Raw genomic sequence first — 56,620 nt, 5'->3', positions numbered from 1 at the left:
GCTGCGGACGCGGCACTGGATCATCACCGACGCCACCGGCCGCCGCCAGGAGGTGCGCGGCGAGGGCGTGGTCGGCGAGCAGCCGGTGCTCGCGCCCGGCGAACGCTTCGAATATACGAGCGGCGTGCCGCTGCCGACCGCCTCCGGCTTCATGACCGGCAGCTACCAGATGGTCACCGAAGCCGGCGAGCGCTTCGACATCGATGTGCCGACATTTTCGTTGGATAGCCCGAGCCCGGGCGGGAAAAGGGTGTTGAACTGACGCCAGCGTAGCCCGGATGGAGCGCAGCGCAATCCGGGGCAGGTGCATGCGCGGTTGGAGCGGCCCCGGATTTCGCGGAGCCTGTCATCGGGCGCGCGTTCGCGCGACCCGTTGGCTTCTCCGGGCTACGATGACGAACGCGTCTACTCCACGCCGGCTTCCTGCGGCGTGAACTCATACACCGACGAGCAGAACTCGCAGGTCACGACGACCTTGCCGTCCTTCACCATCTCGGCGCGGTCGTTCGGCGCGAAGCTCTTCAGCATCGACGACACCGCATCGCGCGAGCAGGAGCACTGCGCGCGCAGCGTTTGCGGGTTGAAGACGCGCACGCCGCGCTCGTGGAACAGGCGATAGAGCAGCCGCTCGCCGGACAGATCGGGATCGATCAGCTCGACATCCTCGACCGTCGAGATCAGCGACTGACCCTCGACCCACGCATCGTCATCCGGCACGGAATGCGCGGAGGTGCCTTCCGGCGCATCGCCGGGATGCAGATCGGCCTGCTTGGCGCGCTCGGGCGCCCTGGGCAGGAATTGCAGCAGGATGCCGCCGGCGCGCCAGCGCAGCTTGCCGCCCTCGCCGCCGCGCATCTCCTCGCCGACCGCAAGGCGCACCCGCGTCGGAATCTGCTCCGAGCGCAGGAAATATTCATGGGCTGCCTCTTCCAGGCCGCCGCCGTCGAGCGCGACCAGTCCCTGGTAGCGGCTGGTGTTCGAGCCCTGATCGATTGTCATCGCGAGGTGGCCCTTGCCGAGCAGCTCGCCCGAGCTCTGGCCATTCTTCAGGCGCGATGCGTCGTAGCGCGCATAGGCGCGCAGCCGGTCGGGCGCCTGGAAATCGACGATCAGGAGCGACACCGGACCGTCGGTCCGGGTCTGCAGAATGAAGCGGCCCTCGAACTTGACCGACGAGCCGAGCAGCGTGGTCAGCACGATCGCCTCGCCGAGCAGCTTGCCGACCGCGGGCGGATAATCGTGTTTGTGCAAGATCTCGTCGAGCGCGGGGCCGAGCCGGGTCAGCCGGCCGCGCAGGTCCAGCGCGCCGACCTCGAAGGCCAGCACGGCATCGTCGACAGGAACCGCTGAGGGCGCGCGAACCGGCGCCTCGGGCGTGATTTTGATGTCGGGGGATTGTGAAACCATGGCGCTCTATCTGGGGTCTCGGACCGCAAAACGAAAGGGGTTCACTCAACGCGAGATCGTCGTCCCGGCACAGGCCGGGACCTATGACCACGGGATTTTGTCGCGGCACAAGGCGTCTCCCCTTGTGCCTCTTTCATCGGCCGCAGCGTATGGGTCCCGGCCTTCGCCGGGACGACAGCATTGAATGGGCGCTACGCGACCGCGTCGAAACACCAGGCCAGGATGCCCTTCTGCGCATGCAGGCGGTTTTCCGCCTCGTCGAACACCACGGATTGCGGCCCGTCGATCACCTCGTCGGTGACCTCCTCGCCGCGATGCGCGGGCAGGCAGTGCATGAACAGTGCGTCCGGCTTGGCGAGCGACATCAGCTTGGCATTGACCTGATAGGGCCGCAGCACGTTGTGGCGGTGCTCGCCCTCCTTGTCGCCCATCGACACCCAGGTGTCGGTGACGACGCAGTCGGCGCCGCGCACGGCGGCTTCCGGATCGCTGCCGAGCATGATCGGCGCGCCGGTCGCCTTGATCCAGTCGCGCATCGGCTTCTTCGGCGACAGTTCCGGCGGGGTCGCGACATTGAGCTGGAACTTGAACCGCTCGGCGGCATGCGCCCAGGAGGCCAGCACGTTGTTGTCGTCGCCGGTCCAGGCCACGGTCTTGCCTTCGATCGAGCCGCGATTTTCCTCATAGGTCATGAGGTCGGCCATCACCTGGCAGGGATGCGAACGCCGGGTCAGGCCGTTGATGACGGGGACGGTGGCGTGGGCAGCGAGCTCGAGCAGCGCGTCATGGTTGAGGATGCGGATCATGATCGCATCGACATAGCGCGACAGCACGCGTGCGGTGTCGGCGATGGTCTCACCGCGGCCGAGCTGCATCTCGGCACCGGTCAGCATGATGGATTCACCGCCGAGCTGGCGCATGCCGACGTCGAACGACACCCTTGTGCGGGTCGACGGGCGCTCGAAGATCATCGCCAGCGTCTTGCCTTCGAGCGGCTTCCTGCCCTTCTCGTGCGCCTTCAGCTTCGCCTTCATGGCGGCGCCGGCGGACAGCATGTTGCGCAGCTCGCCGAGCGGCAGCTCGTTGATATCGAGGAAGTGACGGACCGGCTTGCTCATTATCCCGCCGCCTTCTTCGGCTGCGCCGCCGACAGTACAGAGCACGCGCGCTCGAGCGCGGTGATCGACGTATCGATCTCGGTCTCGGTCACGATCAGCGGCGCCAGGAACCGCACCACATTGTCGCCGGCACCGACGGTGAGCAGCTTCTCGTTGCGCAGTGCTGCGATCAGGTCACCCGACGGCACCACCGCCTTGACGCCGATCAACAGCCCCTCGCCGCGCACCTCCGACAGCACGCCGGGATAGCGGTCGACGACGGAAGCGAGCTTCTGCTTGAGCAAGAGCGACATCTTCTGCACATGTTCGAAGAAGCCGGGTTTCAGCATGACGTCGAGCACGGCATTGGCGGCGGCGACCGCGAGCGGATTGCCGCCGAAGGTCGAGCCGTGCGAGCCGGGCGCCATGCCTTCGGCCGCTTTCGCGGTCGCCAGCACCGCGCCGATCGGGAAACCGCCGCCGAGCGCCTTGGCCAGCGACATCACATCCGGCGTGACGCCCGTGCGCTTGTAGGCGAACAGCTCGCCGGTGCGGCCCATGCCGGTCTGCACCTCGTCGAAGGCGAGCAGCAGGCCGTGCTCGTCGCAGAGCGCGCGCAGCGCCTTGAAGAACGCCTGCGGCGCCGAGCGCACGCCGCCCTCGCCCTGCACCGGCTCGATCAGGATGCCGGCGGTGTGCGGGCCGATCGCCTTCTTCACCGCCTCGATGTCGCCATGCGGCACCTGGTCGAAGCCGTCCATCGGCGGGCCGAAGCCTTCGAGATATTTCGTCGAGCCGGTCGCCGCCAGCGTGCCCAGCGTGCGGCCGTGGAAGGCGCCCTCGAAGGTGATGATGCGGTAGCGCTCGCCATGGCCCTTGGAGAAGTGATAGTGGCGGACCAGCTTGATCACGCCCTCCATCGCTTCGGCGCCGGAATTGCAGAAGAACACGAAGTCGGCAAAGCTCTGCTCGCACAGCCGCGCGGCAAGCGCCTCGCCGTCCGGGCTCTTGAACAGGTTCGACATGTGCCAGAGCTTGGTCGCCTGTTCCTGCAGCGCCTTGACCAGATGCGGATGCGCGTGCCCGAGCGCGTTGACCGCGACGCCCGAGGTGAAATCGAGATAACGGTCGCCGTTGGTTGCGATCAGCCAGGCGCCCTCACCGCGCTCGAAGCCGAGATCGACCCTGGCGAAGACGGGGAGCAGATGCGACGTGGCAGCGTTGGTCATGGCGTTCACTGACGGTTTTTAAGCCGACAATTGCCGCGCGCCTTGACGCCAGCGCAGCAACGGCCAGCTTCGGAAAACAAAACGGCCGCCTTTGCGGGCGGCACGTGGCGGGCATTCTATGCTGCGGTCGGTAAGTGTCAATCGCCACGAAGTGGCCTTCCTGCAATGCGAAACGAGCGCAATCCGGAGCATTCCGGTGCGGTGGAAAAGCCTCATCGCGATGCTTAACTGTGTGGGAACATGTGGACGCACGGCCGCGGACTCTTGCGCCAGAGTCACGCCATATTGTAGCGTTTGGCCTGTCGGGTACGACATCTCGTGCGGCGGTACTGGACCCTCTAAGTAGCCTTCGTGTCTCGCGTAAACGTTCGGGCGCAACACCGTGCCCGGCGAGGGCTAAGGGATTCTGGCCGCAGGGATATTTGTCCAGATTGGCTCGCAGCGCCGCTCCAATGATTGGCCGGCGCTACGCGAAGGGAAGAATGCGATGACTGTATTGACCTGGTCCGACGATCGCGTCGAGCAGCTGAAGAAGCTCTGGGAGTCTGGCCTGTCGGCCAGCCAGATCGCGGCGGAACTTGGCAATGTGACGCGAAACGCCGTGATCGGCAAAGTGCATCGGCTCGGCCTCTCCGGCCGCGCCAAGGCACCCTCCACGGCCGCGCCGCGGCAGCGCAAGGCCCGCCCCGCCCAGCACATGATGCGGGTAGCGCGGCCGGTGTCGCGCGGCAACACCGCGCTGGCGCACGCCTTCGAGGTCGAGATGGAGCCCGATCCGATCTCCTACGACAATGTGGTGCCGATGAGCCAGCGGCTGTCGCTGCTCGAGCTCAACGAGGCCACCTGTCACTGGCCGGTCGGCGATCCCTCGAGCCCGGAATTCTTCTTCTGCGGCGGCAAGGCGCTCGCCGGCCTGCCCTATTGCGCGCATCACTCGCGCGTCGCCTACCAGCCCGCCGCCGATCGCCGCCGGCCGTCGGCGAAACCGCAGATCAAGTGAGCACTCGGGAAAAGACGGAAGAACTCAAAAACAAATCCCCGCGAAAGCGGGGATTTTTTTTGTCCGTAGCCCATTACATCACCGGCGTCGTCCCGGCGAAAGCCGGGACCCATAACCACTAATGCGTGTTGTTAGAAAGCCGTCTGGCCACGTGCCGATTACGCCGGCCGCGGCGTATGGGTCCCGGCTTTCGCCGGGACGACGCCGGTGATGCGGCTTGCGATGGCCACGCGCCCGTTACGGCTGCGGCTCGGCCTTGGCAAAGCGGTCGTCGAGCGCGTAGCCGGCGCCGCGCACGGTGCGGATCGGATCCTGCTCGCGGCCCGGATTGAGCAGCTTGCGCAGGCGGCCGATATGCACGTCGACGGTGCGCTCATCGATGTAGATGTCGCGGCCCCAGACGCTGTCGAGCAGCTGCTCGCGGCTGAACACGCGGCCGGGATGCTCGAGGAAGAATTCGAGCAGGCGATACTCGGTCGGCCCGAGATCGATCGGGCGGCCGGAGCGCGCCACGCGGCGCTTCTCGCGGTCGAGCTCGATGTCGCCATAGGTCAGCACGGTCGCAAGCCGCTCCGGGCTCGCGCGGCGCAACAGGCCCTTCACCCGCGCCAGCAGTTCCGGCACCGAGAACGGCTTGACGATGTAATCGTCGGCGCCGGTGGCAAGTCCGCGCACGCGCTCGCTTTCTTCGCCGCGCGCGGTCAGCATGATGATCGGAAGCTGCTTGGTCTCGGGCCGCGCCCGCAGGCGACGGCACAGCTCGATGCCGGACAGGCCCGGCAGCATCCAGTCGAGGACCACGAGGTCGGGAACGCGCTCCTTCAGCCTCGTGTCGGCATCGTCGCCGCGCCCCACCGTCTCGACATCGTAGCCTTCCGCATCGAGGTTGTAGCGCAACAGCGTCGTCAGCGCTTCCTCGTCTTCGACTACCAGAATGCGTGCGCTCATCGGTTTAAGTTCTTTCTCTGTGGTGATCCGTTGCCCAGACGCAAACCGAAACGCTTACTTCCTTGAGCATAGTCCCCGCGGAAACGATTTGTCGCGAGGATCATCCAGTTTCGCTCTTGCCGGTCCCGCACTTGCCGATCATGCCTCAGTTGCCCGGCACCGTGGTGGCAAAAGTGGTCATGTCCCCCTTCGGGCGCTTGTCGGTGATCTGCTGGCCCTCGATCATGTAGAACACGGTCTCGGCGATATTGGTGGCGTGATCGCCGATCCGCTCGATGTTCTTGGCGCAGAACATCAGATGGATGCAGAACGAGATGTTGCGCGGATCTTCCATCATGTAGGTGAGCAGTTCGCGGAACAGCGAGGTGCAGATCGCATCGACCTCCTCGTCGCCCTTCCAGACGTTCATCGCCGCCGGCAGGTCGTGCGCGGCGTAGGCGTCGAGCACCGACTTGACCTGCGACAGCACGAGGTCGGTCATGTGCTCGAGGCCGCGGATCAGCTTCAGCGGCTGGAAATCGCTCTCCAGCGCCGCGACGCGCTTGCCCATGTTCTTGGCGAGGTCGCCGATCCGCTCGAGGTCGGTCGCGACACGCATCGCGCTGACGATCTCGCGCAGGTCGATCGCCATCGGCTGGCGGCGCGCGATCGTCAGCACCGCGCGCTCTTCGATGTTGCGCTGCAGATTGTCGATCTCGATGTCGGCGGCGACCACGCGCTTGCCGAGCGCGACGTCGCGACGGATCAGTGCGTCGACCGACTCGGTAATCATCCGCTCGACCAGGCCGCCCATCTCGGCGACCAGGCGCGTCAACTCCTGCAGATCGCTGTCGAATGCCTTGGCGGTATGTTCAGAAGCCATCGCTTGTCTCCCTCAACCATGATCCCGGGGATCATGGTTTCGTGTCCTGAATTTTAGCATGATCCGATCGGAAAACCGGTTCCCACTTTTCCGGATCATGCTCTAGCCGAACCGGCCGGTGATGTAGTCCTGGGTGCGCCGATCGCTCGGTGAGGTGAAGATCTTGTTGGTGTCGTCGAACTCGATCAGCTCACCGAGATACATGAAGGCGGTCTTGTCGGAGACGCGCGCCGCCTGCTGCATGTTGTGGGTGACGATCGCGATCGTGTAGTCCTCGGAGAGCTCCTGGATCAGCTCCTCGACCTTGGCGGTCGAGATCGGGTCGAGCGCCGAGCACGGCTCGTCGAACAGGATCACCTCGGGGCGCACCGCCACGGTGCGCGCGATGCACAGGCGCTGCTGCTGGCCGCCGGAGAGCGACAGGCCGGAGGCGTTCAGCTTGTCCTTGACCTCGTTCCACAGCGCGCCGCCGCGCAGCGCCTTCTCGACCCGGTCGTCCATCTCGGACTTCGAGATCTTCTCGTAGAGGCGGATGCCGAAGGCGATGTTCTCGTAGATCGTCATCGGGAACGGCGTCGGCTTCTGGAACACCATACCGACCCGCGCGCGCAGCAAGTTGAGGTCGAGCTTGGGGTCGAGAATGTTGGTCTGGTCCAGCATCAGCTGGCCGACCGCGCGCTGGCCCGGATAGAGGTCGTACATCCGGTTGAAGATGCGCAGCAGGGTCGACTTGCCGCAGCCGGACGGGCCGATGAACGCCGTGACGCGGTTGGTGCCGAGCGTCAGGTTGATGTTCTTCAGCGCGTGGTGCTCGCCGTAATAGAAGTTGAGGTTGCGCACCGTGACTTTCGGCGGCGCTTCCGGCAGCGGAACCTGGGGAACGTGGCCCGCGGCAGTCGTGGAGACGGAAAGCTCGGTCATTTTGCGGCCCTTTCGGCACCAAGGATACGCGCGCCGATATTCAACGCGAGCACGGTGAATGTGATGAGCAGCGCACCGCTCCACGCCAGCTCTTTCCAGTAGGCGTAGGGGCTCTGCACGAAGTTGTTGATGGTCACCGGCAGGTTGGCCATCGTCTTGGTCAGATCCAGGCTGAAGAACTGGTTCGACAGCGCGGTGAACAGCAGCGGCGCGGTCTCGCCGGCGACGCGGGCGGTCGCCAGCAGCACGCCGGTGATCAGACCCGATCGCGCCGCACGATAGGCGATCCGCTTGATCACCAGCGAACGCGGCAGGCCGAGCGCGGAGGCGGCCTCGCGCAGCGGATTGGGCACCAGGAGCAGCATGTCCTCGGTGGTGCGCAGCACGACCGGGATCACGATCACCGCGAGCGCGAGGCTGCCTGCGATCGCCGAGAAGCCGCGCATCGGCACCACCACCGCGCCATAGATGAACAGGCCGATGATGATCGAGGGCGCGCTGAGCAGGATGTCGTTGATGAAGCGGATCACCGAGGTCAGCTTGTCGTGCTTGCCGTATTCGGCGAGGTAGGTGCCGGCGAACAGGCCGAGCGGCGCGCCGATGCCGACGCCGATCACCGTCATGATGAGCGAGCCGACGATGGCGTTGAGCAGGCCGCCTTCGGTCGAGCCGGGCGGCGGCGTGTTCTGGGTGAACAGCTGCACGCTGAGGCCTGTAAGGCCGTTATAAAGCAGCGTGATCAGAATCAGCGCCAGCCAGGTGACGCCGAACAGCGCCGCGCCGACACAGAGCGCGCGGATGACGATGTCGTTGCGGCGGCGGGATTTGTAGATCGGGTTCATGGCGTTACTTCCCCGCCTTCTTTTCAAGCCGCATCAGCATCAGCCGCGCGCCGGCGAGCACGAAGAAGGTCAGCACGAACAACAGCAGGCCGAGCAGGATCAGGCCGGACTGGTGCAGGCCGTCGCTCTCGGCGAATTCGCTAGCGATCGCCGCCGAGATCGTGGTGCCCGGCGCGAAGATCGACGACGAGATCCGGAACGAATTGCCGATGATGAAGGTCACCGCCATGGTCTCGCCGAGGGCGCGGCCGAGCGCCAGCATGATGCCGCCGATCACCCCGACGCGGGTGTAGGGGATCACGACGCTGCGAACGACTTCCCAGGTGGTGCAGCCCATGCCGTAGGCGGCCTCCTTCAGCACCGGCGGCACGGTCTTGAACACGTCGACCGAGATCGCGGTGATGAAGGGCAGCACCATGATCGCAAGGATCAGCGCGGCGTTGAACAGGCTGAGATAGGACGGCGGGCCTGCGAACACCGCGCCCAGCACCGGGACGCCCTCGAAGATCCGGATCATGAAAGGCTGGAACGTGTTCGCCAGGAACGGGCCAAGCACGAAGAAGCCCCACATGCCGTAGATGATCGAGGGGATGCCGGCGAGCAGCTCGATCGCGATGCCGATCGGGCGGCGCAGCACTTGCGGGCAGAGCTCGGTGAGGAACACGGCGATGCCGATGCCGACCGGAATGGCGATCAGCATCGCGATGACCGAGGTGATCAGCGTGCCGTAGATCGGGCCGAGCGCGCCGAGCACCGGCGGATCGGCCGAGGGCGCCCAGCGCTGCGTCCAGAGGAAGGCGAAGCCGTATTCCTTCATCGCCGGCCAGGCGCCGACGATCAGCGACAGGATGATGCCGCCGAGGATCAACAGAACCGAAATCGCCGAGATGCGGGTGATCCAATAGAAGGTGAGGTCACCGAGCTTGAAGGCGCTGAGGGCCTTGGCGCGATCGTAAGGTCCCGCGGCTTCCATCACATCGCTCTGAACAGCCATGTCTGCCACGCCAATCCCCTCTTTAGTATGCAAAAGCCACGCAAACCGCTACGCCCCGAAGCGATCTTCACTGACGCATTTGGCCGGGCGTCGTCGTTCCAGCCACGCCCCTTGAGGCGCGAACCCCGGCCTCGATCCCGCGCTTGTTGCCGCGGTGATGGAGACCGGGTCTTGGTCGCTCGACCTGTGCCGCGATCGAATCGGCACAGGTCCTGTCGCAGCGTCGGACTTAGCTCTTGATGTCCGAGGACCAGGTCTTCTCGATCAGCTTGACGACCGAGTCCGGCATCGGGATGTAGTCGAGCTCTTCGGCCGCCTTGCCACCCTTCTCGAAGGCGTACTTGAAGAACTTGAGCGCTTCCTGCGAGGCCGCCTTGTCGGTCGAGTCCTTGTGCATCAGGATGAAGGTCGCCGCGGTGATCGGCCAGGAGGCTTCGCCCGGCTGGTCGGTCAGGATCACGTAGTAGCCGGGAGCCTTGGCCCAGTCGGCGTTCGACGCCGCGGCCTGGAAGGCGGCGATGGTCGGCTGCACGGTCTTGCCGGCCTTGTTGACCAGCGCGGTGTAGGTCAGCTTGTTCTGCTTGGCGTAGGCATATTCGACATAGCCGATCGCGTTCTTGGTCTGGCTGATGTTGCCGGCAACGCCTTCGTTGCCCTTGGCGCCGACGCCGACCGGCCACTCGACCGCGGTGCCGGAACCGACTTTGGACTTCCAGTCGGCATTCGACTTGGAGAGATAGTCGGTGAAGTTGAAGGTGGTGCCCGAACCATCCGAACGGCGCACGACGGTGATCGCATCGCCCGGCAGGGTCAGCTTCGGGTTGAGCTTGGCGATCGCCGCGTCATTCCACTTGGTGATCTTGCCGAGATAGATGTCGCCGAGCACTTCGCCGGAGAGAACCAGCTCGCCCGACTTGACGCCCTCGACGTTCACGACCGGAACGATCGCGCCCATCACCATCGGCCACTGGACGAGGCCGTCCTTCTCGAGCTGCTCGGCCTTGAGCGGAGCGTCGGTGGCGCCGAAGGTCACGGTCTTGGCCTGGATCTGCTTGATGCCGGCGCCGGAACCGATCGACTGATAGTTCAGGCCATTGCCGGTATCCTTCTTGTAGGCGTCAGCCCACTTCGAATAGATCGGGAACGGAAACGTCGCGCCCGCGCCGGTAATATCGGCAGCGAAGGCCGACGTCGAAGCGGCGACCATGCCGGCTGCGACGATTGCTTTGATGAAATTCATGGGGTGGTCTCCATCCTGTGAGCGAAGCGCCGAATGCGCCCGATCGCGCTCACGCCGGTCCATCTAGGAGCGGTCGGTGCTGCTTTTACGAAGGTTGGATGACAGTTGGATGACAGTGCTAAGCAGCTGAAAACGCTTAGCTTTGGGTTGGTAACGGGGTCTTCGGCCGAGGAAAACAGGCGGTAAAAGTGGCGCCGTTCTTCGGCACGCTCTCGATCAAAAGGCGCCCGCGATGACGGTTAAGAATATGTTTCACCAGCGATAATCCGAGGCCCGTTCCGCCCTGGTTACGGCTGTCGCCGACGTCGACCCGGTAGAAGCGCTCGGTCAACCGCGGCAGGTGCTCCGGGGCGATGCCGGGGCCGAAATCCCGTACCATGACACGGATTTCGGGAGCCCCCTCGCCCGATGCGCCCGAAGCGGCCTGATTCAGCGACACTATGACGCGGCCCCCGGATGCGCCGTATTTGAGGGCGTTCTCGATCAGGTTCTCGAACAGGCGGAGCAGTTCCTCGCGGTCGCCGGCGATCATGACCGGGGCCTGAGGCAGGCCGACCTCGATCTCGACCTGGCGCTCGCTGGCCAGTGCCTCGAGCCCGTCCGCGACCTGGCGGATGATCGGCACGACATCGATCGAGGCCTCGGGCCGCACATGGGCCGACAGCTCGACCCGCGACAGCGACAGCAAATCGTCGATCAGCCGCGCCATGCGGGTCGCCTGGGTGTGCATGATGCCGAGGAAACGCTCGCGCGCCCGCGCGTCCTCGCGCGCCGGCCCCTGCAGCGTGTCGATGAAGCCGGACAAGGCGGCGAGCGGCGTGCGCAGCTCGTGGCTGGCATTGGCGACGAAGTCGGCGCGCATCTCCTCGACCCGGCGCAGCGGCGTCAGGTCGTGGAAGGTCATCAGCATGCACTTCTCGGTGCCGCCGAACTGGGTCGGAACCGGCACCGGCGTGATCACCAGTTCCATCCAGCGATCGACCGGAACGTGGTCGGTGTAGGTGGCGCGGCGCGGCTCGGTGGTCGCGATCGCCTCGCGCAGCGCGGTGATGATCTCCGGCGAACGCAGGGCAAATTGCGCCAGTTCGTTCTTACGCAGCGCGGGCGCGAGCTGCGCCGCGGCGGTGTTGAGATGGATGACGCGGCCGGCGCGATCGAGCAGCACGGCCGGGTCCGGCATGCCGGCGACGACCGCGCTGACCGCGGCGGCCTCGACCGGATTGACGCCGCGGACGTCCTCGCGCGAGGTTCCGGCATCGTGCAGCCGCCATGGCACCAGCGCCGCGGCCGCGATGCAGACGAACACGGCGCTGGCGCGCACCAGCGACAATTCGCCGAGCGCGACCACCACGCTCAAGGCCAGCGCTGCGGCAAGCAGGATCAGCGCGGAGTGGCGCAACCGGTCGGGCCAGGGCGAGAAGATGGAGGAAGATGAATCGTCAATTGCCATCGCGGCGGCTTTCATCCCGTCGGTTCATGTCTCGCCCAGGTGCGGTCACATCGACCTTCCCTCGGGAGGCATCGGGCCGCTTCATCAGACCCCGGAGTCACCGCGCTTGCGAACCAGAACCGCCTCATGGTGCGGCTCGGCGCGGGGACCCGAATCAGCCTGCGGCAGCCGTTTGAGTCGGGCGCCGACGATAACCTCCCGAAACGTCAGCAAGATTACAGATATGACGAACGGCGCAATATAGTAGAGCAGCCGGAACAGCAGCATACCGCCGAGCAGGTCCTCGCGGTCCATCTGCCAGAGGCCGACCAGCATGGCGGCGTCGAACACCCCGAGGCCGCCGGGGGAGTGGCTGGCGAAGCCGAGCAGGGTCGCCGACACGAAGATGACCGCGACCACGACGAAGCCGAGATTTGGCTCGTCCGGCACCAGCACGTACATCGCCAGCGCGCAGAAGCCGAGGTCGAGGATGCCGATCGCGATCTGCAGCAGCGTCAGCGGGCCGCCCGGCAGGGTCACCGTCCAGGGGCCGCGGCCGACCACCCGCGGCTGGGTCCAGACCCAGACCACATAGGCGACCAGCGCGGTGATGATCGCGAATGCCAGCGCCCGGTTGAGCCAGGGCGGCAGCTGGTCGATGTTGGCGGCGGCCTCCGGGTGGTAGGCGATGCCGAGCCCGAGCACCGCGGCATTGCCGAGCCAGAAGGTGAGGCCGGCGAGAAAGCAGATCTTGGCGACGTCGATCGCGTTCAACCCCCACGCCGAATAGATCCGATAGCGCACCGCGCCGCCAGTGAAGACGCTGGCGCCGACATTGTGGCCGATCGAGTAGGAGGTGAAGGCCGCGAGCGCGTTGATGCGGTAAGGTACATGGGCGTGGCCGATCGCGCGCACCGCGAACAGATCGTAGAAGGTCAACGTGAAGTAGCCCGCCGCGACGAACAGTCCAGCCAAGGCAATCTGCCGCGGCTCGGTGCTCTTGATGGCCTCGAGCACCTCGTTGGTGTCGATGCCGCGCAGCATGTGATACAGGACGTAGCAGGCGATGCCGATGACGGCGATGCTGATGACAACACCCAGCCGATGCAGGATTTGCTTCTGGCGCAGAAACGCCATCGCCCTGCGTATTGCTTCCAGCATCTAGACCTCGAATTGCGATCCCGCGACGACGGCTCCCGGGCGAACTCCGCCGGCGCTTCGCTGTGCCCTGGCCCGTGTAGCGCGTTTTAAACCGGAGTGGAATTCGTCAAAAGACAATAAAACGCGCATCTTCAAGATATTAGGGATGATTCATGACAGCGGGTGCACAAATATGCGCGTTTCCCGCCGCCTTCGACAAGACTTGACATGCGCGTGCGGCAGTTAGCCCGCCGAACGGCTCGCAAGGCCATCCGGAAAACTACGGTGAAGCACCGGCACGGCCGAATAGAGAATGATCTTCCGCTACCCGGCCGACACGCGCTTCGCTGATCATCGATCCCGCGCGGCCATGACCGCGGCGACGATCTCGGCGGCATCGGGAAAATGTCCCTTGGCGCGCCTGGCGACGACCTCGTCGCCAAGCTTGACCTCGAAGATGCCGCCCGTGCCGGGGATCAGCGTCGCATCGACGCCAAGGCGCTCGCGCAACAGCGCCGCGGCCTCTTTGGCACGCTTCTCATAGCCGCACGGCCGGCAATAGGTGATCGAGACATTCGTCATGTCATGCCCTCCGTGCTCTCATGCGGCATGGCGCTGCGCGGAGGCGGCCTCGACGCCGGCGATCCAGCCGGCCACAGAACGGCCGATCGCCTCCGGATGATCCTCCTGCAGATAGTGCGCGCCGGCGCCGAGTTGAATGACTGCGCAATGCCTGAGCGTCTTGGCGAATTCGGCGGCAAAGGTCGGTGACACCAGCGCCCCGGGCGTGCCCACGAACAGCAGCTTCGGATAGGTCGATGCCGCGAGCGCCGCATGCGCCACCGTGAGCGCCTGCGCGACGTCGGCCGGCTCGCCGGCGATCGGCAGTTCGCGCGGCAGCATCAAGGTCGGCTTGCGGCTCTCGCGCGTCGCAAACGGCGCGCGGTAGGCGGCCATCTCCTCCTCGCCGAGCGTGCGCAGGATCGAGCCGGGCAGCACGCGTTCGACGAACGCATTGTTGTCGAGGACCATCGCCTCGCCCACGCCCGGGTTGCGGAATTTCCGGAACGTCTCCCGCGCGGCGTCGTGCTGGTGGAAGTCCGACCAATCGCGCATCGGGCGGATGAACTCCATGAAGGCGAGCCCGCGCACCAGTTGCGGACGGCGTGCCGCGAGGTGAAAGGCAAGCGCCGTGCCCCAGTCCTGGGCGACGAGATAGGCCGAGGCGATGCCGAGTTCGTCGATCAGCGCGTCGAGATAGTCCGCCTGGTCGAAGAAGCGATAGCCGATGTCGGGCTTGCCGGACTGGCCGTAGCCGATCAGGTCGGGCGCGATGCAGTGCCCGACAGGGGCGACCAGCGGCATGATATTGCGCCAGATGTAGGACGACGTCGGATTGCCGTGCAGGAACAGCACGTGCGGCGCGTCGCTGCGGCCGGTCTCGCAGTAGGCCATCGTAGACCCGAGCACGGCGCGATGATGCAGGCCGATATCGGCGGATGTGGTCATGGCAACTCCTTGAACACGGTTTGGAATGCGATCGTCTTGAAACGCGTCAGCGCAGCCTCGCTGCGTTCGACCTTCATGCGCAGCATCGCGCCCTGCCAGGATGCGAGCAGGAAATCGGCCAGCTGATCGGGATCGAAGTCGGAGGCAATCTCACCGGCGGCCTGAGCCTCCGCGATGCAGGCCGCAAACGGCGCGCGCCATTCCCGGAAGATGTCGTCGAGCTGCTCGCGCAGCATCTCGCTCGAGCCCGACGCCTCGAGGCTGAAATCGCCGATCAGGCAGCCGCGGGTGAAGCCGTCATGCGCGAGCTTGCCGGTGATCAGATCGAGATAGCTTCTCAGCCTTTCGCGCGGCGTCAGCGTCGTGTCGCCCAGCGCTTCGGCGACGAGGCCGCGGACATAGAGGAAGTAGCGGTCCAGCACCTCGGACGCGAACAGCTCCTTCGAGCGGAAATGGTTGGTGAAGGAGCCCTGCGGCGCGCCGGCGGCGGCGGTGACGTCGCGCACGCTGGTGCCGTGATAGCCGGTCCGGAACATTTCCTTCAGGCCGGCGTCGAGGATGGCATCGCGGAGAGAGAGTTTTGGCATGGGCCAGATTTAATACGCACGTACGTATTAATGTCAAACGCTAAAATGAACACGGCTCGCCCTGCGCTTGGCGACGCCGCTCAGGCCTGCCGGATCAAGAGGTTACGGTCAGCTCGCGGGCTTGCTGCGCGAAACTACCCAGTCGCGCAGCCAGGAGCCGATCGCGCAGCCGACGAGATAGAGCGCGAACATGACCAGGAAGAGATCGAGCCAGTAGCCGAACCGGCCGGGCACGATCCGCGCGAACGACGTCGCCACCAGCGCGGCGGCGAGCAGCGCCAGCCAGCGCATCCAGACCTTCGAGACGCCCTGCGCCCGATGCACCACCGCGATCCAGCCCATGCAGAAGCCGAGCAGCGCCGCGCCGAGCAGCCAACCCCAGAAGAATGTCGCGAGCACGGTCATCGCTACTTCACCACGAATTCGATGCGGCGGTTCTGCGCCTTGCCGTCTTCACTCTCGTTGCCGGCCAGCGGCTGCGCACTGCCATAGCCGATCGGCGTGAAGCGGCTGGCAGGCAGACCGGCGCGCACGAGGTAGTCCACCACGGCCTGCGCGCGCCGCTCCGACAGCGCTTGGTTGGCGGCCTCCTCGCCGTCGCTGTCGGTATGGCCGGCGATCTCGATCGTCGCATTGGGACAGCGCAGCGCGGTCTCGATCAGGCGGTCGAGCAGGCCGGCGGAATCCGGCACGATGTCGGCCTTCCCCGACTCGAAGCGGATCTTGCCCTTGGAGAGGATTTCGGAAAAGAGCTGCTGGCACACCGTGGGATCGACCGGGGCCGCCGCCGGCTTGACCGTGACCTCGGCCTTGTACTGCCAGCCCTGCGGAAAATCCTTGCCGAGCCCGTCGCGGATCTGGCCGGCGGCGGCATCGTAGAGCGCATCGCCCGACAGCTTCACCTCGCGGTCCGATACCACCAGCGTTCCGGTCGACAGCCGCGACAGTGCGCCGAGCGCCGGCACCACCGCGGCGGCGAAACCCGACGGCGCGCCGATGCTGGCCTTGAGATTGTCGACCACCTTCTCGCTGAAGAACTTGCGGCCGGCGGCCGCGACCAGCGCGGCATGCACGTTGTTGTCGGGGACGTAGCCGGTCAGCGTCAGCGTCACCGCGACCGGGTCCTTGTAGGCCTGGAACACGTAAGGCGGCGCCTTGATGTCGTTGGCGGCAATCGAATAGCCTTCCGGCAGGTTCTTCAGCGCCGCAGCGACCGCTTCGCGTCCGCCGAGCTCGCGCGCCATGCCGGCGAGGGCAACCTTGTTGTCGGTCAGCGTGATCTTGCCTTCCTTCAGCTTGCCGATCTGGTCGAGCAACAGCAGCGCCGCCGCGTCGAACCGCGACGGCGCGCCGCGGGCGAGCACCATCTGATCCACCACCTCGACACCGCCGAGGCTGGCCTTCGCGGCCTCCGTCAATTTGCCTTTACTCGACGGCAGCGGCGCATTTCCGCCAAGCGTGACCCGCACCACGTCGCGTTCGGCGGACCAGACAAAGGGCTTGGCTTCGGGAACAAGGCGGGTCTCGTCGTTGACCAGCCGCACGCCAGGCACGGCTTCGACCGACGCCACCGCGCTGAGACGGCCGTCCTCGGAGAAGGCGTTGGCCGCGAACGTCACATCGCGGCCGTCGACGCTGATGCGGCGCTTGTCGAGAACGGTGTCCTTCAGTGCGGCATTCGAGCGCGCGGCAAGGTCCGCTTCGACCGTTGCGGTGCTCGTCCAGGCCGCAATACCCCAAAACACGACCAGTGGAATCACCCCCGGCCACCACTTGCTACTCCACTTGAAAAGTCCGTGCATTCAGCGTCCTGCGGGGTCGGGAACCAGAGAGAAAACAAACCCTTGGCTGACTGTCAAACCCCAAATGACGCGCCATGGCGGGGGCGCCATGTCGGACCGGGATAACAGTTTCTTCAGTGGTCTTTCGCTAAGTTTGCCGCGGAATGCAAATCGGCCGGCCAGCGCCCTCATGAAACAACTCCGCAACACCGTGATCCGTGCCGGCATGGAGGCGTTGTATTTCTCGGGTGCGCATATCCTGCTGCGGCCGATCTTCGCCGGCGTCGGTGCCATCTTCATGCTGCATCACGTCCGCCCGCGGCGCGGCGATGCGTTCCAGCCGAACCATCATCTCGAGGTCACGCCGGACTTCCTGCGCGCGATGCTGACGCATCTGCGCGCGCTCGACGTCGACGTGATCAGCATCGACGAGGCGCATCGCCGTCTCGTCGAACGGAATTTCGCACGCCGCTTCGCCTGCTTTACCTTCGACGACGGCTATCGCGACAACCGCGACTTCGCACTGCCCGTGATGCGCGAGTTCGGCGCCCCGTTCACGGTCTATGTCGCGAGCGATTTCGCCGAGGGCTGCGGCAGATTGTGGTGGATCGCGCTGGAGCGGGTGATCGCGGCCGCGGGCACAATCGAGGTGCCTATCGACGGCGCCATGACGCGGATCGACACCGCGACACCGCAGGCCAAGCGTACTGCTTTCGGCCGCATGCACGACTGGCTGCGTTCACTGCCCGGCGAGCAGGAGATGCAGGCCGAGATCTCCGCGCTGTGCGCCCGTCACGGCGTCGACGAGACCGGCATCGCGCACGAGCTCTGCATGTCCTGGGACGAGTTGCGCGGCTTTGCCGGCGATCCGCTGGTCACGATCGGCGCGCACACCATCACCCATTGCAATCTCGCCAAGCAGAGCGAGACCATCGCATCGTTCGAACTCGCGACCAGCCGGGCGCGGATCGAGGATGCGCTGCAGCGGCCGGCGCTGCATCTCGCCTATCCCTATGGCGACCGGATCGCCGCCGGGCAGCGTGAATTCGCCCTCGCCCGGTCGATCGGCTTTCGGACCGCGGTGACGACGCGGCCGGGCATGCTGTTTCCGGAAAGCGCCGACCATCTGACCGCCTTGCAGCGGGTCTCGCTGAACGGCAATTACCAGGACGCGCGCCTGCTGCCGGTGCTGACATCAGGCGCCGCCACCGCCGTATGGAACGGCTTTCGCCGCATCGACGCGGCGTGATCCGCCTTCCGTAGCCCGGATGCAGCGAAGCGCAATCCGGGGCAATCGTGTCCGCGGATAGCATTTTCCCGGATTTCGCCCCGCTGCATCCGGGCTACGGGCAGCTCCCCTCTCCTTGACTCGATCCCCGGCCGCGCCCAGAACCACTGGCAACGCAATGGAGGAGCGCATGTTCAAGGATCTGTTCTCGCTGAAGGGCCGCGTCGCGCTGGTGACCGGAGGATCGCGCGGCATCGGCAAGATGATCGCAGCCGGCTTCCTCGCGCAGGGTGCCGCCAGGGTCTATATCACCGCGCGCAAGGCAGGTCCCTGCGAGGCGACCGCGCAGGAGCTGTCCGCCGCCTATGACGGCGAATGCATCGCGCTGCCGATCGACATCTCGACCGTCGAGGGCTGCGAGAAGCTCGCGGGCGAAATCATCAAGCGCGAGCCGAAGCTCGACATTCTCGTCAACAATGCCGGCGCGGCCTGGGGCGCGGATTTCGACGAATTTCCGGAGAGCGGCTGGGACAAGGTGATGGACCTCAACGTCAAGTCGATCTTCTTCCTGACCAAGGCGCTGGCCAAGCCGCTGCGCGCGGCGGCGACGCACGACAAGCCGGGCAAGGTGATCAACATCGCCTCGATCGACGGCATTTTCGTCAACCCGATGGAGACCTATTCCTATGCCGCGAGCAAGGCCGCGGTGATCCATCTGACGCGCCGCATGGCGACCCGCCTGATCAAGGACAACATCAACGTCACCGCGATCGCGCCCGGCGCGTTCAAGTCGGACATGAACCGCGCCGCGCGCGACCACGCCGACGAAGTCGCCAAGCGCGTGCCGTCACGTCGCGTCGGCAGCGACGAGGACATGGCGGGTACCGCGATCTACCTCGCCTCGCGCGCCGGCGACTATGTGGTGGGCAACACCATCGCGGTCGATGGCGGCGTGGTCTACGCGACCGCGGGGCTGGAAATCGCGGGGTAAGCGCGTCGAGAAGCGCGACGGAAGCGCCCCCCTCGCCCCGCTCTTGCGGGGAGAGGGCTGGGGTGAGGAGCTATCTCCACACAACTCGGCGGCAATTGAACTCGCGGAAGCTCCCCCTCGCCCGGAACACATCTAGCGATGCGTTCCGACCTCTCCCGCACGCGGGGCGAGGTAAAGCGGAGTCCGTTGCGCGGTTCGAAGTCGCGTCATCCCGCACTAGCGAACGCACCTCTCAAAAAGAAAAGGGGCAAGCCAGGACCTTCTCGGCTTACCCCTTTTCGGCCCCTCCGGGAGGAGAGGAACTGCTAGCTGACGATCAGCTCTCGATCCTCACATATTCGAAGTCGCCGGGCTTGTTGTCGATGCCGACCTTGGGCGGCGAGATCCAGGAGGCGAACTGGCCGGGTTCGGTCACCGGCTTCATCAGCGAGGCGATGAAGTCGCCGTCCGCGGTCGACGGCAGCCAGTCGTTCTTGCGCTTGGCCCAGGTGGCGTCGTCGATCAGGAGGCCATCGGGCGTCGCATGGACGTCCTTGAACTCGCCGATCTGGCGGTGGAAGGCGGTGTTCGGCACCGCCAGCTTGTAGTCGATGCCCGCGGTCGAGATCACCTTGTTCCAGCGCAGCATGCCCTTGACGCAATCCTGCGTGTAGTCGTCGCGCAGCCGCATGTTGAGCGCGGTCAGCGCCGGCTCGTCGACCATCTTGATCTGGCCGTCCACCATCTTCATGACCGGATAGGTCGAGCTCTTGAGCTGGTGATCGTCGTCGATCGTGGTCTCCTTGTAGCGGCCCTTGATGCCGGCGTTGAAGGCATTGGCCGCGTTGGTCGACACTTCCGAGCCGAACAGGTCGAGCGACAGCGAATAGTGCAGGTTCAGCTTCTTCTGGATGGTCGGCAGGTCGATCACGCCAAGCGCGCGGACCTTGGCAATGTCGTTCGGATCGGTGATGCCGGCTTCCTTCATCGCATCGCAGGTGCGCTGCACGACGCGGGTGATGCCGGTCTCGCCGACGAACATGTGGTGGGCTTCCTCGGTCAGCATGAAGCGGCAGGTGCGCGACAGCGGATCGAAGCCCGACTGCGCCAGCGAGTGCAGCTGCATCTTGCCGTCGCGGTCGGTGAAGTAGGTGAACATGAAGAACGACAGCCAGTCCGGCGTCGCCTCGTTGAAGGCCCCCAACATGCGCGGGCTGTCCGCGTCGCCCGAGCGGCGGCGCAACAAATCATCCGCCTCCTCGCGGCCGTCGCGGCCGAAATACTTCTGCAGCAGATAAACCATCGCCCAGAGATGGCGGCCTTCCTCGACATTGACCTGGAACAGGTTGCGCATGTCGTAGAGCGACGGCGCGGTCTTGCCGAGATGGCGCTGCTGCTCGACCGAGGCCGGCTCGGTGTCGCCCTGGATCACGATCAGGCGGCGCAGCATCGCGCGGTGCTCGCCGGGGACTTCCTGCCAGGCCGGCTTGCCGTAGTCTTCGCCGAACGGGATGACGCGGTTCTCTTCCTGCGGCGCAAGGAGAATGCCCCAGCGATATTCGGGCATCCGCACGTAATCGAACTTGGCCCAGCCGCGCGGATCGACCGAATAGGCGGTGCGCAGATAGACCAGCGATTCCTGGAAGCCCTCGGGGCCCATGTCGCTCCACCAGTCCATGTAGCCGGGGTGCCAGCCCTCCAGCGCCTTGAGCACCTGGCGGTCCTCGGCGAGATTCACGTTGTTCGGAATCTTGGTCGAGTAATCGACGTTCATGATATTCATGTTCATGGCAGCCTCCTTTTCATCCTGGCTCGCATCTTGCTCCGCCGTCATCCTGAGGAGCGCGCTCGCGCTCGCACCTCCAGCGACAATGGCGAAGCCATTGCGCGGGGATGACGGCGGTGTTTGCTCTAAACCCTCGTCATGTCGAATTGCGCCTTCTGGCCGGTGCCGTAGCGGCGCAGTGCGCCGTCCTCACCGACCGCGTTCGGCCGCTGGAAGATCCAGTTCTGCCACGCGGTGAGGCGGGAGAAGATCTTCGATTCCATGGTCTCGGGACCGACGAAGCGCAGATTGGCTTCCATGCCGGTGAGGCCGTCGGGCGAGAACGAGGTGCGCTCCTCGAAGAACACGCGGACCTCGTCGTCCCAGTCGATGTCGTCGAGCGCGAAGGTGACGAGACCGAGCTCCTCGGCCTCCTCCGCGTCGAGCGCCCTGCCGATCGCGCCTTGCGCGCGCTCGATATCCGACGGGTCGGCCTGGAAGCGCGATTGCAGCCGGGTCAGGCCGTGGCTCATCGGATAGGGTCCGAAATTCATCGCCGTCAGCTCGATCGCCGGCGGCGGACGGTTGTCGCCCTGCTTCTGGCCGATCAGCATGTAGGAGCGGTCGGCGGCGAACACGAGCTCGGCCAGCGTGCCGACGAAGCAGGAGCCGGGCTCGACCAGCGTCACCAGCGTGCGCGAGGTGACGTCGATGCGCTTGAGCACGCGCTTCCAGTAATGCCTGACCTCGTTGACCAGCCAGTGCGCCTTGTTGGCCTCCAGGAACGCGTCATAGGACACGACATTGGCGCGGTCGCCATGGCTCTTGAACACCAGCATCGCGATCTCGAGCTCGTTGATGCGCAGATGCAGGATCGCATCATCAAGTTCACGCGCGACCTGCAGCGGCCAGAACGCAGCGCCCTGCGCGATCATGCCGTCGATGCCGGCGGGCGCTGCGGTCTCCGGCGCCTTGATCGAGATGGTGGCGATGCGCGCTGCGCGATCGATGTCGACGCTGACGAAGCCGTAGCGGATCGCGCTGTCGTCGATGGTGCGTGTCAGCGGCGCCAGCGCAATGCCTTTGCCGGTGCCGTTGCGCTTCGACCTCGCGGCGAATTCCTTGACGCGCTCGGCCAGCTTGCCCTCAAGCTTGGAGTTCGGCGCAATCTCGTCGACCAGGCGCCAGGAGACGGCGCGCTTGCCCTTGATGCCTTCCTCGATGGTACAGAAGAAATCGGCATGGTCGCGGCGCACCTTGCGCTTGTCGACGACGCGCGTGAGCCCGCCGGTGCCCGGCAGCACCGCGAGCAGCGGCACTTCCGGCAGTGCGACGGCGGCAGCGCCGTCGTCGGCCATCATGATGTGGTCGGTGGCGAGCGCGAGCTCATAGCCGCCGCCGGCCGCGGTGCCGTTGACGACGGTGATGAAGCTCTGACCGGAATTCTCGCTGGAGTCTTCGAGGCCGTTGCGGGTCTCGTTGGTGAATTTGCAGAAGTTGACCTTGTGGGCGTGGGTCGAGCCCGCCAGCATGCGGATGTTGGCGCCGGCGCAGAACACGCGGTTCTTGCCCGAGCGCATCACCACGACCTTCACCTCGGGATGCTCGAAGCGCAGCCGCTGCACGGCGTCCGCAAGCTCGATGTCGACGCCGAGATCGTAGGAATTCAGCTTGAGCTGGTAGCCCTCGAACAGGCCGGCATTCTCGTCGACGTCCATGGTCAGCGTCGCGACGTCGCCCGCGACGTCGAGCTTCCAGTGCCGGTAGCGCGACGGGTCGGTCTGGAAGTCGATGTACTTCGCCCCGCCTGCAAGGACGCGATCGTCACCAGCCATGGTGCCACCCTTATCTGTTGTCTTGCCGTTGTTTGTTTGAAGATTCGTCGCCGAGGTCTTATGCACAATAATGCATGTTTTTGACCTAGTCTAGTTCAAAACGCAAAAACATGCATTTTGTTTCATGTTTGCCAAATTCACTCGCTCGGCCAATGACCTGGGCACCGGCACCAAAGGTCAGGCGGCCAGTGCCGGGTCGTCGCGCAGCGCCGCGCTGGCGAATTCGGTGACCGCCTCGAGCGTCACTGCGGGCGCCTCGCGATGCGGCGAGTGGCCGGCGCCAGCGATGGCCACGACGTCGACCGGGCAGTAGCACTCCTCCTGGGCGATCTCGACCTGGCGCATCGTGCCGTACTGGTCAGCCGCGCCCTGCACGATCAGCACCGGCACGCGGATATAGGCGAGATAGTCGGAGATATCCCAGTCGCGGAATGCCGGATCGAGCCAGGCACCGTTCCAGCCATAAAAGGCGTTGTCGACGTCCTTGTGCCAGCGCGCCAGCTTCTCCTTCAGATTGGTGGTCTCATACGCCGTCTTGATCTCGGCGATCGACGTCACCGAAATGTCCTCGACGATGAAGTGCGGCGCGAGCAGCGCAAGGCCGTGCAGGCGATGATCCTGATGCGCGCCGGCATAGATCGCCGCAATCGACGCGCCGTCGGAATGGCCGAGCAGCAAGCCGCGGCGGAAGCCGATCCGATCGAGCAGCTTCGGCAGCACGTCGAGCGCCTCGCGATGCATGTAGTCGACCGGACGCGGCAGCTTCGCCGGCGTTGATGCGCCATATCCTGCGCGCGAATAGGCGAACACGCCGGCGCCGGTCGCCGCCTGCAGCTTCTCGGGGAAGTCGCCCCACAGCCCGACCGAGCCGAGGCCTTCGTGCAGCATCACGATGGTCGGCGCCGCGTCCGGCGAGGGACCGATCATGCGGTATTCGAGCTCGGCGCCGTCGATGCCGAGGAAGCCTGAGGGTGTTAGGTTTTGCATGTTGGAACCTTCCTCATCGTCGTCCCGGCGAAGGCCGGGATCCATAACCACAGGCGTTAGTTGTTGCGCAAAGCCGTTGAACAGCGTCTCTCGAAACGAAGGCCGCGGCGTATGGGTCCCGGCCTTCGCCGGGACGACGCGAGGAGCTAGTGCTCGTGTTCCCGCAACTTGAATCGCTGGATCTTCCCGGTCGCCGTCTTCGGCAGATTGTCGACCACATCGATCCAGCGCGGATATTTCCACGGGCCGATCTTCTGCTTGACGTGTTCCTTCAGCGCCTCGTGCAGGCCGGCCGCCGAGCTTTCGGGCCGCAGCACCACATAGGCCTTCGGCTTGAGCAGACCTTCCGGATCGGCTTCCGGCACGACGGCGGCTTCCAGCACCGCCGGATGGGTGATCAGCGCGCTCTCGACCTCGAACGGCGAGACCCAGATGCCCGAGACCTTGAACATGTCGTCGGCGCGGCCGCAGAAGGTGTAACGGCCGTCGGCATCGCGTGTGTACTTGTCGCCGGTGCGGGTCCACGCGCCCTCGAAGGTGGCGCGGCTCTTGGCCCGCTGATTCCAGTAGCTCTCGCCGGCCGAGGGCGCATCGACCAGCAGCTCGCCGACCTCGCCGTCCGCGACGTCGGCACCAAGCTCGTTGACCAGCCGCACCTTGTAGCCGGGCACCGGACGGCCGGACGAGCCGTATTTGATGTCGCCGGGCGCGTTCGACAGAAAGATGTGCAACAGCTCGGTCGAGCCGACGCCGTCGAGAATGTCGACGCCGAACCGCGCGCGCCAGGCATTGCCGACTGATTCCGGCAGTGCCTCGCCGGCCGAGGTGCAGACGCGCAGGCGATTGCCCGCGGCTTGCGCCTTCATCGCGTCGTCGTTGAGCATCGCCGCAAACAGCGTCGGCACGCCGAAGAAGATGCTGGGATGATATTTGTTCATCAGCGCGAACATCACCGCCGGCGTCGGCCGCTCGGAGTTGAGCACCGTGGTGGCGCCGACCGACATCGGGAAGGTCAGCGCATTGCCCAGCCCGTAGGCGAAGAACAGCTTTGCCGCCGAGAGGCCGACATCATCCTCGCGGATCCCGAGCACCTGCTTGGCGTAGGTCTCCGCGGTCGCCGCGAGATTGGAATGCAGATGGCGTACGCCCTTCGGCATGCCGGTCGAGCCCGACGAATAGAGCCAGAATGCCGGCTCATCGGCATGGGTCGGCGCGGTGGCGAACACGTCGCTCTCGCGCGCGATCTCGTCGGACAACTTGTTGTGGCCGTGCGCATCCTTGCCGGAGACCACGACATGCTCGAGGTCGGGCATCCGCGCGATGATGTCCTTCACGACCGGCAGCAGCGCCTCCGACACGAACAGCACGCGGGCTCGGCAATCACCGAGGATGTAGGCGTATTGCTCGGCGGTCAGCAGCGTGTTGAGCGGCACCGGCACCACGCCGGCGCGGATCGCGCCCAGAAACACGATCGGGAAATCGACCGCGTCCAGCATGATCATGGCGACCCGCTCCTCACGGCGGACGCCGAGCCGGCGCAGCATGTTGCCGACGCGGCGGGTCTGCTGCTGCAACTGGCCATAGGTGATTCGCGACACCGTATCGTCGAACACGACCTTGTCGCCGCGGCCTTCATCGACGTTGCGGTCGAGCAGCCAGGAGACCGCGTTGTAAGTCATGCTCCGCTCCTCGCACCCGGACGTGCCACGCTTCCCTCTCCTGTGAATTTAAGAATTATAATTCATACAAAGCCACTACGTTGGCTTGCTGTCAATCCTTGTCGGCACTATGTTTCCTAGAACCTCGGTCTGATTCAGTCAGGACCGCGCGTCGCACAGGGATCATGACCGCAGCCAACGACCCGGAAACCGACTTCCTCGAGCAGCTCGGCCGGCGCGTGCGCACGATGCGCGCCCTGCGCGGCATGTCGCGCAAGGTGCTCGCCAAGGTTTCCGGCATTTCCGAACGCTACATCGCCCAGCTCGAAAGCGGCAAAGGCAATGTCTCGATCGTGCTGCTGCGCCGTGTCGCAGGCGCGATGGGTGCGCATCTCGAGGACCTGATCCCCTCCAGCGAGCCGGTGCCGGACTGGGCCGTGATCCGCGACCTCCTGCGCAAGGCGTCGCCGAACCAGATCGCGCAGGCCAAGGACATGCTGGCCGGCAGCAGCCCGCTGGCGCCGCGCCGTGCGTCGTTCTCCGGCATCGCGCTGATCGGGCTGCGCGGCGCCGGCAAGACCACGCTCGGGCGGATGCTGGCGAAGAAGATCGGCTGGAGCTTTGTCGAGCTCAACAAGGAGATCGAGGCGCAGAACGGCCTCTCGGTCGCCGAGATCATCGCGCTGTACGGCCAGGAAGGCTTTCGCCGCATGGAGCAGGCCGCGCTGACGCAGCTGCTGGCGCGGAAGGAATTGATGGTGCTGGCGACCGGCGGCGGCATCGTCTCCGAGGCGCTGACCTTCGACCTGATCCTGTCGTCGTTCTACACGATCTGGCTGAAGGCCGAGCCGGAAGAGCATATGGCCCGCGTCCGCCGCCAGGGCGATCTGCGCCCGATGGCCGACGACCGCTCGGCGATGGCGGAATTGCGCAACATCCTGGTCAGCCGCGAGCCGCTCTACGCCCGCGCCTCCGCGGTGGTCGACACCGCCGGGCTTTCGGTCGACGCCGCCGCCGCGCGGCTGATCGATTCCGTGCGGCCGGTGCTGCAGAACGAGGCGCGCAGCTTCGGGCTGCGCAGCGTGGCGTTGTAAGCGGACAACCACTACCGCGTCACAACCGCTTCATCCCCTCATCCTTGAGGAGCTTGCGCAGCAAGCGTCTCGAAGGACGAGGCCACTAGCCGGGCCTCACGGTTCGAGACGCGCTTCGCGCTCCTCACCATGAGGGATTTCCAACGCAATGGACCTACAGCAGCCGGCTCTTCACATCCTCAGCGCCCTCGCGCAGCAACGGCAGGAAGCGGTCGATCAATTCCTTGGCCGGCACACGATCGACATGCGCGCCCATGTTGATGGCGGCGACGATGGTGCCGTCGTAGCGGTGCACCGGCACCGAGATCGAGCGGAAATGCGGCTCGGCCTCGCGATCGACCAGTGAATAGCCCTGCGCGCGATCGGTGATGATGGTGGCGAGCAGCTTCTTCGGATCGGTGACGGTCTGCGGCGTCACCGGATCGCGGCGCATCGCCTTCAGCCGCGCCGCGAGCTCGGCATCGGCGAGCCGGCCGAGCATCGCGCGGCCGACCGAGGTGCAGAACGCCGGCAGCCGGTAGCCGATGTCGAGACCGGCGGAGAACACCCGCGTCGGGCTCGAGCGCGCCACGAACACGACGTCGTCGCCGTCGAGCAAGGCCAGCGAGGCGATCTCCTGCGCCGCGGTCGCGATGCGGTCGAGCACCGGCTGCAACACCGTCACCACCTGGTTGGATTGCAGGAACGAGCCCGCGAGCGTCAGCACATGCGGCGTCAAGGTGAACAGCTTGCCGTCGGTGGCAACGAAGCCGCCATGCGCGAGCGTGAACAGGATGCGGCGCGCGGTGGCGCGCGGCAGATCGGCGGCACGCGCCAGATCGCTCAGCGTTGCCGGGCCAGACACGGTGCCGAACACCTGCAGCAGGCGCAGGCCGCGATCGAGCGCCTCGACGAAATCGGTGGCGCGCTCGTCCTGGTCGGTCCGTTTCAGCTTGGGCATGAGGCTCGGCTTTTGAACGGTTCAAAAATTGCGCTTGCTGTCCGAAACAGACATGGCATAATTCGCACATTCGTTCAATAGGCGAACAAATCCAAGTCCGGGAGACGCCGCCATGATGAGCCAGGAAGCGAACGATCTGATCACCCGCACCGGTCGCAAGGACCCCTGCGGCAGACTGATGCGGAGCTACTGGCAGCCGGCGGCGCTGGTGGATGAATTGGACGGGCCGCGCCCGGTACGGCCGGTCCGGCTGCTCGGCGAGAACCTGGTGCTGTTCCGCGGCGAGGACGGAAGCTATGGACTGATCGATCGCCACTGCGCGCATCGCGGCGCCGACCTCGCCTTCGGCCGGCTGGAGAATGGCGGGCTGCGCTGCGCCTTCCACGGCTGGCTGTTCGACACGTCAGGCCAGTGCATCGAGACGCCGGCGGAGCCGGCCGGCTCGCAGCTCTGCAAGGGCATCAAACAGCGTTCCTATCCCGTGGTCGAGAAGAGCGGCATCCTGTGGGCTTATCTGGGCGAAGGCGCCCCGCCCGCCTTTCCGGAGCTCGACTGCTTCGTCGCGCCCGGCAGCCACACGTTCGCGTTCAAGGGCCACATGAACTGCAACTGGCTGCAGGCGCTCGAGGTCGGCATCGATCCGGCGCACGCCTCCTACCTGCATCGCTTCTTCGAGGACGAGGACACCTCGGCGGCGTACGGCAAGCAGTTCCGCGGCGCCTCGGCCGGCAGCGACATGCCGATGACCAAGATCCTGCGCGAATATGACCGGCCGATCATCAATGTCGAGCACACCGAATACGGCCTGCGCCTGATTGCGCTGCGCGAGCTCGACGCGGAGCGCACCCATGTGCGCGTCACCAACCAGCTGTTCCCGCACGGCTTCGTCATCCCGATGTCGACCGAGATGACGATCACGCAGTGGCACGTGCCGGTCGACGACGAGAATTGCTACTGGTATGCGATCTTCACCAGCTACGCGGCCCCGGTCGACAAGCAGAAGATGCGCGACCAGCGGCTCGAGCTCTATACGCTGCCCGACTACAAGTCGCGCAAGAACAAGAGCAACGATTACGGCTTCGATCCGCACGAGCAGGCGACCGAGACCTATACCGGCATGGGCACCGACATCAACGTGCACGACCAGTGGGCGGTGGAATCGATGGGCCCGATCCAGGACCGCACCAACGAGCATCTCGGCCAGAGCGACAAGGCGATCGTGCAGTACCGCCGCCTTCTGCGGCAGGAGATCGAGAAGGTGGAGGGCGGGCAGACACCGATGCTGTTCCTCGACGAGGCCTCCGCGCGCAGCATCCAGGGCCCGGCCACGATGGACGGCATCGGGCCGACCCAGGGCTGGGAGCTCTACTGGATGGAGGTCGACGTCAAGCGCCGCCGCGGCGCGCCATGGGCCGCTCCCGTGCCGCGCGAGATCGCCGGCAAGGTGCATCATCTGACGGCGGCGGAGTGATGATGGTTTCAGTGACGCGGCACGATATCCTTCACCTCGCCCCGCTTGCGGGGAGAGGTCGGATCGCGTCAGCGATCCGGGTGAGGGGGTACAGGTCTATCGATAGATCGAATCGGCGGAGAGAGCCCCTCACCCCGACCCCCTCAGGGCGAGCTTTGCTCGTCCCGGCCCCGCGAAGAGCGAGGCGAGGGGGAAACAAAGGAGTGATGCGGTGAGTTTCGTCGAGCGTCACGGCCTGTGGTCGGATGAGCAGAAGAAGGCCGCACAGCGCCTCCGCCGCATCGTCGAGGAGAAGAACCTCGAAGTCATCCGCCTGTCGTTCCCCGACCAGCACGGCATCCTGCGCGGCAAGACGCTGATCGCCGGCGAAGCGGTGCGCTCGCTGGAGGGCGGCTGCTCCATCACCACGACGATGCTCGCCAAGGACACCTCGCACAAGACGGTGTTTCCGGTGTTCACATCAGGCGGCGGTTTCGGCATGAAGGAGATGGAGGGCGCGGCCGACGTGCTGATGGTCGCCGATCCCACCACGTTCCGCGTGCTGCCCTGGGCGCAAAACACCGGCTGGCTGCTCTGTGACCTCTATTTCAGCGACGGCCGGCCGGTGCCGTTCGCGACCCGCAACCTCTATCGCAAGGTGCTCGATCAGCTCAGCGGCCGCGGCTACGATTTCGTCGCCGGCCTCGAGGTCGAATTCCATCTGTTCAAGCTCGACGACGCCCACATGGCGCCGGAGGATGCCGGCCAGCCCGGGCGGCCACCGTCGGTCAGCCTGCTGTCGCACGGCTATCAATACCTCACCGAGCAGCGCTACGATCTGATGGAGCCGGCGCTCGAGATCATCCGCCGCGACGTCCTCGCGCTCGGCCTGCCCTTGCGCTCGGTCGAGGTCGAGTTCGGCCCCAGCCAGTGCGAATTCACCTTCGCGCCCACCGTGGGACTCGAGCCGGCCGATACCATGGTGCTGTTCCGCTCGGCGGTGAAGCAGATCGCGCGCCGCCACGGCTATCACGCGACCTTCATGTGCCGGCCGAAACTGCCGAACGTGTTCGCGAGCGGCTGGCACCTGCACCAGTCGCTGGTGTCGCGCGGGAGTGGCGAGAACGTCTTCATGGCCAAGGAGACGGGCGAGCCGCTCAGCGCGCTCGGCCGCGCCTGGCTGGCGGGTCTGATTGAGCACGCACGGGCCTCGACCGTGTTCACGACGCCGACCATCAACGGCTACAAGCGCTACCGCTCCTATTCGCTGGCGCCGGACCGCGCGATCTGGGGCCGCGACAACCGCGGCGTCATGATCCGCGTGCTCGGCGCGGCCGGCGATCCCGCAACCCGGCTGGAGAACCGGATCGGCGAGCCGGCCGCCAATCCCTATCTCTACATGGCGAGCCAGATCCTCTCCGGCCTCGACGGCGTCGATCGCAAGCTCGATCCAGGTCCATCCGCCGACACGCCCTACGAGACCAAAGCCGCGCTGCTGCCGAAGTCGTTGCGCGAGGCCGTGTTCGCGCTCAACGACGATCCGTTCTTCCGCCAGGCGCTCGGGCCGGAGTTCGTGGACTATTACGTCTTCATCAAGAACGCGGAGATCGAACGCTTCCAGGCCGAGGTGTCGGACTGGGAGCACCGCGAATATTTCGAGATGTTTTGACCTCGCCGCGGCACCATCCTTGGACCCGTCACCCTGAGGAGCGCGAAGCGCGTCTCGAAGGGTCGACGGCCAACAGCCGGGCCGTGCATCCTTCGAGACGCGCGAAGACGCGCTCCTCAGGATGACGGGGATGGAGTGAGCGCACCTGCTGCCGCCTCAAATCCCCAGATATTTGTGCTGCAGATCCGGCTCGGCGATCAGCTGCTCGCTGGTGCCGCTCCACACCGTCTTGCCGCGCTCGATGATGTAGTGGCGGTCGGCGATGCGGGCGAGGTTGCCGACGTTCTTGTCGATCACCAGCACCGACTGCCCGCGTCCCTTCAGCATCGACAGGCAGCTCCAGATCTCGTCGCGGATCAGAGGCGCAAGGCCTTCGGTCGCCTCGTCGAGGATCAGCAGCTTCGGGTTGGTCATCAGCGCGCGGCCGATCGCGAGCATCTGCTGCTCGCCGCCCGACAGCGTGACGCCCATATTGCCCGTGCGTTCGGCGAGCCGCGGAAACAGCGCGTGGATCTTGTCGATGGTCCACGGATCGGAGGCACCGAGGCGATTGCCTGACGCGGCGACGAGATTTTCGCGCACCGTGAGGTTGGGGAAGATCTGGCGGCCTTCCGGCACCAGGCCGATCCCGAGCTTTGCGATCTTGTAGGACGGCAGGCCGCGCACCGCCTCGCCGGCGAAGCGGATGGCACCCGATCGCGCCGGCGTCAGGCCCATGATCGAGCGGATCGTCGTGGTCTTGCCCATGCCGTTGCGGCCCATCAGCGCGACCATCTCGCCCGACTTGATCTTGAGCGACAGGCCGAACAGCACCTGGCTCAAGCCATAGCAAGTCTCGATGCCATCCACTTCAAGCAGTGTCTCAGCCATGGCGCGTCACCGCATGCTGTTCGCCGAGATAGGCGCGCTTGACCTCGTCGTGCTTGCGGATCGCGTCCGGCACGTCGCAGGCGATGACGCGGCCATAGACCAGCACGGTGATGCGGTCGGCCAGCGCGAACACCGCCTCCATGTCGTGCTCGACCAGCACGATGGTGACTTCCTTGCGCAGCTCCTTCAGCAGCGCGACCATCCGCGCCGATTCGGTGACGCCGAGCCCGGCCATCGGCTCGTCCAGCAGCAACAGTTGCGGCCTGGTGGCAAGCGCGACCGCGAGCTCGAGTTCGCGCTGCTCGCCGTGGCTCAATTGCGAGACCACGATATCGGCGCGCGCGCCGAGGCCGACGCGCTCCAGCGCCGCACGCGCGGACTCGCGCAGATGCCGCTCCTTGCGCGCATTGCCCCAGAAGCGGAACGAGTGGCCGTCATGCGCCTGCGCCGCCAGCGCGACATTGTCGATCGCGGAAAAATCCTTCAGCAGCGAGGTGATCTGGAACGAGCGCGCCAGCCCGAGCCGGCTGCGCTTGTAGGACGGCAGGTTCGTGACGTCGCGGCCGGCAAAACGGATGGTGCCGGAGTTCGGCATCACCTGCCCGGTGAGCTGGCTGATCAGCGTGGTCTTGCCGGCGCCGTTGGGGCCGATGATCGCGTGCAGTTCACCGGGCACCACCTCCATCGAGAGGTTGTCGGTCGCGGTGATGCCGCCGAAGCGACGGACCAGATTGTCGACGCGGAGCAAGGGATCAGGCAAGGAATCAACCACGGCGCATCCTCCCGAGCAGGCCCATGATGCCGCCGCGCGCGAACAGCACGATCAGGAGCAGCACCGGACCGAGGATCAGCCCCGAATATTCGGTGAACTGCGACAGCAGCTCCTCGAGCAGGAGATAGACGATCGCGCCGATGACGGGACCGAACAGTGAGCCCATCCCGCCGAGGATCACCATCACCATGAGGTCTCCGGAGCGGGTCCAGTACATCACGGCGGGGCTGACGAAATCGGTGTTGTTGGCAAGCAGCGCGCCGGCCAGGCCACAGATGGTGCCTGATATCACGAAGCAGACCAGGCGGTAGCGGTTGGCATGGAAGCCGATCGCCTGCATGCGCTGCTCGTTGGAGCGGACGCCCTGCACCACGAGGCCGAAGCGCGAATTGACGATGCGCCAGATCAGATAGAGGCCGCCGAACAGGCAGGCCAGGCAGAGGTAATAGAACTGGTTGCGATCCGACAGGTTGATCAGGCCGGCGAAATCGCTGCGCTTGTACACGGTGAGGCCGTCGTCGCCGCCGTAGCGCGACAGCGCCGAGGCGATGTAGTAGGCCATCTGCGCAAAGGCCAGTGTGATCATGATGAAATAGACGCCGCGGGTGCGCAGCGAGAGCGCGCCGATCAGCAGCGCAAACAGCGCCGAGACGGCGAGCGCCACCGGCCACTGGATGAAGCCGGAGCCGATGCCCTCGGCGGCAAGGATGCCGACGGCATAACCGCCGATGCCGAGATAGGCGGCGTGGCCGAAGCTCATCATGCCGCCATAGCCCATGATCAGATTGAGGCTCGCGGCGGCGAGCGCAAAGATCACGATCCGGGTGAACAGCGTGAGGATGAAGATGTTGCCGGTGACCGCCGAATAGAGCGGCAGCAGGATCAGGGCGGCACACATCAGCGCCGCGACCGCATTGGAGGCGTTGAACTTCGGCATCATCGTTTGGCCGCCGGGAACAGCCCCTCGGGCCGCAGCACAAGGATGATGGCCATCAGGAGGTAGATCAGCATCGAGGACAGCGCCGGCGCCGCGGTGGACGCCGCCGCCCCGCTCAGCACCTTGCGCAGCAGGTCGGGCAGGAAGGCCCGGCCCATCGTGTCGATGATGCCGACGAAGATCGCGGCCATGAACGCGCCGCGGATCGAGCCGATGCCGCCGATCACGATGATGACGAAGGCCAGGATCAGGATGTTCTCGCCCATGCCGATCTGCACGGTGAGGATCGGCGCCTGCATCAGCCCGGCGAGGCCGGCGAGCGCCGCGCCAAGGCCGAACACCAGCGTGAACAGCAGCTTGATGTTGATGCCGAGCGCCCCGATCATCTCGCGGTTGGAGGCGCCGGCGCGGATCAGCATGCCGATGCGGGTGCGCATCACGACGAGATAGAGCATTGCTGCGACCGCCAGCGCGACCACGATGATCATGAGGCGGTAGGCCGGATAGTAGACGCCGGGAATGATCTGCACCGGCACGGTGAGCCAGGCCGGCAGCGGCAGCGCGAGACCGGCCGGGCCCCAGATCAGCCGGACGGCGTCGTTGAAGAACAGGATCAGGCCGAACGTCGCCAGCACCTGGTCGAGATGGTCGCGGCCATAGAGATGCCTGAGCGCGACATATTCCAGCACGATGCCGAGCAACAGCGTGGCACCCAGCGCCATCAGCGCGCCGAGCACGAAGCTGCCGGTCCAGGCCACGAAGGTCGCCGCGAAATAGGCGCCCATCATGTAGAGCGAGCCGTGCGCCAGATTGACGAAGTCCATGATGCCGAACACCAGCGTCAGTCCGGCCGCCAGCAGGAACAGCAGGAGGCCGAATTGCAGGCCGTTCAGCAGTTGTTCGACGACGAGATACATCGTGAGGCTACGTCACCTTTAAATGAAACAGCGGCAGCGCGAGCACGCCGCCGCATTTGCACGTTGCGGGTTCTCCCTCGCCCCGCTCTTGCGGGGCCGGGACGAGCAAAGCTCGCCCTGAGAGGGTTGGGGTGAGGGGCCATCTCCACGAATCGAGCTCGCGGAAAGAGCCCCTCACCCAATCGCTTCGCGATTGACCTCTCCCCGCAGGAGCGGGGCGAGGTGAATGGAAAGCAAGGCTTGGGCCAAGATCGCCCAAGAGTTATTTCATCGGACACTTGTCGTGGAAGCGATCCTGGTCGTCCTTGACGATGGTCGCGACCGTCTTCAGCGACAGCTGGCCCTCGGCGTCCTTGACCACGTCCTGCAGGTAGAAGTTCTGGATCGGAATGTGGTTGTTGCCGTACTTGAACGGTCCGCGCACCGATTTGAAGTTCACCTTCTCCATCTCGGCCTTCATCGCGTCCTTCTTCGTCAGGTCGCCCTTCACCGCGACCACGGCGCTGTTGATGAGGTTGGCAGCGTCGTAGGACTGCGCGCCGTAGAAGGTCGGGCGCAGGCCCGGATACTTCTTGCGGTAGTCGGCGACGAACTTCTTGTTCTCCTCGTTGGGCAGGTCGTTGACCCATTGCTGCGCGCCGGGAACGCCGAGCGCATTGTCCTTTTGCAGCGGCAGCGACAATTCGTCGATCGTGAAGGCGGTGTAGAGCGGGATCTGCTGCTTGATGCCGGCCTGCGCGTACTGGTTCAGGAACTGGACGCCGGCCGCGCCCGGATAGAACACGAAGATCGACTCGGCCTTGGAGTTCTTCGCCTTGGTGAGCTCGGCGGAGAAGTCGAGCTGGCTCGGCCACACCGTATATTCCTCGCCGACCACCTCGCCCTTGAACGTGCTCTTGACGCCGGCCAGCATGTCCTTGCCCGCGGCATAGTTCGGGCCGATCAGGAACACCGACTTGACGCCCTTCTGGTTCATGTACGTGCCGACCGCCTGCGGGGTCTGGTCGTTCTGCCAGGAGGTCGAGAACACGTAAGGCGAGCACAGTTCGCCGGCGAGCTGCGACGGACCGGCATTGGCCGAGATCAGGAAGGTCTTCGAATCGACCGCGGTCTTCAGCGACGCCAGCAGCACGTTCGACCAGATGTAACCGACGATGAAGTCGACCTTGTCGGACTGCACCAGCTTCTCGGTCTTCTGCTTGCCGACATCGGGCTTCTGCTGGTCGTCCTCGTAGATCACCTCGACCGGCTTGCCGTCGATCTTGCGGCCGAGATGGTCGAGTGCAAGTTCGAAGGAATTGCGCATGTCGTTGCCGATCACGGCGGTCGGACCGCTGAAGGTCGAGACGAAGCCGATCTTGACGCTGTCAGCCGCTATCGCGGGCTGCGCCAGCGCCACAGCCATGGCGCCTGCCAGCCAAAATGCCTTTTTCATATTCACTCCCCTCCTCAACCAAAGATCCCGCCAGGCTCGATCACGAGGGCCCGGGGGTCACGCTTTGCGCGCGTCGTTCTGTGACGTATTTTGTGCGCGATATCGCAAGTCTGCAGCAAGCATGAACCGATGGCGCTGACTTAGAACCTTCGGCGCATACCCCAGCACCTTGCATCATAATTCGTCTAAATCGACCATGGCAAGAAATATAATGCCGGCTGCGTGGGCAACGATTGTCGCAGGCGGCGGCCTTCGGCAACGACCCACGCCCGCACTGCAGCAGGCTTTAACGATCCGGTAAAGCACCCGGAAACCACGGGCCGGCAAGCGCTCGCGGGCTTCATGGTCCGGAAAGCATCCCTGGCCGACGCTGCCGCCAAAGGGGTGCGTCACATGCTGAATTACATCTTCGGCTTCAATGCCCGGATGGGCCGACTGGCTTTCTTCTTCTGCACCCTGGTGGTGGGCCTCGGCTTTGTGATGCTGGTCTACGGCGTCACCGGCAACGCACCGACGAGCGGCCGGATGGACGTGCTGCTGGCGCAGGCATCGAGCAGCCCCGTGCTGGTCATTGCCTTCTACGGCATGCTCGTCATCTGCTTCATGCTGCAGTCGATGCGGGTGCGCGACATGGGCTGGGATCCGGTCTGCGTGATGGCGGCATGGATCGCCCTCCTCGTGCTCGACAGGGCCATTGCCGGACGATTTCCCGAATATGCGCTGACCTATCAGCACACCGAAACGGTGGTCGGCGCCGCCGTCAATGGCGCGATGAACATCGTCCTGCTGGTCTGGCGGAGTGGCGGCTATTTCGAAGAACCGCCGCCATTGCCGAGCAACGGCAGTGGCGACGGCCTGTTTCAACGAAACAGCGCACCGGCCGCAGGCGGCAGCCGCGTTGCGCGGATCGCCAACGGCGAATTCGGCGGAAAGACGCGCTAGCGCGCGCTCTCGCACGCTGTCGTCCCTGCGAAAGCAGGAACCCATAACCACACCGCCCTGTGTTGTCGAAGCAAGCCGTGGCCCCAGCATCGCACACCAATTGCCATTGGTAGCTATGGGTCCCGGATCGCGCTTCGCTTGTCCGGGACGACACGGAATTTGCCGCCGTCGGCGACTAGCCTCTATCCACCGCCCATTCGGCGCCGTCGATCGCGTAGGACGCGTGGCGGAAATCCCTGATCGTCGCGACCTTGTCGGCCGACCAGTCGAGCAGCATGAACGATCGCGGCGGCGCGCCCAAAGCGTTCGGGTCGAACACCAGGATCGCGGGACGTCCCTCGACCTGTCCGGTCACCAGATGCCAGTCGTCGATCTTCGAATAATTGCCGAAGTAGCGCGACACCTCGGCCTTGCCGTTCAGCCGTGTCCGGTTGACGAGCTCGAGCCTGATGTCGTCGGCGATCATGGCGCGGATGGCGTCGAAGTCGCGGGCGTTGAAATGGCTGACATAGGCGTTGAGCCTGATGCGATCGGCCGGCGACAGGCCGGGCCGCGGCGCGTCGTCCGGTTCGCTCGCAAACTCGCGCAACTGCGTGCGTCCACGGTGCAGCGCGGCCTTCACCGCGGGCAGGCTGAAATCCATGATGCCGCAGATCTCCTGCAAGGAGCAGCCGAGCACGTCCATCAGGATCACGCTGGAACGCTGTGCCACCGGCAGGCGCATGAAGGTGCGCAGGCCGGTCGCGGCGATCTCGCGGCGGCCCAAATCATCGAGCTCTCCGGCCATCATGTCCACCTCCTCCGGCGCGTGGAGCGCTTCCTGGCGGTTGCGCCGCCTGAGGAAATCGAGCGCGGTATTGTGTGCGATCCGGAACAGCCAGGCTTGCGGATTCTGGATCGGCGCGGCGGACGCGAAGGCTTCCACCGCCTTGATCAGCGCGTCCTGCAGCACATCCTCGCCGTCGATGACGGATCCGACCATGCGGGCGCAGTAGCGATGCAGCCTTGGCCGCATCGCCGCCAAGAGCGCGTCGACGTCGGTCGCGGCCGGCGCTTGGTGTGGTGACGTCATGATGGCTCCGCCAGATCGGTGCACTGCCCGCCGGTTCAACGCGTGTCGGTTCACGACTCATCCAGCATACGATAATTCCCGACAATCACCGCACTGCGAACCAGCGGCGGCTCGGCGCAACGATCGCGGATGCCGTCCTGAAAGGCCTGGAACGCGGCCAGTTTCGGGATCGGGCTCGAGCCGTCTTCGGCCGCGGTCTCGACCATGTGGATGAAGGTATCGTCCTCCAGTCGCAGGGTCAGATAGCGCACGCCGTCGGGCCTCGCCGTCTTCAGCTCGGCGAACACGGCCGACACCAGCGCGGCATTCTTCTCCGCCATCTCCGGCTTCGCCTTGTACCTGATCAGGGTCCGTCTCATCGCAGCCTCCTTGGCCTGGTTCTGCGGCCTGAACCGGCCGCGTCAGACCCAAGGACGTTCGCGAACCGCCAAAGGATGCGGTCCGGCAAAAATAAATTTCGGCCGCATCCTTTGCCCGTTCCGGTTCGTCCTTGCCGGCGAAGCGCGCCGCAACCTTGCGACGCGGCAACGGAGAACGACCATGCAGACCCCTCAGCAGCGCGCCGAACAGCGCTGGGTGCTCGGCCTCACCGCGCTGGCATCCTTCATGATGGCGCTCGACGCCATGATCATGACCACGGCCTTCGCCACCATCCGCGCCGATTTCGGAAGCCGGGTCGAGACGCTGCAATGGACCGTCAACGCCTTCAACCTGACCTTCGCGGTGCTGCTCCTGACCGGCGCGGCGCTCGGCGACCGGTTCGGGCGGCGCAGGATGTTCGCGGCCGGGATCGGCCTGTTCGTCGTGGCATCCGCGGCCTGCGCGCTGGCCGGCAACGCCGCGGCCCTGATCGCCGCCCGCGCCCTGCAGGGCGCAGGCGCGGCGCTGGTGATGCCGCTGGCGATGGCGATCCTGAGCGGCGCCTTCGGCCGCGAGGAGCGCGCCCGCGCGCTCGGCGTTTTCAGCGGCATCACCGGATGCGCGCTGATCATCGGCCCCGCGATCGGCGGCTTCATCACCGAGCATCTCGGCTGGCGCTGGATCTTCTGGATCAACCTTCCGATCGGCCTCGTCGCGATCGCCCTCGTGATCGCGCGCCTGCGCGAAAATTTTGGGCCGACCGCGCCGCTCGACATCACCGGCCTCACGCTGGTCGCGCTCGCGGCACTAGTGCTGGTCTGGGGCCTGCTGCGCGGCAACGGCGTCGGCTGGGCCAGCGCGGAAGTCTCGGGCGCGCTGATCGCCGGCGTCGCGCTGGCGGCGCTGTTCGTGCTGTGGGAGCTGCGCGCCACCAGCCCGATGGTGCCGATGCGGCTGTTCGCGGCACGGCCGTTTGCATCCGGCATGGCCGCAAGCGTGCTGTTCTACGCCGCGATGTATGGCGTGCTGTTCCTGCTGCCGCAGTTCCTGCAGATCGCGCTCGGCTTCGACGCCTTCGGCGCCGGGCTGCGTCTGCTGCCGTGGACGGCGACGCTGTTCGTCACCGCGCCGATCGCCGGCGCCGCGGTCAACCGGTTCGGCGAGCGCACGCTGGTCGTCGCCGGCCTCCTGATGCAGGCGATCGGGCTCGGCTGGATCAGCGAGATCGTGAGCCCCGCAGTGCCCTATTCGGCGCTGGTCGCGCCGCTGGTGCTTGCCGGCGTCGGCGTGTCGATGGCGATGCCGGCCGCGCAGAACGCGGTGCTGGGCGCGGTCGCCGTCAGCGAGATGGGCAAGGCGTCGGGCGTCTTCAACATGGGCCGCTTCCTCGGCGGCATGTTCGGCATCGCGGCGCTGGTGGCAAGTTTTTCCGCCAATGGCGCAGCCGATTCATCCGGTCATTTCGCCAGCGGATTCGCGTCGGCGATGAGCCTTGCCGCAACGCTGTCGTTCGCCGGCGCGGTCGCGGGACTGTTCCTGCCGATGCGGCGGCGGGCCGTCGCCGCGGCCGCGCCGCAGGATGCGTGAGGCCTGCTGCGATTGGGTTTTGCTATCGGGCGATCGGGCATTTCGTGTTGGAATGAGGCTGCGAATGAATACATAATCAAACGACGAAGCCGTTCGAACCCGAGAGCGACATCAGATGACGCAAGCGCCGGCCAAACCTCATCGCGTGGTGATCGTCGGCGCCGGCTTCGGCGGCTTGGAAGCCGCCTTCGGTCTCGCAGGGGCGCCGGTCGAGATCACGCTGATCGACCGCCGCAACCACCATCTGTTCCAGCCGCTGCTCTATCAGGTCGCGACCGCTTCGCTTGCCACCAGCGAGATCGCATGGCCGATCCGGTATCTGCTGCGCGACCGGCCCGAGGTGACGACGCTGTTCGCCAATGTCTGCGGCGTCGACGCGGCAGCGAAATGCGTGCAGCTCGACGACGGCGGCAGCATTCCCTATGACACGCTGGTTCTCGCCACCGGCGCGCGCCACGCCTATTTCGGCCATGACGAATGGGAGCCGTTCGCGCCCGGCCTGAAGACGCTGGAGGACGCGACCACGCTGCGGCGGCGCATCCTGGTCGCCTTCGAGCGCGCCGAGCGCGAGACCGATCCGGACAAGCGCGCGGCGCTGCTGACCTTCGTCATCATCGGCGCCGGGCCGACCGGCGTCGAGATGGCCGGCACCATCGCCGACCTCGCCAAGGACACGCTGCCGCAAGACTTCCGTCACATCGACACACGCAAGGCGCGCGTGGTGCTGATCGAGGCCGGCTCGCGCGTGCTGGCGGGATTTCCCGACGATCTCTCGGCCTATGCGCAGGCCTCGCTGGAAAAGCTCGGCGTCGAGGTGATGCTGGGCGAGCCGGTCACTGAATGCTCGGCCGACGGCGTGGTGTTCGGCGGCAAGAGGCTGGAGGCGCGCACCATCGTCTGGGCCGCCGGCGTGCGCGCCTCGCGCGCCGCCGAGTGGCTGAACGCGCCGGCCGATCGCGCCCATCGGCTGCAGGTCGAGCTCGATCTCACCGTGCCGGGCCACCCCGATGTCTTCGCGATCGGCGACACCGTCACGATCAAGGGCCCCGACGGCAATCCGGTGCCCGGCATCGCGCCGGCCGCCAAGCAGGAGGGGCGCTATGTCGCCGCGCTGATCAAGGCCCGGCTCGACGGCAAGACGCTGCCGCCGTTCCGCTACAAGCATGCCGGCAGCCTCGCCCAGATCGGCAAGAAGAAGGCGGTGATCGATTTCGGCTGGCTCAAGCTGCGCGGCTCTCTGGCATGGTGGATCTGGGGTCTCGCCCACATCTACTTCCTGATCGGCGTGCGCCATCGGATCGCGGTGGCGATGAACTGGCTCTGGATCCACACCCGCGACCAGCGCGCCGCGCGGCTGATCACGCAAGGCAGCAGCAAGGTGGCGCAGTAGGGCGGCTTGCACGCACTAGCTCCGTCATCCTGAGGAGCGCCGCAGGCGCGTCTCGAAGGATGCACGGCCCCGGATCGCTTGGTGTGCGTTGATCGTCTAACGGCGATAGTGGGGCCGTCGATCCTTCGAGACGCCGCTTCGCGGCTCCTCAGGATGACGGAGCCACGATCTGTATCAAACCGCAGCCCCTCACCCCATCACCTGATGCGGCGAGCGGCCGAACGCGGCCTTGAAGGCGCGGCTGAAATGCGAGACGTCGCTGAAGCCGAAGCTCAGCGCGACATCGGTGACATGGCTGAAGCGCCGCTCGGCCAGCGCCTGATAGGCGCCGGCGAGGCGCTGCTGCCACAGCCAGCGGATCGGCGTCGTGCCTTCACGCGCGAACAGGCGATTGAGCGTGCGCGGCGCCATGTTCTGCGCGGCGGCGATCGCATCGAGATCGAGCCCGGGATCGTCGAGATTGGCCAACATGTAGGCCTTGACCCGCATGAGCCTTTCGTCGCCGCGCTGGGGCGCTTCGTCCGTCAGCTCGGTCTGCAGCGTGGTTGCGAAAATATCGAGCGCCGCCGCGCCAAGCCGTATCGCCGCTGGTCCCGCCGCGTCATCGAGCCGCGTCAGCCGGCGGATCAGCGATCCCGCCAGCGCTCCCACTTTCGACGCGCTGCCGACCCGCCGCGCCGTCAGGCGCTGCGCATCCGGCAGGCGCGCGAGCAGCAACGGCCGCGGGATCGACACCATGATCGCGCGCGCGCTCGGGGCGAATTCGAGCGTGAACGGCTGCGCCTGGTCATGCAGCATCAGATCGCCCCGGCGCATGCGCACGTCGCGGCCGCCTTGTGCAAAGCCGACCTCGCCGCGCAGCGTGAGCCACAGCATGAAATAGTCGCGCGGATCCCTGCGGACGTCGCTCGCGCTGCGCATCACCCGGATGCGGTCGGCGGCCGGCGTCGACGACCAGATGTCGTTGATCGCAAGCGGGCCGAGATGGCGGATCGAGATCGAGGCCTGGAACGCCTCGTCGGCGACGCGGCGGCATTCGGTCAGCGAGAATTCGCGGCAGGTGACGTGATGCCAGCGGTCGAAACTGTCACCCGGCGCAACAAGCGTTTGCGCGACGACTGTGTGATCTGGGGTCTGCATCGGACCTTGCTCCCGCCCAACCCGGCAGCGGGATATTCTGCGTCCAGCCCTCCGTTCTGGCAAGCAGAGACCAGCGGCTGGCCAGCGCAGCCAAGAACGGCCGCCGCGGCCGGTGTAGAAAACGTCTCCCACCAGGAGAGGAGGCATCATATGGGCTACCAGTGCGACATCATCGATCCGGCGCGAACCGTCATGATCGTTGTCGACATGCAGAACGATTTCGTGGCCGAGGGCGCCAAGCTGCGTTCGGCCCAGGCCGCCGCCATGGTGCCGCGGCTGGCGCAGACCCTGAAGGCCTGCCGCGACAAGGGCATCCGCGTCATCTACACCGCGCATGTGCATCGCCGCGACGGCAGCGACATGGGGCTCTATGACGATCTCTATTCGCCGATCGCCGACCGGTCGTCGCTGGTCGACGGCACCGAGGGCGTCGAGATCTTCAACGACCTCGCGCCCGCCCCCGGCGAGCACGTCATCAAGAAGCACCGCTACAGCGCGTTCTTCGCCACCGATCTCGATCTCATCCTGCGCGAATGGGGCATCACCACGGTGATCATCTCGGGGACCACGACCGAGAACTGCTGCCACGCCACCGCGCGCGACGCCATGTTCCACAATTACAAGGTCGTCTTCCTGTCGGACGCGACCGGCACGTTCGACTATCCCGATGTCGGCCAGGGCGCGCTGTCCGCCGAGGAGGTGCACCGTGCCACGCTGACGATCCTCGCGTTCTCAACCGCGCATGTGATGACGGCGGCCGAGATGCTGGCGCGGATCAAGGTGGCGGGTTCGAAGGCGGCGTAGGTTCTTCTCCCTCTCCCCGTTCTTACGGGGTCGAGACGAGCGAAGCTCGCTCTTAGAAGGTTGGGGTGAGGGGCTCCATCCACGAGCACAATTCGCGGAGAGTCCCCCTCACCCGCCGCGCTCCGGACGATGCTTCGCATCGTTCGGTGCACGTCGGCCTCTCCCCGCAAGCGGGGCGAGGCGAAACGCGAGACCGGGGCGGCAGCCACCCTCGTCACTTCACCAGTGAGCAGCCGCCATCGGCCAGCGGGCGGAACGCCTGGTCGGCCGGGATGGTCGCGATCAGCTTGTAATAGTCGTAGGGGTACTTCGACTCCTCCGGCTTTTTCACCTCGAACAGATACATCGGGTGGATGACGCGGCCGTCCTGGCGGATCGTGGTGTCGCCGAACAGTCTGTCCTTGCCCTTGAAGGTCTTCATCTGCGGCACCACCGCCTTGGCGTCGTCGCTGCCGGTGGCGGCAACGGCGTTGAGGTAGGCGAGCGTCGCGGCATAGACGCCGGCCTGGTTGCCGCTCGGCATCTTGCCGTTCATGCCGGGACGCGCGGCGAAGCGCTTTGCGAACGCGCGGGTGTCGTCGTTCATGTCCCAGTAGAAGGCTTCCAGCAGCTGCAGGCCCTGCGCGACCTTCAGGCCCATGCCGTGGATGTCGTTCACGAACAGCAGGAACGCCACCATGGTCTGGCCGCCCTGCTGGATGCCGAACTCGGCGGCCTGCTTTACCGCATTGATGGTGTCGCCGCCGGCATTGGCGAGCCCGATCACTTTTGCTTTCGAGCTCTGCGCCTGCAGCAGGAAGGACGCGAAGTCCGAGGTGCCGAGCGGATGCTTGCTCGAGCCCAGCACCTTGCCGCCGTGCTTCTCGATGTAGTTCGTCGCTTCGGCTTCAATGCCTTTGCCGAGTGCATAATCGACGGTCACAAAGTACCAGTCCTTGCCGCCGCGCTGCATCATCGCGGCCGCGGTGGTGTTGCCGGTGGCCCAGGCGTCGTTGACCCATTGAATGGTGTTCGGCGAGCAGGCCTTGCCGGTGAGATCGGAGCTCGCGGTCGACGACGCCAGGAACGTCATCCGGCTATCGCGCAGGATGGTGTTGATGGCGAGCCCGACCGCCGAGTTCGGCACGTCGACGATGGCATCGACGCCTTCGACATCGAGCCATTTGCGCGCGATCGCAGATCCCACGTCGGCCTTGTTCTGGTGATCGGCATAGACGATCTCGACCTTGATGCCCTTGCCGCCGCCGCCGAAATCCTCCGCGGCCATCCGCGCGGCTTCCACCGAACCCATGCCGTTGGTGTCCTGGAAGATGCCGGAAATGTCGTTGAGCACGCCGACGCGGACCACGTCGCCGGAAATCTCCGCGCGTGCGCTCCCCGCGGCGCAGGCCAATGCCAGCGCAAGCCCAATCCTAAATCGCCCAACCCCGAAGCCCCTCATCGTCTCCCCTCCCTTGCCTCGCTCCTCAGCCAGCCCCGATGTCTCGTCAGGCCGGCGTGATCTCGACCGGCAGGCTGCTGAGCCCGCGCAGTGTGTTGTTGAACAGGCGCTTCGGCTCGCCGGTGATGTCGATCCTGGCGACACGACGCGCCAGCGCCGCCATCATCACCTCGCCTTCGAGACGGGCGACGAGCTGGCCGACGCACATGTGGATGCCCGAACCGTAGCCGACATGACCGGACGTGCGGCGCGTGATGTCGTAGCTGTCGGGCGCTTCCCAGCGGCGCGGATCGCGATTGGCCGCGGCCAGGAACATCAGCACCTTCTCGCCTTCGCCGATGCTGGCCCCACTGAGCTCGACGTCACGGGTCGTGGTGCGGAAGAAAGTCTGGACCGGACTTTCGAACCGCACGGCTTCTTCGAAGGCGTTGCGCGCCAGCGTCGGATCGTCGCGCAGTTTCTGGAGCTGGTCGGGAAAGCGGGCAAGGCAGTAGACGGCGGCGCCGATGCCGTTGACGGTCGTATCGAGACCGGCCGACAGCAGCGAGCGCACCAGCAGCGGCGCCTCGGTCGCGGTAATGGCGCCGGTATCGACATGGGCGTGGATGCAGGCACCGATGCCGCCCGGGGTCAGATTGTCGCGCTGGCATTGCTCGGCAACATAGGCCTGATGCGGCGCCGAGCGCTCGATCGCCTCCTTGCGGAGCTCGTTCGGCGGGCCGAAGGCATTGAACACCAGACTGGCGTAGGGCAGCAGATGCTCGCGGCCCTCCGGCCTCAGGCCGAGCGCATCCGGGAAGATCGACAACGGATAGGCTTCCGCAAGGTCCGCGATCGCGTCGAACCTGCGCTTCTCCAGCAGCGCGTCGAGGCGGGCCTCCGCGGCGGCGGCAAATTGCCCGCGAAGCTGCTTCATCACGGTCGCCGACAACACCGTGCTCAGCACGGCGCGGGTCCGGGTATGGGCGGGCGGGTCGGCCTCCAGGATCAGGCTCGGCGGCCGCCACGGCTTCTCCTTGGAAAAGTCGCTGAGGCCGACGCCGCGGCTGGAGCAGAAGGTCGCGGGATCGTTCAGCACCGCATGGACCTCGGCGTAGCGCGCCACGCCATAGACATTCCACTTGTCGAGATAGACCACCGGCCCGGCCTCGCGCAGCCGCTCATGGGTCGGGAAAGGATCGGCGAAGAACTCGAGCGCGAACGGATCGACGTCGAGATGCGGGACGGACGCAGCTTCTGTTGCAGTCATCGGGACCTCCCGAGGTTTGATCTTGTCAACACGGGCCGCATATCTATTGCTCCCGAACAGTTTCGCAGCGATGATTTGAGAGATGAGCAGCCAGCCCCTCCCCCGAAAGCCCCGCCGGCCGAGACCGGCCGATCCCGCAGACGCCAGCGACGGCCCGCTGCTGGACCTCAATCGCTATGTGCCGGCATTCATCACCTTCATCGGCAACAAGCTGTCGAACAGCGCCACCGCTTTTTACCAGAAGAATTTCGGAGTCAACGTCACCGAGTGGCGGATCATCTCGCAACTGGCGATCGAGCCGGGCATTCCCGCCTCCCGGATCTGCCAGGTGATCGGCTTCGACAAGGGACCGGTCAGCCGCAACCTCGCGGCATTGCAGAAGCGCGGCCTGCTGACCATCCGCACCGCGCCGGACGACGGCCGCACCCATTCGATCACACTGACCGCACGCGGCCGCGCCATCCACGACAAGGTCATCGTCGCGGCGCTGGAGCGCGAGCGGCGGCTGCTTGCGTGCCTGAAGAAGGACGAGCGCGAGGTGCTGATCGAGCTGCTGCGCCGGCTGCACGAGAATCTCGACGCCGTCACCGGGCAAAGCACGACCTGACCGCGTAGCCGGGCCACGGGCGGCGCGCTGCGCCACCGTGGAATTCGCCAGATCTTCCATGCGTGCCGCTCGCGCCGTGCTGCGCAATATTCTCCTCCCAAACGCGCGGCCGTTGACCGGCCCTGTCCCTATGGGTGCGGAAACTCGCACAGCTTAGTTGCTCTGGCAACTAAAAATCCGTGATGCACTGCGTCGTCGGGTCGCAAGCGGAGGGACGTGACGCCGCCATCAGGTCAGGCGAGCACACTCCTCAGGCTCCCTCCCCCCTTGCGCGGGAGGGCTGGGGAGAGGGGTGGTCCCGGGCTCAACTCGAGCCGTTGCGCAACGCCACATCAACGACTTGGCTCACCGACGAACGCGTGTCCTCGTGTTCAATCGGCAGCGGAGCAAGCGGTACCCCTCTCCCTAACCCTCCCCCGCAAGGGGGAGGGAACCCCCGCTGGTGCCTTCCTTACGTCCGCCTTTTCTACCCCCAATCTCAGCCCGCGCAGGCGATCGCCTCACCCGACCCATCGTCCTCCAATACCGCCACCGCTGCGGCGCGGCGCGTCAGCACGGCGCGCTGGTTGATGTAGCCCTTGTCGGTGATCTCCCCGCCGTCGACCGAGGCGGGCTCGGCCAGCAGCAGCGCACGCGTGGCATGGCCGGAGGAATGGCCGCCCTGCGCCTTCAGCGTCGCCAGCCCCCGCCCGATCGCGGAACGGACCGCCGGATGGCCGATCACTTCCCGCGCATCGGCGCTCTCGGGCAGGCCTGCCAGCGCGCGGCAGGCGGCGAGATTCGGAAACACCAGGAAGCGCACCTCGTCGCGGCCATGGCCGGTGACGACGATGTCCTGCGCGAGCGGCGCCAGCGCCGCGATGCCGGCGACGCGCAAGGTGCCGACGCTGACCCAGGTGCCGGAATTGAGCTTGAAGTCCTCCGCCACGCGGCCGTCGAAGAACAGGCCGAGATCGGGCCGTGCCGGATCCGCGAAGGTGACGGCGTCGCCGATCTTGTAAAAACCCTCGTCGTCGAAGGCCTCGGCGGTGAGTTCGGGCGCCTTCCAGTAGCCCGGCGTGACGTTGGGCCCGCGCACCCGCACCTCCAGCTTGTCGCCCGACGGCACCAGCTTGAGCTCTGTGCCGGGAATCGGCACGCCGATATTGCCGGAGCGTTTTGCCAGGAAGTGGCAGTCGGTCGCGAGCGGCGAGGTCTCGGTCGACCCCCAGGCCGACACCATCGGCAGCCGGCGGCCGACGGTCCGCAGCGACAAGTCCTCCAGCGCGTCCCACAGATTCTGCGGCAGCGCCGCGCCGGCATAGAAGGCGAATTTGGTGCCCTCGAAGAATTTTCTGCGCAGTTCGTCGTCGGTGCGCAGCGCCGCGATCAGCATGTCGAACCCGCGCGGCACGTTGAAATAGACCGTCGGCACCACGCTGCGCAGGTTGGCCAGCGAGGTCGCGAACAGCCCGGGCGCCGGCTTGCCGCCGTCGATATAGAGCGTGCCGCCGTTGCGCAGCACCAGGTTGAAATTGTGGTTGGCGCCGAAGGTGTGGCTCCAGGGCAGCCAGTCCAGGATAACCAGATCGTCGCGCGACTGCTCCAGGAACGTCCAGGTCTGCGCCTTGGCCTGCTGGCTGGAGGTCAGCATGCGCTGGGTGTTGATCACGGCCTTCGGCGTCCCCGTCGAGCCCGAGGTGAACAGGAGTTTTGCGATCGTGTCCGCCGTCACCGCCGCGAACGCCGTGGCGACCCCGGGCGCTTCCGGCGTGGCAGCGACGGCACGGAACGGCAATGCGTCGGCATCGTCGGGATTGCCGCTGACGATGGTTGCGCGATGCAGCGGCTTGATTGCGGCAAGCGCCGCCGCGAACGGCCCTGTGCTCGTGGCATAGATCGCGCCGGGGTCGAGCAACTCGATCATGCCCTTCAGCTTGTCGAAATCCCGGGACATCAGCGAATAGGCCGGCGAGATCGCGGCCGAGGGCACGCCGACATGCTGCGCGGCGAGCGCGAACAACGCGTGATCGATGCCGTTGTCGGAAAGAATGACAAGCGGACGTTCAGCGCTCAGCCCTTGCGCCAGCACCCACGATGCGGCCCGCCGCACGATGCCGAGCGCGTCGCGATAGCTGACGGTGCTCCAGGGTACCTCGGCATTGGCGCGCTCGCCGAGGAAGATGCGATCCGGCGCCAGCCGCGCCCAATGCTCCAGCCAGTCGCCGACGCAGCGGGCGCCCTGCTTCAACGGCGTGGTGGAGCGGACCAGGATGCTGCCGTCGTTGCGGCTGGCCGCAACGATCGCGGGCGTCGCAAACAGGCTGCTCGGATTGTCTCCGCTGGCGGCGGCCATCGTCATGGTTTCCTCCTCGCCCAGTCTTGTCACCCAGGTCTTGTCGCCCAGGTCTTGTCACCCATGTCTTATCGGGACCGCGCCGCAACATGGTGCGGCGCCGCGGTCCCGGCCGGGCTCTTTGATCATAATGTTGCGGACATCAATTGTTGTCGTCAACAACAATCTTTCCCTCCCGCCTCGACCGCGCTAGCCTTGCGGTCATGGCAAGCCAGCAAAAGACATCGCGCAAGGCGGCAGGAACGGCAGTGGCAACCCGCCGCCCCCGGTCGCACAGAGCAAATGGCGGGGCGCGCAGTGGCGAGGCCGGCGACGACATCGGCCTCGACGCGCTGGTCGGTCACGCCGGCTATGCGGTGCGGCGCTTCCAGCTCTGGATCTTTCAGGACTTCATCAAGACGCTGGCGACGGTCGATATCCGCCCAACCCAGTATTCGGTGATGACCGTGATCGGGGCCAATCCTGGCCTCAGCCAGATGGCGGTGGCAAAGCGGCTCGGGATCGAGCGCGCGCGGCTGGTGCATCTGCTCGACAGCCTCGAAGCACGCGACTTCGTCAGCCGCGTCCCCTCCGCGACCGACCGCCGCTCCCATGCGCTGCATCTGACCGCGCGCGGCAAGGCCGCGCTGGCGCGGTTCAAGCGGCTCGCCGCCGAGCATGAGCGGCATGTCGCCGAGAAGATCGGCAAGGAAAATCGCGAGCAGCTGCTGCAGATCCTGGCCTGCTTCACCTGACCTCGCGACGAGATTTCGGCTTGATCAGGCCTGCCTTTAAATTGGGCAGATACCTCTCAAGCCAACCGGCGCCCGTTCCCGACGAGCATTTCAAGCAACTGATATTGTGCAATAATCTGCCTCATAACGGGCGCGGGCGAATTGTACACAATGGCACATTGCTTGCTTCGATCGGGCTGCAATTCCCTTGCGGAGGGCGTCCGACGCCTCCCGCTCACGAGATGAGGCCAACGACGTGACTGAAACTGTCGCCGCGATCGTCGCCGCGCACCGCGCCGGGACCATGACGCCGGCCCAAACCGTGGCGCGCAGCTACCAGCGCATCCGCGAGCACAACGACCCCGCCATCTTCATCAACCTGCGCGACGAGACGGATGCGCTCGCCGAGGCTGGGCGGCTCGCCGATCCGACGTTGCCGCTCTATGGCGTGCCGGTTGCGGTGAAGGACAATATCGATGTCGCGGGCCTGCCGACCACCGCCGCCTGCCCGGCGTTCTCCTATCTGCCGGCGCAGGATTCCACGGCGGTCGCCAAGCTTCGTGCGGCCGGCGCCATCATCATCGGCAAGACCAATCTCGACCAGTTCGCCACCGGCCTGGTCGGCGTGCGCTCGCCCTACGGCATTCCCAAAAATCCGGTGCGCGGCGATCTCGTGCCGGGCGGATCGAGCTCGGGCTCCGCGGTCGCGGTCTCCGCGGGCCTGGTGCCGCTTGCGCTCGGCACCGACACTGCAGGCAGCGGCCGCGTACCGGCAATGCTCAACAACATCGTCGGGCTGAAGCCGAGCCTTGGGCTGATCTCGACCACCGGCGTCGTGCCGGCCTGCCGCACGCTCGACTGCGTCTCGATCTTCTCGTTCACCGTCGACGACGCGCTGGCGGCGCTCGCCGTGATGTCCGGGCCCGATCAGTCCGATCCGTTCTCGCGCGATCGGCCGCTGGCCCCGCTCGCGGCGTTTCCGGCGAAGCTGAAGCTCGGCATTCCCCAAAGCGGCCAGCTGAAATTCTTCGGCGATCATGAGGCCGAGAAGGCCTATGGCGAGGCGTGCAAGCGCTGGCAGGCGCTTGGCGCCGACCTCGTCGGGTTCGACCTCGCGCCGTTCTATGAGACCGCGCGGCTGCTCTATGAGGGCCCGTGGGTCGCCGAGCGCTATCTCGTGATCCGCGACCTGTTGGCGTCGTCACCCGAGGCGGTCCATCCGGTGACGCGCGAGATCACCGTCGGCGGATTGCGCCCCACCGCTGCGGACACCTTCTCGGCGCTGTACCGCCTCGAGGCGCTGCGCCGCGTCGCCGAGCGCAGTCTTGCGCAACTCGATGCCATCGTGCTGCCGACCGCTCCGACCGTCTATTCCACCGCTGATGTGCTCGCCAATCCGATCGAGCTCAACTCGCGGCTCGGCACCTACACCAATTTCGTCAACCTGCTCGATATGTGCGGCCTGGCGCTGCCGGCCGCGATGCGGCCCGACGGCGCGCCGTTCGGCATCACGCTGCTCGCTCCCGCCGGCCGTGACGCGGAGCTTGCCGGCATCGGCCGCATCTTCCATGCCGACACCAAACTGGCGCTCGGCGCCAATTCACTGCCGCAGCCGCCGCTCGCCGCCGCGCCGATGCAGGCCGCCTCCGGTGAGATCACCATCGCGGTAGTCGGCGCACATCTCTCCGGCATGGCGCTGAACCACGAGCTGACGACGCTCGATGCGCGCCTGCTGGAAGAGGCGGTCACCGCGCCGGACTACAGGCTCTACGCACTCGACACCACGCCGCCCAAGCCCGGCATGCTGCGCATCGAGGCCGGTGCCGGCGCATCGATCAAGCTCGAACTGTGGGCGATGTCACCGGCAGCATTCGGAACATTCGTCGCCGCGATCCCGCCGCCGCTGTCGATCGGCACGATCAGGCTCGCCGACGGCCGGCAAGCCAAGGGCTTCATCGTCGAGCCCGCCGCGATCCATGGCGCGAGCGATATTTCATCCTATGGCGGCTGGCGGGCGTTCATGGCGGAAAGGGCGAAGACCTAGCCGCTCCGGCGGTGCACTCCCTCGCCCCGCTCTCGCGGGGAGAGGTAAGAAGAAGCTACACCGACACCGCGTAGGTCTCGTATTCCCCCCGCACCTGCTCGATATGGGCGCGCATCGCCGCGGCGGCGCCTGTCTTGTCGCCGCGCATGATGGCGACGACGACGCGGTCGTGCTCGGCGTGGGATTTTGCCAGACGGCCGAGGTTGCGGAACTGGGCGCGGCGGAACGGCTGCACGCGCACCCGCGTCGCCAGCGTGATCTCGGCGATATAGGCGTTTTGCGAGCCGGCATAGATCGCGTTGTGGAAGCGCTCATTGACCTCGTGGAAGCGCTCGGGATTGCCGGTATAGCTCAGCACCCGCAATTCCTCGTGGATCGCTTCCAGCGCGTGGCGCTCCGCCGGCGTCATCCGCTCGGCGGCGAGGCCGGCGCAGATCGCCTCCAGCTCGGCCATCGCCTCGAACATGCCGGTGAGCCGTTCAAGCGAGGGCCGCGCCACCACGGCGCCGCGATGCGCGCGGGCATCGATCAGGCCGCTGGCAGCAAGCTGCCGCAGCGCCTCGCGCACCGGGGTGCGCGAGACGTTGAATCGCCGCGCAAGGTCGGTCTCGTCGAGCCCGGCGCCCGGCGGCAGCGTGCCGCGCACGATCTCGTCGGCAAGCTGCAGCCGCAGCTCTTCGGCACGGGTGATCTTGTCGACCAGCGATGACGGACGGTCGATGCGGCGCACCGTCATCTCGGATTCTGCACCCTGGGGCAGATCGTCCAGGCTCATCCTCGAGCGCCCTTCAAGCACCTTTGGGTTCATCGATGACGCTGACATGGGCCGCGACGATTCTCCAGCCCTCGGGGAAACGAATCCACGTCTGCATCTGCCGCCCCACCCTACCCGGTGCGCTGTCCCGGTAGAACAGCGTCGAGGCGATCGCGGTGTCGCGGCCATAGGTCGTGATCACGGTCCGCTCGATCTTGCGCATCAGCCCGACCGGCGAGCGTCCTGCGCGAAACGCCATGATCTCGGCATAGCCATAGAGATTCTCGCCAATGCCGTAACGCAGCGTACGGCGGTCGTCGCGGAACAGCTCGTCGAGCACGGCAACATCGTTCGAGACCAGCGCCTGCTCATATCGCTGGAACTGCGCGGTGACCTCGGCGACGACGTCGGGAAGATCGATATCCATGTTAGATCCCTCTCGGCGCCGGCGCGGCCGCAACGCCCATCTGTTCGAGCGCGTAGGCGACCCGCAGCGCGACGTCCTCGCGCCAGGGCGCCGCAATGATCTGCACGCCGATCGGCATCGGTTCAAGCGGCACCGGCACGGCGACCACCGGCAGGCCGATGAAGGAGATCGGCTGGGTGTGGATGCCGATATTGGCGCGCACCGGAAGCTCGACGCCGTCGAGCGTAAAGCTGGCCTGGCCGATGTTCGGTGCGGTGCACGGCGTCGCCGGCGCCAGGACAACGTCGACCGACTGGAACAGCTCCAGCACCCTGGCGCGATACCAGCGGCGGAATTTCTGCGCCTTGTCGACATAGACCGCCGGGATCATCGCGCCCGCAATGAGACGGTCGCGCACCGCCGGATCGAAATCGTTGGGACGGTTGCGCAGGTGATCGAGATGCAGCGCGGCACCCTCGGTCGTGGTGATGATGTAGGCCGCGGCACGGGCGCGCGCCGCTTCGGGAAGCTCCACGGTCTGCGTGGCACCGAGCGCCTTCGCGACGCGCGCGACCGCCTCTGCCGCCTCCGGAAACAGATTCTGCTGGAAATAGCCGCCGGCGATCGCGACCCGCAGCCCGCCAATATCATTGGCAAGCAACGGCAAGGTCGGCTCGAGGGACTGCACAATGCAGGCCGGATCATCGGCGTCAGGTCCCTGCATGGCATCATAGGCAAGCGCGAGATCCTTCACGCTGCGCGCCAGCGGGCCGAGATGATCGAGGCTGGCGACGAACGGATAGGACCGCGCGCGCGACAGCCGGCCATAGGTCGGCTTCAGGCCGAACGTGCCGCAGAACGACGACGGCACGCGGATCGAGCCGTTGGTATCGGAGCCGAGCGCGATCGGCACCAGCGCGCCGCCGACAGCGCTGCCGGAGCCCCCGGAAGAGCCGCCGGTCATCCGCGCCGGATCATGCGGATTGCGCGACGGGCCGTCATGCACGTTCTCGCCGGTGAAGTCGTAGGCGTATTCGCCCATGTTGAGCGCGCCGACCAGCACCGCACCGGCCGCCTCCATCCGCTCGATCAGCGTCGCGTCGCGCGGCGACGGCGGCAGGTCGCGGTTGATCTTCGAGCCGGCGCGGGTCGGAAGACCCTGCACATCGAACAGGTTCTTCACCGCGAACGGAACGCCGGCCAGCGGGCCGACCGGTTGACCTGCGGCGATCGCGGCATCGATCGCGCTGGCCCTGGCGCGCGCGCGATCGACGGTGACGTCCGTGAAGGCGTTGAGGACCTTGTCATGCGCCGCGATCCGCGCCAGCGCAGCCTCGGTCGCGGCAAGAGCCGTGATCTTGCGGCTCGATACGGCCTGCGCGGTCTCGGCAGCCGACATGGAAGCAGAAGTTTCGGACATCGCGATCTCAGGTCGAATAGACGGCAGCCGACACGACGTCGTCCGGCAGCGGGAAGTCATCGACCAGCCGCGCCAGCCGCAGCGAGACGTCGAGATTGGCGCGCACCGCCGGACGCCAGGCGTCCTCCAGCGGCAACGCCATCGCGCGGGCGACGGCGTTCATATAGTCGTCGAGATGATCGGTCATTTCGCTCCCAATAACGATTTTGCGCATGATCTCCGCGCAAACGCTTCGCGTTTGTCGCAGGGAAAACCGGTTCCTACTTTTCCGGATCATGCGTCAAGACACCGGCAGCGGCGGATGCGGGATCGCCGTCAGCAGTTCCCTTGTATAGGCATCCTGCGGATTGCCCAAGACGTGTTCGGATGTGCCCTGCTCCACGATGCGGCCGGCGCGCATCACGATGACGCGATCACACAGCAGGCGCACGACGTTGAGGTCGTGCGACACGAACAAATAGCTCATGCCCATCGACTGCTTGAGGTCCTGCAGCAGATTGAGCACCACCGCCTGCACCGAGACATCAAGCGCCGCGGTCGGCTCGTCGAGGATCACGAGCTTCGGGTGCAGCGCGATGGCGCGCGCGATGCCGACGCGGGCCTTCTGGCCGCCGGACAGCTGGTGCGGGAAGCGGTCCAACAGATTGACCGGCAGACCGACCAGCCGCGCGAGCTCCTCGCAGCGGTCGCGGAGCGCATCACGCCCACTGATGTCGCCGAGCTGCATGATCGGGTCCGCGATCGCGCGCGCCGCGGTGAAGCGCGGGTTGAGGCTGTCGGTCGGATCCTGAAACACCATCTGGATCTGGCTGCGCCGCGGCAGCCGCGCGAAGGACTGCGGCGCGATGCCGCCGATGTCCTCGCCGTCGAACATGATGCGGCCGGAAGTCTGATCCAGCAGCCGCATCACCATCATCGACGTCGTCGACTTGCCGCATCCGGATTCGCCGACCAGCCCGACGCTCTCGCCATGGTCGACCTGGAAACTGATGCCGTCGACCGCGCGGAAGATCTCCTCCTCGACCGGCGGCTTGCGCCCGAACAGCTTTGCGAGCACCCCGCCCGCGCCCTGGCGCGGATATTCCTTGACGAGCTTTTCGACTGATAGGAGGGGCTGTGTTCGCTCGTCACCCCCGGGTTTGACGGAGGTTTGTCGCGGCGAGTTCGCCTCTTCCTCCGGCAACAGATCCCGCAGCGACACCCCGATCCGCGGCGTCGCGCGCATCAGCTTCCTGGTGTAGGCGTGCCGGGGCGCGGCGAAGATGTCGGCCGAGACAGCGGTCTCGACCACACGGCCCTTCTCCATCACCACCACGCGGTCGCAATAGGCGGCGGCGAGGCCGAGATCATGCGTGATCAGGATCGTCGACATCGATCGGCGCCGGGTCAGCTCGACGATCAGGTCCATCACCGCCTTCTGGGTGGTGACATCGAGCCCGGTGGTCGGCTCATCGGCGATCAGAAGCTGCGGATTGCAGGCCAGCGCGAGCGCGATGACGACGCGCTGGCACATGCCGCCGGACAGCTCGAACGGATAGGCGTGGTAGCGCTCGCGTGCGCGCGCGATCTTGACCTGCTCCAGCGCCTCGATCGCCGTCTCGCCGCGATCGGTGACCTGCGCCTGCTGGACGTGCTGGCGCAGCACGTCCTCGATCTGGTGTCCGACCTTGCGGATCGGATTGAGCGCGGCGCGCGGGTTCTGGAAGATCATCGAGACTTCGCGGCCACGCAGATCGCGCATCTGGCTCTCCGAGGCCGACTTGACGTCGATGCCGGAGAACATCACCGAGCCCTCGGCGATCCGGCCGGCGCGATCGAGGATGCGCATCACGGCATAGGAGGTCACCGACTTGCCGGAGCCGGACTCGCCGACGATGCCGACGGTCTCACCCTTGCCGACCGATATGTTGACGTGCTGCACCGCCTTGACGATGCCGCGACGCGTCGTGAACTCGACCGTGAGGTCGCTGACGTCGAGCAGCGGCTGGGCGGTCATGCGCGCCTCCCCTCATGGGGTGCGTCATCCAAAAATCCGCAAAACAACCCCATGCAAAGGAGCGGAGCGGTAACACGACACCGGACCGGGACAGGCATCATGTCCTCCGCTGCGGGTCGACGATGTCGCGCAGGCCGTCGCCGAGCAGGTTGAAGCAGAACACCGCGATCATCAGCGCAAGGCCCGGGAACAGCGCGATCCACCATTCGCCGGACACCATGAAGCCTGCGCCCTCGGCGACCATGATGCCCCACTCGGCGGTCGGTGGCCGGACGCCGAGCCCGATGAAGGACAGGCCCGCGGCGTTGAGGATCGCATAGCCCATGGTCAGCGACATCTGCACGATCATGATCGGCATGATGTTCGGCAGGATGTGCCCGAGCAGAATGCGGTATTCGCCATTGCCCGAGAGCCGCGCCGCCTGCACGAAGCCGGCGTTGCGGCGGACATTTGCCTCGGCGCGCGCGACGCGGGCGTAGAGCGGGAAGTTCACGATCGCGGTGGCGATGATGATGTTCTCCACGGTGTTGCCGAGCGCCGCGACGATGCCCATCGCCAGCACGAACAGCGGAAACGCCATGATGGTGTCGGCGATGCGGCCGACGATACGGTCGGTCCAGCCGCCGAAATAGCCGGCGGCGATGCCGGCCAGCCCGCCCATCAGGAACACCAGCACCACGGAGGCGACCGCGATGAAGGTGTCGAGCCGTGTCGCGACGATGACGCGGCTGAAGATGTCGCGGCCGAGCTGATCGGTGCCGAACCAGTGCGCGGCGGACGGCGGCTTCAATGCCGCCGCGGTGTCGGAGGCGAGCGGGTCGTACGGCACGACATAGGGCCCGAACAG

At 66.0% G+C, this 56,620-nt stretch carries 52 protein-coding genes (2 of these 52 only partly in view); 14 read left to right on the top strand and 38 right to left on the bottom strand.

Going from position 1 to position 56,620, the window contains the following annotated elements; translation table 11 throughout:
• Positions 1–262, top strand: partial view of a Co2+/Mg2+ efflux protein ApaG gene (gene apaG / locus XI02_RS05535; RefSeq protein ID WP_026192166.1) — the 3' portion only. 137 nt of this gene lie to the left of the window's left edge; the window shows 262 of its 399 coding nt (coding positions 138–399); its start codon lies off the left edge, out of view; its stop codon occupies positions 260–262.
• Between the two features lie 143 nt (positions 263–405).
• Here apaG and XI02_RS05530 read toward each other — a convergent pair whose 3' ends face one another.
• From XI02_RS05530 to XI02_RS05520, 3 genes are all read right to left on the bottom strand, one after another.
• Positions 406–1,407, bottom strand: coding sequence for an Hsp33 family molecular chaperone (locus XI02_RS05530; protein ID WP_172648881.1), 1,002 nt, complete (start codon positions 1,405–1,407; stop codon positions 406–408).
• 191 nt (positions 1,408–1,598) lie between these two features.
• The gene (gene argF / locus XI02_RS05525; RefSeq protein WP_016844071.1) at positions 1,599–2,525 is read right to left on the bottom strand and encodes an ornithine carbamoyltransferase; all 927 of its coding nucleotides are present in this window, start codon (positions 2,523–2,525) and stop codon (positions 1,599–1,601) included.
• A complete protein-coding gene (locus XI02_RS05520; RefSeq protein ID WP_172648882.1) occupies positions 2,525–3,733 on the bottom strand; it encodes an aspartate aminotransferase family protein in 1,209 nt (402 codons plus the stop codon). The genes argF and XI02_RS05520 overlap by 1 nt, the downstream gene beginning before the upstream one ends.
• A 487-nt stretch (positions 3,734–4,220) precedes the next feature.
• Here XI02_RS05520 and XI02_RS05515 point away from each other — a divergent pair, with 487 nt between their 5' ends.
• Positions 4,221–4,733, top strand: coding sequence for a GcrA family cell cycle regulator (locus XI02_RS05515; RefSeq protein ID WP_018269585.1), 513 nt, complete (start codon positions 4,221–4,223; stop codon positions 4,731–4,733).
• Positions 4,734–4,970: 237 nt separating this feature from the next.
• Here XI02_RS05515 and phoB read toward each other — a convergent pair whose 3' ends face one another.
• The 13 genes from phoB to XI02_RS05450 form a co-directional block, all read right to left on the bottom strand.
• Positions 4,971–5,681, bottom strand: a complete 711-nt coding sequence (phoB, locus tag XI02_RS05510; RefSeq protein ID WP_016844067.1) for a phosphate regulon transcriptional regulator PhoB — start codon at positions 5,679–5,681, stop codon at positions 4,971–4,973.
• Between the two features lie 145 nt (positions 5,682–5,826).
• Positions 5,827–6,543 carry a phosphate signaling complex protein PhoU gene (gene phoU / locus XI02_RS05505; RefSeq protein ID WP_016844066.1) on the bottom strand — a complete coding sequence of 239 codons (717 nt, stop codon included), beginning with the start codon at positions 6,541–6,543 and terminating at the stop codon, positions 5,827–5,829.
• Positions 6,544–6,645: 102 nt separating this feature from the next.
• A complete protein-coding gene (pstB, locus tag XI02_RS05500) occupies positions 6,646–7,464 on the bottom strand; it encodes a phosphate ABC transporter ATP-binding protein PstB (protein WP_016844065.1) in 819 nt (272 codons plus the stop codon).
• The gene (pstA, locus tag XI02_RS05495) at positions 7,461–8,306 is read right to left on the bottom strand and encodes a phosphate ABC transporter permease PstA (RefSeq protein WP_172648883.1); all 846 of its coding nucleotides are present in this window, start codon (positions 8,304–8,306) and stop codon (positions 7,461–7,463) included. The genes pstB and pstA overlap by 4 nt, the downstream gene beginning before the upstream one ends.
• Positions 8,307–8,310: 4 nt before the next feature.
• The gene (gene pstC, locus XI02_RS05490; protein ID WP_016844063.1) at positions 8,311–9,300 is read right to left on the bottom strand and encodes a phosphate ABC transporter permease subunit PstC; all 990 of its coding nucleotides are present in this window, start codon (positions 9,298–9,300) and stop codon (positions 8,311–8,313) included.
• 229 nt (positions 9,301–9,529) lie between these two features.
• The gene (pstS, locus tag XI02_RS05485) at positions 9,530–10,540 is read right to left on the bottom strand and encodes a phosphate ABC transporter substrate-binding protein PstS (RefSeq protein WP_016844062.1); all 1,011 of its coding nucleotides are present in this window, start codon (positions 10,538–10,540) and stop codon (positions 9,530–9,532) included.
• 136 nt (positions 10,541–10,676) lie between these two features.
• Entirely contained in the window at positions 10,677–11,990 is a 1,314-nt protein-coding gene (locus XI02_RS05480) for an ATP-binding protein (RefSeq protein ID WP_172648884.1), read from the bottom strand.
• An 84-nt stretch (positions 11,991–12,074) separates the two neighbouring features.
• A complete protein-coding gene (locus tag XI02_RS05475) occupies positions 12,075–13,130 on the bottom strand; it encodes a lysylphosphatidylglycerol synthase domain-containing protein (RefSeq protein ID WP_026192163.1) in 1,056 nt (351 codons plus the stop codon).
• A 330-nt stretch (positions 13,131–13,460) separates the two neighbouring features.
• A complete protein-coding gene (locus XI02_RS05470) occupies positions 13,461–13,691 on the bottom strand; it encodes a SelT/SelW/SelH family protein (RefSeq protein ID WP_172648885.1) in 231 nt (76 codons plus the stop codon).
• 18 nt (positions 13,692–13,709) lie between these two features.
• Positions 13,710–14,618: a haloalkane dehalogenase gene (locus XI02_RS05465; RefSeq protein ID WP_172648886.1), complete on the bottom strand. Its 909-nt coding sequence runs from the start codon at positions 14,616–14,618 to the stop codon at positions 13,710–13,712.
• Positions 14,615–15,205, bottom strand: a complete 591-nt coding sequence (locus XI02_RS05460) for a TetR/AcrR family transcriptional regulator (protein WP_172648887.1) — start codon at positions 15,203–15,205, stop codon at positions 14,615–14,617. The genes XI02_RS05465 and XI02_RS05460 overlap by 4 nt, the downstream gene beginning before the upstream one ends.
• Positions 15,206–15,313: 108 nt before the next feature.
• Positions 15,314–15,610 carry a hypothetical protein gene (locus XI02_RS05455; protein ID WP_016844056.1) on the bottom strand — a complete coding sequence of 99 codons (297 nt, stop codon included), beginning with the start codon at positions 15,608–15,610 and terminating at the stop codon, positions 15,314–15,316.
• A 2-nt stretch (positions 15,611–15,612) separates the two neighbouring features.
• Positions 15,613–17,007, bottom strand: coding sequence for an OmpA family protein (locus tag XI02_RS05450; RefSeq protein WP_069277575.1), 1,395 nt, complete (start codon positions 17,005–17,007; stop codon positions 15,613–15,615).
• A 169-nt stretch (positions 17,008–17,176) separates the two neighbouring features.
• Between XI02_RS05450 and XI02_RS05445 the strand changes: the two genes are divergently transcribed.
• Positions 17,177–18,235 (top strand): polysaccharide deacetylase family protein, encoded by a 1,059-nt coding sequence (locus tag XI02_RS05445; protein ID WP_172648888.1) that lies wholly within the window; start codon positions 17,177–17,179, stop codon positions 18,233–18,235.
• Positions 18,236–18,404: 169 nt separating this feature from the next.
• Positions 18,405–19,205, top strand: coding sequence for an SDR family NAD(P)-dependent oxidoreductase (locus XI02_RS05440; protein WP_172648889.1), 801 nt, complete (start codon positions 18,405–18,407; stop codon positions 19,203–19,205).
• A gap of 316 nt (positions 19,206–19,521) precedes the next feature.
• Here the strand turns inward: XI02_RS05440 and boxB are convergent, their stop codons facing one another.
• The 4 genes from boxB to XI02_RS05420 form a co-directional block, all read right to left on the bottom strand.
• Positions 19,522–20,973, bottom strand: coding sequence for a benzoyl-CoA 2,3-epoxidase subunit BoxB (boxB, locus tag XI02_RS05435; RefSeq protein ID WP_026192160.1), 1,452 nt, complete (start codon positions 20,971–20,973; stop codon positions 19,522–19,524).
• A 122-nt stretch (positions 20,974–21,095) separates the two neighbouring features.
• A complete protein-coding gene (gene boxC, locus XI02_RS05430) occupies positions 21,096–22,784 on the bottom strand; it encodes a 2,3-epoxybenzoyl-CoA dihydrolase (protein ID WP_172648890.1) in 1,689 nt (562 codons plus the stop codon).
• A 177-nt stretch (positions 22,785–22,961) separates the two neighbouring features.
• Positions 22,962–23,771: an alpha/beta fold hydrolase gene (locus tag XI02_RS05425; protein WP_069277605.1), complete on the bottom strand. Its 810-nt coding sequence runs from the start codon at positions 23,769–23,771 to the stop codon at positions 22,962–22,964.
• Positions 23,772–23,917: 146 nt separating this feature from the next.
• Positions 23,918–25,450, bottom strand: a complete 1,533-nt coding sequence (locus tag XI02_RS05420) for a benzoate-CoA ligase family protein (protein WP_172648891.1) — start codon at positions 25,448–25,450, stop codon at positions 23,918–23,920.
• A 164-nt stretch (positions 25,451–25,614) separates the two neighbouring features.
• On the opposite strand from XI02_RS05420, the gene XI02_RS05415 reads away from it, so the two are divergent.
• Positions 25,615–26,523, top strand: a complete 909-nt coding sequence (locus tag XI02_RS05415; protein WP_069277579.1) for a helix-turn-helix transcriptional regulator — start codon at positions 25,615–25,617, stop codon at positions 26,521–26,523.
• A 154-nt stretch (positions 26,524–26,677) separates the two neighbouring features.
• Here XI02_RS05415 and XI02_RS05410 read toward each other — a convergent pair whose 3' ends face one another.
• Positions 26,678–27,463 carry an IclR family transcriptional regulator C-terminal domain-containing protein gene (locus tag XI02_RS05410; protein ID WP_069277580.1) on the bottom strand — a complete coding sequence of 262 codons (786 nt, stop codon included), beginning with the start codon at positions 27,461–27,463 and terminating at the stop codon, positions 26,678–26,680.
• A gap of 112 nt (positions 27,464–27,575) precedes the next feature.
• On the opposite strand from XI02_RS05410, the gene XI02_RS05405 reads away from it, so the two are divergent.
• Together XI02_RS05405 and XI02_RS05400 are read left to right on the top strand one after the other, a co-directional pair.
• Positions 27,576–28,934, top strand: a complete 1,359-nt coding sequence (locus tag XI02_RS05405; RefSeq protein ID WP_069277581.1) for an aromatic ring-hydroxylating dioxygenase subunit alpha — start codon at positions 27,576–27,578, stop codon at positions 28,932–28,934.
• A gap of 211 nt (positions 28,935–29,145) precedes the next feature.
• Positions 29,146–30,582, top strand: a complete 1,437-nt coding sequence (locus tag XI02_RS05400) for a glutamine synthetase family protein (protein ID WP_172648892.1) — start codon at positions 29,146–29,148, stop codon at positions 30,580–30,582.
• A 156-nt stretch (positions 30,583–30,738) separates the two neighbouring features.
• Here the strand turns inward: XI02_RS05400 and XI02_RS05395 are convergent, their stop codons facing one another.
• The 5 genes from XI02_RS05395 to XI02_RS05375 form a co-directional block, all read right to left on the bottom strand.
• A complete protein-coding gene (locus tag XI02_RS05395; RefSeq protein ID WP_018269577.1) occupies positions 30,739–31,452 on the bottom strand; it encodes an ABC transporter ATP-binding protein in 714 nt (237 codons plus the stop codon).
• Positions 31,445–32,212: an ABC transporter ATP-binding protein gene (locus XI02_RS05390; RefSeq protein ID WP_026192159.1), complete on the bottom strand. Its 768-nt coding sequence runs from the start codon at positions 32,210–32,212 to the stop codon at positions 31,445–31,447. Before XI02_RS05390 ends, XI02_RS05395 begins: the two co-directional genes overlap by 8 nt.
• Positions 32,213–32,216: 4 nt before the next feature.
• A complete protein-coding gene (locus XI02_RS05385; protein ID WP_172648893.1) occupies positions 32,217–33,164 on the bottom strand; it encodes a branched-chain amino acid ABC transporter permease in 948 nt (315 codons plus the stop codon).
• Positions 33,161–34,078 carry a branched-chain amino acid ABC transporter permease gene (locus tag XI02_RS05380; protein ID WP_018269575.1) on the bottom strand — a complete coding sequence of 306 codons (918 nt, stop codon included), beginning with the start codon at positions 34,076–34,078 and terminating at the stop codon, positions 33,161–33,163. The genes XI02_RS05385 and XI02_RS05380 overlap by 4 nt, the downstream gene beginning before the upstream one ends.
• Positions 34,079–34,340: 262 nt before the next feature.
• Positions 34,341–35,513 (bottom strand): ABC transporter substrate-binding protein, encoded by a 1,173-nt coding sequence (locus XI02_RS05375; RefSeq protein ID WP_016841110.1) that lies wholly within the window; start codon positions 35,511–35,513, stop codon positions 34,341–34,343.
• A gap of 222 nt (positions 35,514–35,735) precedes the next feature.
• Here XI02_RS05375 and XI02_RS05370 point away from each other — a divergent pair, with 222 nt between their 5' ends.
• Entirely contained in the window at positions 35,736–36,455 is a 720-nt protein-coding gene (locus XI02_RS05370) for a DUF805 domain-containing protein (protein WP_141713429.1), read from the top strand.
• A gap of 175 nt (positions 36,456–36,630) precedes the next feature.
• Here XI02_RS05370 and XI02_RS05365 read toward each other — a convergent pair whose 3' ends face one another.
• Both XI02_RS05365 and XI02_RS05360 read right to left on the bottom strand, forming a co-directional pair.
• Positions 36,631–37,527 carry an RNA polymerase sigma factor gene (locus XI02_RS05365; protein ID WP_172648894.1) on the bottom strand — a complete coding sequence of 299 codons (897 nt, stop codon included), beginning with the start codon at positions 37,525–37,527 and terminating at the stop codon, positions 36,631–36,633.
• A 50-nt stretch (positions 37,528–37,577) separates the two neighbouring features.
• Complete coding sequence (locus tag XI02_RS05360; RefSeq protein ID WP_069277585.1) at positions 37,578–37,886, bottom strand: hypothetical protein; 309 nt, start codon at positions 37,884–37,886, stop codon at positions 37,578–37,580.
• A 181-nt stretch (positions 37,887–38,067) separates the two neighbouring features.
• Between XI02_RS05360 and XI02_RS05355 the strand changes: the two genes are divergently transcribed.
• Together XI02_RS05355 and XI02_RS05350 are read left to right on the top strand one after the other, a co-directional pair.
• Positions 38,068–39,474 carry a DHA2 family efflux MFS transporter permease subunit gene (locus XI02_RS05355; RefSeq protein ID WP_172648895.1) on the top strand — a complete coding sequence of 469 codons (1,407 nt, stop codon included), beginning with the start codon at positions 38,068–38,070 and terminating at the stop codon, positions 39,472–39,474.
• Positions 39,475–39,589: 115 nt separating this feature from the next.
• Complete coding sequence (locus XI02_RS05350) at positions 39,590–40,864, top strand: NAD(P)/FAD-dependent oxidoreductase (protein ID WP_069277587.1); 1,275 nt, start codon at positions 39,590–39,592, stop codon at positions 40,862–40,864.
• A gap of 189 nt (positions 40,865–41,053) precedes the next feature.
• Here the strand turns inward: XI02_RS05350 and XI02_RS05345 are convergent, their stop codons facing one another.
• Positions 41,054–42,004: a helix-turn-helix domain-containing protein gene (locus XI02_RS05345; protein ID WP_016841117.1), complete on the bottom strand. Its 951-nt coding sequence runs from the start codon at positions 42,002–42,004 to the stop codon at positions 41,054–41,056.
• Between the two features lie 150 nt (positions 42,005–42,154).
• Between XI02_RS05345 and XI02_RS05340 the strand changes: the two genes are divergently transcribed.
• Positions 42,155–42,808, top strand: a complete 654-nt coding sequence (locus XI02_RS05340) for an isochorismatase family protein (protein WP_172648896.1) — start codon at positions 42,155–42,157, stop codon at positions 42,806–42,808.
• A 214-nt stretch (positions 42,809–43,022) separates the two neighbouring features.
• On the opposite strand, the gene XI02_RS05335 is transcribed toward XI02_RS05340, so the two are convergent.
• The gene (locus XI02_RS05335; protein ID WP_038373743.1) at positions 43,023–44,249 is read right to left on the bottom strand and encodes an ABC transporter substrate-binding protein; all 1,227 of its coding nucleotides are present in this window, start codon (positions 44,247–44,249) and stop codon (positions 43,023–43,025) included.
• A gap of 46 nt (positions 44,250–44,295) precedes the next feature.
• Entirely contained in the window at positions 44,296–45,498 is a 1,203-nt protein-coding gene (locus XI02_RS05330; RefSeq protein WP_172648897.1) for a cytochrome P450, read from the bottom strand.
• A gap of 82 nt (positions 45,499–45,580) precedes the next feature.
• Between XI02_RS05330 and XI02_RS05325 the strand changes: the two genes are divergently transcribed.
• A complete protein-coding gene (locus XI02_RS05325; RefSeq protein WP_244980828.1) occupies positions 45,581–46,105 on the top strand; it encodes a MarR family winged helix-turn-helix transcriptional regulator in 525 nt (174 codons plus the stop codon).
• Positions 46,106–46,583: 478 nt separating this feature from the next.
• Here XI02_RS05325 and XI02_RS05320 read toward each other — a convergent pair whose 3' ends face one another.
• The gene (locus XI02_RS05320; RefSeq protein ID WP_172649292.1) at positions 46,584–48,440 is read right to left on the bottom strand and encodes a feruloyl-CoA synthase; all 1,857 of its coding nucleotides are present in this window, start codon (positions 48,438–48,440) and stop codon (positions 46,584–46,586) included.
• Positions 48,441–48,643: 203 nt separating this feature from the next.
• Between XI02_RS05320 and XI02_RS05315 the strand changes: the two genes are divergently transcribed.
• Together XI02_RS05315 and atzF are read left to right on the top strand one after the other, a co-directional pair.
• Positions 48,644–49,174 (top strand): MarR family winged helix-turn-helix transcriptional regulator, encoded by a 531-nt coding sequence (locus tag XI02_RS05315; RefSeq protein ID WP_016841122.1) that lies wholly within the window; start codon positions 48,644–48,646, stop codon positions 49,172–49,174.
• 283 nt (positions 49,175–49,457) lie between these two features.
• Complete coding sequence (gene atzF, locus XI02_RS05310; RefSeq protein ID WP_244981171.1) at positions 49,458–51,197, top strand: allophanate hydrolase; 1,740 nt, start codon at positions 49,458–49,460, stop codon at positions 51,195–51,197.
• Between the two features lie 55 nt (positions 51,198–51,252).
• Here atzF and XI02_RS05305 read toward each other — a convergent pair whose 3' ends face one another.
• From XI02_RS05305 to XI02_RS05280, 6 genes are all read right to left on the bottom strand, one after another.
• Entirely contained in the window at positions 51,253–51,972 is a 720-nt protein-coding gene (locus XI02_RS05305; RefSeq protein ID WP_018269568.1) for a GntR family transcriptional regulator, read from the bottom strand.
• Positions 51,973–51,985: 13 nt separating this feature from the next.
• The gene (gene hpxZ / locus XI02_RS05300; protein ID WP_172648899.1) at positions 51,986–52,378 is read right to left on the bottom strand and encodes an oxalurate catabolism protein HpxZ; all 393 of its coding nucleotides are present in this window, start codon (positions 52,376–52,378) and stop codon (positions 51,986–51,988) included.
• A gap of 1 nt (position 52,379) precedes the next feature.
• On the bottom strand, positions 52,380–53,756 hold the full coding sequence (locus XI02_RS05295; RefSeq protein ID WP_172649293.1) for an AtzE family amidohydrolase: 1,377 nt from the start codon (positions 53,754–53,756) through the stop codon (positions 52,380–52,382).
• A gap of 28 nt (positions 53,757–53,784) precedes the next feature.
• Positions 53,785–53,964: a DUF4089 domain-containing protein gene (locus XI02_RS05290; protein WP_018269566.1), complete on the bottom strand. Its 180-nt coding sequence runs from the start codon at positions 53,962–53,964 to the stop codon at positions 53,785–53,787.
• Between the two features lie 93 nt (positions 53,965–54,057).
• A complete protein-coding gene (locus tag XI02_RS05285; protein ID WP_172648900.1) occupies positions 54,058–55,773 on the bottom strand; it encodes an ABC transporter ATP-binding protein in 1,716 nt (571 codons plus the stop codon).
• A 97-nt stretch (positions 55,774–55,870) separates the two neighbouring features.
• A protein-coding gene (locus tag XI02_RS05280) for an ABC transporter permease (protein WP_172648901.1) crosses the window boundary here: on the bottom strand, positions 55,871–56,620 show its 3' portion. 150 nt of this gene lie beyond the right edge of the window; only the last 750 of its 900 coding nucleotides appear in the window; its start codon lies off the right edge, out of view — the gene reads right to left on this strand; its stop codon occupies positions 55,871–55,873.

It is taken from the genome of Bradyrhizobium sp. CCBAU 21365 (assembly GCF_015291305.1).
GTDB classification, from domain to species: Bacteria; Pseudomonadota; Alphaproteobacteria; order Rhizobiales; family Xanthobacteraceae; genus Bradyrhizobium; species Bradyrhizobium elkanii.
Note: the sequence above shows the minus strand (reverse complement) of the source record. Positions and strands in the feature narration are given on the sequence as shown.

Bases quoted from the DNA above. Each gene is read 5' to 3' on its own strand.
- XI02_RS05530 (WP_172648881.1), bottom strand. From the start codon at position 1,407: ATGGTTTCACAATCCCCCGACATCAAAATCACGCCCGAGGCGCCGGTT.
- argF (WP_016844071.1), bottom strand. From the start codon at position 2,525: ATGAGCAAGCCGGTCCGTCACTTCCTCGATATCAACGAGCTGCCGCTC.
- XI02_RS05520 (WP_172648882.1), bottom strand. From the start codon at position 3,733: ATGACCAACGCTGCCACGTCGCATCTGCTCCCCGTCTTCGCCAGGGTC.
- XI02_RS05515 (WP_018269585.1), top strand. From the start codon at position 4,221: ATGACTGTATTGACCTGGTCCGACGATCGCGTCGAGCAGCTGAAGAAG.
- phoB (WP_016844067.1), bottom strand. From the start codon at position 5,681: ATGAGCGCACGCATTCTGGTAGTCGAAGACGAGGAAGCGCTGACGACG.
- phoU (WP_016844066.1), bottom strand. From the start codon at position 6,543: ATGGCTTCTGAACATACCGCCAAGGCATTCGACAGCGATCTGCAGGAG.
- pstB (WP_016844065.1), bottom strand. From the start codon at position 7,464: ATGACCGAGCTTTCCGTCTCCACGACTGCCGCGGGCCACGTTCCCCAG.
- pstA (WP_172648883.1), bottom strand. From the start codon at position 8,306: ATGAACCCGATCTACAAATCCCGCCGCCGCAACGACATCGTCATCCGC.
- pstC (WP_016844063.1), bottom strand. From the start codon at position 9,300: ATGGCTGTTCAGAGCGATGTGATGGAAGCCGCGGGACCTTACGATCGC.
- pstS (WP_016844062.1), bottom strand. From the start codon at position 10,540: ATGAATTTCATCAAAGCAATCGTCGCAGCCGGCATGGTCGCCGCTTCG.
- XI02_RS05480 (WP_172648884.1), bottom strand. From the start codon at position 11,990: ATGGCAATTGACGATTCATCTTCCTCCATCTTCTCGCCCTGGCCCGAC.
- XI02_RS05475 (WP_026192163.1), bottom strand. From the start codon at position 13,130: ATGCTGGAAGCAATACGCAGGGCGATGGCGTTTCTGCGCCAGAAGCAA.
- XI02_RS05470 (WP_172648885.1), bottom strand. From the start codon at position 13,691: ATGACGAATGTCTCGATCACCTATTGCCGGCCGTGCGGCTATGAGAAG.
- XI02_RS05465 (WP_172648886.1), bottom strand. From the start codon at position 14,618: ATGACCACATCCGCCGATATCGGCCTGCATCATCGCGCCGTGCTCGGG.
- XI02_RS05460 (WP_172648887.1), bottom strand. From the start codon at position 15,205: ATGCCAAAACTCTCTCTCCGCGATGCCATCCTCGACGCCGGCCTGAAG.
- XI02_RS05455 (WP_016844056.1), bottom strand. From the start codon at position 15,610: ATGACCGTGCTCGCGACATTCTTCTGGGGTTGGCTGCTCGGCGCGGCG.
- XI02_RS05450 (WP_069277575.1), bottom strand. From the start codon at position 17,007: ATGCACGGACTTTTCAAGTGGAGTAGCAAGTGGTGGCCGGGGGTGATT.
- XI02_RS05445 (WP_172648888.1), top strand. From the start codon at position 17,177: ATGAAACAACTCCGCAACACCGTGATCCGTGCCGGCATGGAGGCGTTG.
- XI02_RS05440 (WP_172648889.1), top strand. From the start codon at position 18,405: ATGTTCAAGGATCTGTTCTCGCTGAAGGGCCGCGTCGCGCTGGTGACC.
- boxB (WP_026192160.1), bottom strand. From the start codon at position 20,973: ATGAACATGAATATCATGAACGTCGATTACTCGACCAAGATTCCGAAC.
- boxC (WP_172648890.1), bottom strand. From the start codon at position 22,784: ATGGCTGGTGACGATCGCGTCCTTGCAGGCGGGGCGAAGTACATCGAC.
- XI02_RS05425 (WP_069277605.1), bottom strand. From the start codon at position 23,771: ATGCAAAACCTAACACCCTCAGGCTTCCTCGGCATCGACGGCGCCGAG.
- XI02_RS05420 (WP_172648891.1), bottom strand. From the start codon at position 25,450: ATGACTTACAACGCGGTCTCCTGGCTGCTCGACCGCAACGTCGATGAA.
- XI02_RS05415 (WP_069277579.1), top strand. From the start codon at position 25,615: ATGACCGCAGCCAACGACCCGGAAACCGACTTCCTCGAGCAGCTCGGC.
- XI02_RS05410 (WP_069277580.1), bottom strand. From the start codon at position 27,463: ATGCCCAAGCTGAAACGGACCGACCAGGACGAGCGCGCCACCGATTTC.
- XI02_RS05405 (WP_069277581.1), top strand. From the start codon at position 27,576: ATGATGAGCCAGGAAGCGAACGATCTGATCACCCGCACCGGTCGCAAG.
- XI02_RS05395 (WP_018269577.1), bottom strand. From the start codon at position 31,452: ATGGCTGAGACACTGCTTGAAGTGGATGGCATCGAGACTTGCTATGGC.
- XI02_RS05385 (WP_172648893.1), bottom strand. From the start codon at position 33,164: ATGATGCCGAAGTTCAACGCCTCCAATGCGGTCGCGGCGCTGATGTGT.
- XI02_RS05380 (WP_018269575.1), bottom strand. From the start codon at position 34,078: ATGTATCTCGTCGTCGAACAACTGCTGAACGGCCTGCAATTCGGCCTC.
- XI02_RS05375 (WP_016841110.1), bottom strand. From the start codon at position 35,513: ATGAAAAAGGCATTTTGGCTGGCAGGCGCCATGGCTGTGGCGCTGGCG.
- XI02_RS05365 (WP_172648894.1), bottom strand. From the start codon at position 37,527: ATGACGTCACCACACCAAGCGCCGGCCGCGACCGACGTCGACGCGCTC.
- XI02_RS05360 (WP_069277585.1), bottom strand. From the start codon at position 37,886: ATGAGACGGACCCTGATCAGGTACAAGGCGAAGCCGGAGATGGCGGAG.
- XI02_RS05355 (WP_172648895.1), top strand. From the start codon at position 38,068: ATGCAGACCCCTCAGCAGCGCGCCGAACAGCGCTGGGTGCTCGGCCTC.
- XI02_RS05350 (WP_069277587.1), top strand. From the start codon at position 39,590: ATGACGCAAGCGCCGGCCAAACCTCATCGCGTGGTGATCGTCGGCGCC.
- XI02_RS05345 (WP_016841117.1), bottom strand. From the start codon at position 42,004: ATGCAGACCCCAGATCACACAGTCGTCGCGCAAACGCTTGTTGCGCCG.
- XI02_RS05340 (WP_172648896.1), top strand. From the start codon at position 42,155: ATGGGCTACCAGTGCGACATCATCGATCCGGCGCGAACCGTCATGATC.
- XI02_RS05335 (WP_038373743.1), bottom strand. From the start codon at position 44,249: ATGAGGGGCTTCGGGGTTGGGCGATTTAGGATTGGGCTTGCGCTGGCA.
- XI02_RS05330 (WP_172648897.1), bottom strand. From the start codon at position 45,498: ATGACTGCAACAGAAGCTGCGTCCGTCCCGCATCTCGACGTCGATCCG.
- XI02_RS05325 (WP_244980828.1), top strand. From the start codon at position 45,581: ATGAGCAGCCAGCCCCTCCCCCGAAAGCCCCGCCGGCCGAGACCGGCC.
- XI02_RS05320 (WP_172649292.1), bottom strand. From the start codon at position 48,440: ATGGCCGCCGCCAGCGGAGACAATCCGAGCAGCCTGTTTGCGACGCCC.
- XI02_RS05315 (WP_016841122.1), top strand. From the start codon at position 48,644: ATGGCAAGCCAGCAAAAGACATCGCGCAAGGCGGCAGGAACGGCAGTG.
- atzF (WP_244981171.1), top strand. From the start codon at position 49,458: ATGACGCCGGCCCAAACCGTGGCGCGCAGCTACCAGCGCATCCGCGAG.
- XI02_RS05305 (WP_018269568.1), bottom strand. From the start codon at position 51,972: ATGAGCCTGGACGATCTGCCCCAGGGTGCAGAATCCGAGATGACGGTG.
- hpxZ (WP_172648899.1), bottom strand. From the start codon at position 52,378: ATGGATATCGATCTTCCCGACGTCGTCGCCGAGGTCACCGCGCAGTTC.
- XI02_RS05295 (WP_172649293.1), bottom strand. From the start codon at position 53,756: ATGTCGGCTGCCGAGACCGCGCAGGCCGTATCGAGCCGCAAGATCACG.
- XI02_RS05290 (WP_018269566.1), bottom strand. From the start codon at position 53,964: ATGACCGATCATCTCGACGACTATATGAACGCCGTCGCCCGCGCGATG.
- XI02_RS05285 (WP_172648900.1), bottom strand. From the start codon at position 55,773: ATGACCGCCCAGCCGCTGCTCGACGTCAGCGACCTCACGGTCGAGTTC.